The following is a 55,970-nucleotide window of genomic DNA, read 5'->3' as shown; positions in this document are numbered from 1 at the left end:
ACTTAAGGGCCTATATCACCGTTTGGTCACGCGCGACGCGCATGTAGTGATTCGTGCGTATGGTACGATGAGGTCAGCTGAATTGAGCAAAGCCAGAATCCGCGGAAAAATCCGGCGAGAAGAATGGCCGAAGATCATGGCGCGCTTCCGGAAGGGGGAGACGTTGGCTGACATTGCGCGAAGCTATGAGTGCACGGCACCGGCGATCCGCTACATCGTTCGCCGAGCCGATCAGGTTCCGGCAAAAGCCGATCACACTGTGAGTCCTCCTCCTGTCCGCAGCGAGAATGATCGCACCACGGCTCAGGTTGTCTCCGTCGGCAGCAGGATCCAGCCGATACGTCGTTCCCCCGAGGAAATCTGGGACCGCGTCAGCAGCGACATCGCATCGTTTCTGGCAGGAATGGATGCGATTTCTCTCAATGACAGCGATGAGAATTACGAGGCACTGCTCCTCGCCACCGACCGGCTGCTGCGCTCGAGCGCCAGCACACGGGTGGAAATCGAGCGCATCCTGGAAAGCCGCAAGATGACCCGCCGGAGAAGGCTACCCTAGCCGACGCCGCAGTGGCGCCTGAGCTCCACCAACCTTCGGCCTGTCCCGTTCCGATCAGTAGGCATTTGTCCCGCGCATGATGACGGGCAGCGTCAGCAGCAGCACTTTCAGATCCAGCAGCAGCGACCAGTTGGCGATGTAGAACAGGTCGTGCTCGAGGCGGTTGCGCATCTTTTCAAGCGTATCCGTCTCGCCACGCCAGCCGTTCACCTGGGCCCAGCCGGTCATGCCCGGTCGCACGCGATGCCGTGCCAGATAGCCATCGATGAGCGGGGCATATTTGTCGTTATGCGCCGTCGCATGGGGGCGCGGTCCGACGAGCGACATATCCCCCCGCAGGACATTGAACAGCTGCGGCAGCTCATCAAGGCTGGTGCTCCGCAGGACGGCGCCGACGCGCGTCACGCGGGGGTCATTGCGCCGCGCCTGCGGAACGCTGGGATCGGGATCCGGCTCATGGTGCATGGTACGGAATTTGAAGACGCGGAACCGGTTGTTGTTGAATCCGTGGCGTTCCTGCCGGAATATCACCGGCCCGGGGCTGTCCAGCTTGATGAGCACGGCAATGAGCAGCAGCAACGGTGCCAGCAGGACAAGCAGGATGCTGGTCAGAACGATGTCTTCGGCGCGCTTGAGCGGGGCGCCCCACCCGGCCAGCGGCCGCGCCTGGATCGTCAGGGCTGATATGCCGGCAACCTTGCTGAATCCCTGAACCGGGAAACCAAGATTGGGAAGCTGCGGGTAGATTTTTACTTCGACCTGCGTCTGCGCGAGTCTCGTCATGATCTGGCGCAGGTCCGTGGATGGGTCGTCGGACGGGGCGAGGATTACCTCATCCACTTCTCCCGCATTGGCCAGCGATGTGAGGAGGTCGAGATTTCCCGTATTTTCGCCTGCCCGGGCCGCACCGCTGCTTTCGGCAAACAAGCCCACGACCGCGGCTTCCTCGCCATGGGCCTGCAATCTGCGGGCAAGCACGGATGCTGTCTGTCCCGCGCCAAGCACCGCGATCCTGCGGGCCAGCCGGCCGTCTTTCTGCCAGCGTGACAGCATGCTTCCCACCAGCCAACGCGTCGCGCATATGAACAGCCACGCGCCGGCGAACCAGAGCCCTGCCCACGCCTCTCCGAATTCCGCTGCGTAACCGGCCATGTATCCGATCAGCGCCAGGCTGGCGAAGGCGCCGAGCCACGCCAGAGAAGCCTTGGCGACCTGCACCGCCACTTTGCGCATGCTGGGAACGCAATAGCCGCGAAGCAGATGCAGGTAATTTACGGTGAGCGTGGCGCCCAGCACTATATCGAGATAGCGGGACGGCTGGGCCACGCCCGGATCAATAAGGACATCGATCAGCAGTCCCGCTGCGGCAATCCCGAGCCAGTCCCAGACCAGCACCAGCCCCGGCAGACGGGTCTGCAGGTCTGTCGCCGACGGGATCCGTGGCTTATGCGGCGATGACCTTTCCCCCAGATGGAACGGCAGGCGTTCCAGAAGGGCGGGCTTGGGCCCGTAGAGAACATCGCCACCGCCAGACATCGTTTTCCTCCCCGCTCCCGGCCTTGGTCGTTGCCCCGAACTTGTTCTTGCTTTTTCTTTTCTTTTCTTTTCTTATCGAGTCACGCGCGAGGACACAAGCGACAAATTGTACGCAGGCAAAAGATCCGCGCGTTTGGGGTGTCAGGGTGCCTTGGCGGCCGAGACGGAGGGTGAGATGGGCGAAAGCGGAGTGTGGCGGTCGAATCACCCGGGAAGAATGCCCGGACAACCCCGTGCGGGCGAGTTGCTCCCCGATCCCCGCGGCTTCCATCCCCGCTCGCCCAGCGGTCAGTTCCAGCTGCGTGACGACTTCGGCGCCGGCTCGCCCGACGACAGTGACGCGCTCGACTACGCGGCAATCCTGCGCACGCTGTGGCGCCGGAAATACCTTTTCCTGGGTATAGCGGTCCTGCTAACCGGCCTTGCCACAGCAATCATCGTCCAGCTGCCGCCCCGATATATCGCTCATGCATTGGTCGTACTGGGCGATCCGTCCGAAACGAACCGGGCAAGCCGCGATGCAGTTCCCATTCCTCCGCCGGACACCGGCGCCGTTCAGACAGCCGTCGAAATCCTCCACTCGCCGCAACTGGCGGCGGCCGTCATTCGCGATCTCGGGCTGGACAGTAACCCGGAATTCAACCCTGCGGCAGCCGGGCCCGACGAGGCCGGCTTCATGGCGCGGATCAGGCGCATGGTGTCACAGATACGGGCCTTGCTTCCCGGCGCCCAGTCGGTCGAAGAACCCGATGGCCCGACGGCGAGCATCTCCCGGACAATCCGGGGCTTTTTGTCTCATCTGCAGGTCAGCGTACGGAACAATTCCCGCATGATCGACGTCGCATTTGAATCGCGGGATGCCGAGCTGGCCATGCGCGTGGCGAATGCGCTGGTCGATCATTACATCGACAGGCAGCTCGAACTGCGCGCGGAATCGGCCAAGCGGACCTCCGACTGGCTGCGGCAGAGAATAGTCCAACTGGAAACCAGGGTTGCCGAAGCGGAAAGGGCTGTGGAGGAATTCCGTTCTCGTCACGGACTTTTCTCCATGCCGGGCGGCTCGCCGCTCCTGCTCAAGCAGATGACGGATGTCACGGCAGAACTCGCAACCGCCGAAACGGAGCGCGCCGCCATCGAGGCGCGTCTGCGGCAATACCGTGCCTCCATTGACGCTGCCAGTCGGAGCCGCCTGACCGCCGACGTGGTCGACTCTCCGCTGATGGAAGCCCTGCAGACCGAGGAGGCCAAAGTCCAGCAGCAACTGGCCGAAATGTCCGCGGAGTTCGGTGACAAATATCCGCCGACAGTGGGACTACGGGAGAAGCTCAGGAATATCCATGCGGCCATGCGTCGCGAGAGCCAGCGGGTGATCACCTCCATCGAGAACGACCTGCATGTCGCACGCATGAAGGAAGACGATCTGCGGAAGCGTCTGAACGCTCTGAAGGAGGATGTCGCCCGGATGAACAATGCCGACGTGACCCTCCGCGCGCTGGAGCGTGCCGCGGAGGCCGACCGCCGGATTCTCGACGACTTCATGGCGCGCCTGACGACAACCAGCCAGAATGCCGACACATCGTGGCAGAAACCCGATGTGCAGATTGCGTCCTACGCGCAACTGCCGGTCGTCCCGGATCGTCCCAGAAAGGGGCTCCTGATCCTGGTCTCCGGGATAGGAGCCCTGACTGCTGCCGGACTCGTGATCTATCTGATCGAACGGTCGGACCGCAGCATCCGGAGCCTGAAAGAGCTTGAAACCCAGCTCAGGATTGCCGGGTTGGGCATGCTTCCGATCTCCGAATCTGCCCGGCTGTCGCCCGCACAGGCAGCGCGCTACGGCTCCGCCTATCGCGAGGCTCTCAAGGCCGCCTATGCCACCCTGTTCTCCACAAATGACGCGCCCAGAGTAACCGTGATTACCTCGGCCCTTCCGGGTGAAGGAAAAACCACACTGGCGCTCGGCCTGGCCGCGCTGGCGGCGCAGTGCGGCAACCGGGTGCTGCTCCTGGATGCGGACTTCTGGAAGAAGGGCACAAGTGAAGCCCTTGGGATCCGCACCGGGGCCGGCCTTGCAGAAGTTCTCGAGAATTCGGCCAGTCCCGGCGAGGTCATCATATCCGACGTCGTTTCCGGCGCCGACATCATGCTGCCGGGCCGATTCTCGCGCGGTTCGCTTCTGGCCTGGACGCGCCGGCTTTCCGAACTGCTGGTCTCGCTTCGGGATCGCTATGATCTCGTGATCGTGGACGCGCCCCCGGTTCTCTCGGCATCGGAAGCCGTGTTGCTGGCGCAGCATGCCGACGCGACAGTCATGGCCGTGCGGTGGGGCAGCACACCGCGAGACGCCATCGCGACAACGGCGAAAAAGCTACGGCGCGCCGGCGCGTTCCTTGCCGGCTCGGTCATCACCATGGTGAATGAACGGCAACACGCGAGTTACGGCTACACAGAGGGGACCTATTTCTCGGCCGAGTTCGAGTGTTATCAATCGGCACCGACCGGCGCAATCACATGGTCCTCAGGCACTCAGGAAGCCAGCACTCCCGCGCGGGACGAAGGCAAGCGGACAGTATCCGCCACGAGCCGTCATGCCCTGCTGGTCATCGATGTTCCCGATACGGCCGGCGCGCCGACCGGTCATGCGCGGATCAAAGCGGCCGGCAACCGGCTCATCGAAACGATCAACGATCTCTCGAATCTTGCGGCGCGCTCAGGCGTAATGGTGCTTTATGCGCAGCGTGAGTCCGGTCACGGCAGGCATCTGCCGCAACCGCAGGGGAACGCAAGCGATGCCCAGGACACCCTCCCCGGTTCCGGGATCAGCCTCCGGCGCGCCTCGCAGCACGTCTTCCTCAAGCATACGCCGGATGCCTTTTCCAGCACCCGACTCAACAGCTTCCTGCGCGAGAACGGAATCGAGCATCTGTTCATCGTCGGCATGGACGGTGTGACCTCGATCAGGCAGACAGCCCAATCCGCGCTGGAGCGGGGCTATCTGGTGACGTTCATCCAGGACGGCGTGCTGACCTCCTCCGAGGCCAAATGGCGGCAGATCCTGCAGCGCTTCGAGACGCTGGCCGCCTTCGCGATCACCAAGGAGGAATTCGAGGATTTCTGCCAACGCCTGCGTCGCCCTGTCCACGCCTGAGGTCAGGCCTTTTCGGGCGTTCCCGCTGCCGGAAGGGCGCCTTCCGCCCTCAATACCTCATGGGCGGCCTTGAAAGCCTCGAGACCGGCCGGAATTCCGCAGTAAACGGTGGCATGCACGAGGATTTCCCTGATCTCGTCAACCGTTACGCCATTGGTCAGGGCGCCCTTGACGTGCAGCTTGAGCTCCGCAGGCTTTGAAAGCGCCGTCAGCATGGCGAGATTGAGCATCGAGCGCGTCTTGCGGTCCAGTCCCTCGCGCGTCCAGGCATAGCCCCAGCACATCTCGGTGGTCATGCGCTGGAACGCCATCATGAAATCATCGGCCCTGGCAAGGCTGCCATCGACATAGTCCGCGCCCAGCACTTCCCGACGGGCTTCCAGTCCCTTCCTGAACAACTCGCTCTCGGCCATCGGCCTATCCTCCCTCTGTTTACGCACCCATCACTTCCTTCACCCTGCCGGCCAGCTGGCTCAGGGAGAAGGGTTTAGGCAGAAAATTCACGTGCGGCGACTTCGCCAGCGACACGCGAAGCGAGTCTTCCGCATAACCCGAAATGAACAGAACCTTCAGGGTCGGCCGCCGCCGGCGCAACTCGGCAGCCAGACTCGGCCCGTCCAGATTGGGCATCACCACATCGGAAATCAGCAGCTCGACCCGCTCCAGCTGCTCGGCCGGCAGAGCCAGGGCCTGCTCGCCCGAAGCAGCCTCGATGACGGTGTAGCCCTTGTTGCGCAGCGCCCGGGCGGCAAAGCTGCGCACCGCATCCTCGTCCTCCACCAGCAGGACGAGGCCTTGCCCGGTAAGGTCGCGGGCATCAGCGCGCTGATCCTCGCGCGAGGCGGCGAGCTCCTGGGGTGTGGGGCGATACCGCGGCAGGTAGATGCGGAAACAGGCTCCCTGCCCTTCCTCGCTTTCCACCTCGATGAAGCCGCCGGTCTGCTTGATGATCCCATATACGGTGGACAACCCGAGGCCGGTCCCGGCGCCCACCGCCTTGGTGGTGAAGAAGGGATCGAAAATCTTGCTGATGTTGCCGGCCGAAATGCCGTGCCCGGTATCGGATACCTCGATCTGCACGTAGTCGCCGGGCGGCACGGTCTCGGTCCCGATCTGGGTCGGAGCATCGGCATGCCAGTTGCTGGTCCGGATACGCAGCTCGCCACCCTCCGCCATCGCATCGCGCGCGTTGACGGCCAGATTGATGATGACCTGCTCCAGCTGCCCCTGATCCACACGCACCAGGCCGAGGTCGCGGCCATGCGTCATCCTGAGCGTGATCGTCTCGCCGATCAGCCGGCCTATCAGGTTGCGCAGATCTGCCAGCACGTCGGTCACATCGAGGATCTTCGGCACCAGCGTCTGCTGTCGCGAGAAGGCAAGAAGCTGGCGCACCAGGTTGGCCGCTCGGCTGGCATTCTGTTTGATCTGCATGACATCAGCAAAGGACTGGTCGCCCGGCTGATGCCGCTGCAGCAGCAGATCGCAGAAACCGATCATGGCGGTGAGCAGATTGTTGAAGTCATGGGCGATGCCGCCGGCCAGCTGCCCCACCGCCTGCATCTTCTGGCTCTGGTGAAACTGGGTCTGCAGGTTGCGCTGCTCGGTCGTATCCACGAGATAGACCAGCTGGGCCGACTGGCCGTCGTCGCGCTCGGCTGAGGATGCGGCAAACACCTCGACTACCCGCTCGCGCGGACCAGCGAGATGCACCTCGAGCGGCCGGCTGAAAGTGGCCCCTTTGCGCAGGGCGACCAGGTGGCGGGTCAGCGCCAGTGCATCCTCCTCGCGCACCAGCGCCGAGAGTCGCTGACCGAGCCAGTCCTCGCGGCCGCAGAGTGCGGCAAACGCGGCATTGGCATCGCGGATGACGCCGTTGGCATCCAGCACCAGAATGCCGATCGGCGCCTGGTCAAAGAAGCGGCGGAACTCGGCCTCCACGGGGCGCAGGGTCCCACGCTGGCGCAGTTCTAGCCCGAGGTCGTGAACCACGGCGCTGTAGCGCAGCGGCCGGCCTGCTGCATCCGGCACGGGGCTCTGGCTGACGCCCACGAGGCGAAAGCTTTCCGCATCAGCGGCCTTCAGCTTGGCCTCGCCGCCGGGCCATTCTGGCGTCATCACCTCGCCCTCCCGAGGGTCCGCATGCTGCAGCACATCGGCAATGGTGAGGCCTTCAGTCACGAGCTGCTCCGGCATCCGGCCCAGCCAAGCGGCGAAAGTGCGGTTGGCAAAGAGGAACCGGCCGTCGGGCGACACGGAATAGAGGCCCACCGGCGCATTGTCGAGAAAGGCTGCCAGCTCATCGCGCTGCCGGCGCAGATCAGCCACGGCCGCGTCACGCTCGGACTGATTCTGCACATCCCAGACAATGCAACCGCGCCAGCCGGGTCGGCTGACCGCCGCCAGCCGCAGGCTGAGCAGCGTTCCATCGGCCATCACCTGGCATTCCTGCTCGGCGGCCCCGCCGCTTTTCAGCGTGTCGCGCATGCTCGCCAGGAGGGCGGCGTTGCTGCTGCGGCTGGCCAGCAGCCGTTCCGGCGACGGTGTGCCAGCAATGCCAAGGCGGGCCGCCAGCGCACGATAGGCGGCATTGGCCGCAACCACCTCCTGCCCGCGGGTGACGACCCGGGCATACGGGCTGGCTTCAGCGAGCAGGCGTGCCCGCCATTTCAGCAGTCCGCCCAGCCAGATCCCTGGAGACGCCATAGGCTCAGCCAGCCTCCGGGCGGTATTCCGCAGCCAGGCCATCCTTCAGCTTCATCACGTAACTGATCACGCCCGCCACCGCCTTGTAATGTTCGATCGGGATCGGATCGTCGAGCTCCACCTTGTACAGCGCGCGGGCAAGCGGCGGATTCTCGACGATCGGCACCCTGTGTTCCGTGGCGATCTCGCGGATACGCCGGGCCAGCACATCGACGCCCTTGGCCACCACGGTCGGCGCATCCATCTTCCCGGGATCGTATTTCAGCGCGATGGCGTAATGCGTCGGGTTGGTGACGACGACGCTGGCTTCGGGTACGGCTGCCATCATGCGCTTGCGCACGCGCTGCATGCGGATTTGACGCAGTTTCGCCTTGATCAGCGGATCGCCCTCGGTCTCCTTGTGCTCATCCTTGACCTCCTGCTTGGTCATCCGGAGGTTCTTCAGGAAATTGTATTTCTGGTAGGCGTAGTCGGCCACCGCGATCACGAACATGACCGCGATCAGCACGCCGATTAGCCGCATCACCAGCTTCAGGCAGAGTGGGATGAGTACCGCCGGGTCGAGATCGACCAGGGCCTCGAGGGAATCCAGTTCCGGCCAGATCACGGCAAACAGAATGGAGCCGAGGATGGTCACCTTCAGAATGTTCTTGACGAACTCGAACAGACCCTGCAGCGAGAAGATCCGCTTCAGGCCCTTCATCGGCGAGAGCTTGGAGAAATTCGGCTTGATCTTCTCGAGGCTGAAATGCGGCGGATTCTGCAGGACGCTACCGGCCAGACTGAATACCATGAACAGCCCGAGCACTGGCATCATGACGCTGCTCATGCCGACGAAAAGATCGATCAGCACGTTGCTGAGGTGGCTGGCATCGACCGGGATGCGGTGCGGCTGCTCGAAGAAGACGCGCGTACTCCGCACCACCCGATCGCCCATCATTTCCGGGAGCATCCACAGTGCGACCGCCGCAGCGAGGAAGGTGAACCAGTACCCAACCTCCTGCGAACGCGCGACATTGCCCTTATCTGCCGCTTCGGAAAGCCGTTTCGCGGAAGGGTCTTCGGTTTTGGATTCTGGGTCGGCGTCTTCTGCCATGCCCCTTCCCTATTTCGGCGCGAGGAACTGCGAGAGGTGTTCCTCGACATAGGACGTGAACGACAGGCCCATCGCCGTCAGCGCCAGACCAAGCAGCAGGAACGCAAAGGCGATCTGCGGTGCCTGCATGATAAAGAATATCTGCAGGGTCGGCATCAGGCGGTTCAGCAGGCCGAGAGCAACATTGAACACAATACCGTAAACAATGAATGGACCCGCAAGCTTGAGCCCGAGTGCGAAGCTGGTGGCGACCAGATCCGTCGCGACCCTGGCGAAATCTCCGAAGGCCGGCGCCTGGGCAGGGGGGAAAAGCGTGTAGCTGTCATAGGCCGCCCTGATGGCGAGCAGATGCAGATCGGTCACGAAAATCAGCGCGACCCCTAGAAAAACCAGGGCGCTGCTGACCAGTGCGCTCTGGGAGCCCTGGTTGGGGTCGAAGAACATGGCGGCCGCAAGGCCAGCCTGCATGGCGATAATACTGCCGGCGATGTGCATGGCCGAAACGGTCAGCCTTGCCACCAGCCCGAGCGCCAGGCCAAAGCCGATCTCGCTGACCACGAGGAAGGCGAGATGGAACGGCTGCGCCGGAAGCGGCGGCAGCAGCGGCCCGAGCACCGGCACGGTCAGAGCGGCGGTCAGCAGCGCAATAGCCAGCCGCGCGCGGGGCGTGATCGAATTCTCGCCGATTCCGGGCAGCGTCATCATGGCGGCCCCGAGGCGGCAGAAAATCAGAATGAATGCGTAGACGTTGCCCGCGACCAGGTCCTGGAGCATGCCGCCCCGCTATTGCAGGCCGGCAATGCGCTGCGCCAGGTGCTCCATGAAGGTCACCATGGTGCCGATCATGAAGGGCATGGTGATGATCAGGGTACCGAAAATCGCGAGCACCTTGGGCACAAAGGTAAGCGTCGGTTCCTGCAGCTGGGTCAGCGCCTGAATCAGGGAGATTGCGAGGCCGATGGCCAGACTGACGATCATCGCCGGGCCGGCTACCTTGAGCAGCACCCAGATGCCTTCCCGCAAAACGTCCACTACTTCGACGGCCGTCATCGAATCGTTCTCCGCCGCCGACCTTACCTTAAAATGCGGCTCGGCCCAATCAGATGGGCATGCGCAGGATTTCCTGGTAGGCGGAGATGACCTTGTCGCGGATCGAGACGACCGTATCCAGCGCCATTTCCGCATTGGTGACGGCGGTGACCACGTCGGTCACATCGGCCTTACCGGCAACCGCCTGGGAGGCCATCGCTTCCGAGGCGCGGGAGGCGTCCACGGTATTCTGCAGGGCCTCGGTCAGCATCTCGCCGAAACCCTGGGCCGGCTTCGCCTGGGTCGCGCTCCCAGCCCCCAGAGAGGGTGCCAACCCAGCGATGCGGCTTCCGATGGTCAAATCGGCCATAATTCTTACTCCGTTCAGTTGCGCAGCAGGTCGATCGTGCGATTGATCATCTGCTTGGCCGTATCGACGGCATTCACATTGGCTTCATAGGTACGCTGGGCCTCGCGCATGTCGGCCATTTCGATCACCGTCTTCACGTTCGGCATTTTGACGTAACCGTCGGAATTGGCGGCGGGATGGCCGGGATCGTATTTCAGCTCGAAATCCGAGCGATCGGGGATCGGCTTCTGCGCCTTCACGAGGGCGGCGCCAGTGGCGCGGTCGAGTTCCGACTTGAAGCTGACAACCTTGCGCCTGTAGGGGTCTCCGCCGGGCGTTTTGGCCAGAGAATCGGCATTGGCCAGGTTCTCGGCGATGGTTTTCAGACGCTCGCCCTGGGCCCGCATGCCCGAGGCGGAGATCTTCATCGCATTCTTCAGTTCCATGCGCCTGCTCCGCTACCTTCGCCCTGCAGCCTTAACCCTGCCGGTTGCCCAGCGCCTTGCGCAGCAGACCGACCTGCTTGCGGTAAAGGTTGGTCATCAGGTTATGGTCGGCCTGGGTCTCGGCCATGTTCATCATCTGCTGTTCGAGATTGACCGTGTTGCCGTTGGGCGCCGTTTCATAGGCGCCGGTCGTGGTCCGCTGCCACTGATTGTTGCTGCCGCCCAGGCCCCGCAGATGGCCCGGCTGGGTGACGCGGGCGGTGATGCCCAGCTGGCTCCCCCGGACCAGCTCGCCGAAACTGACCTGCTTGAGGTCCCTGGCGCGGTAATTGGGGGTGTCCGCATGAGTGATGTTCTCGGCGATCACGCGATGGCGCTCGCCCAGCCAGTCCATGCGCCGGGTGATAGCCTTCAGCAGACCGATACGATCGAGATCCATGCCCAAATCCTTGCCGCCAGCCGGCCCCGAAACGCCGGTCCCGCAGGCCTTTGAGTCCGGTTTGCAGACTGGGCCGGAGCCGTAAAGATTCAGTTAAGCCCCGACTGATAGTGTGCGCCCCACCAGATCAGGAAAGCCCGTGGCCGAGCCCCCCCCTTCACCCCCGATCCGCAACAGGGCCGTTGCCCTCCGCTACGATCCCAGGCGCGAGGAGGCGCCCCGGATTGTTGCGAGCGGTCAAGGGTTTGTCGCCGACCAGATCATCCGGATCGCGCTCGATCACGGCATTACCGTCCGCCAGGACTCCGATCTGGTTGAAATCCTCGCCAAGCTGGATATCGACGCCCTGATCCCGCTGGAGGCCTTCGCGGCAGTGGCTGAAATACTCAGCTACATCTACCGCACCCAGGGGAAAGGCCCGCCGGAGTGATCGGCGAAGGGTCGCTTGACCCGACTCGGGCCCGGCTTCCACATTGCCGCAATTACGGAATGGATCATGACCTCCATCGATTTCACCCAGATCGCAATCGCCTTTGGCGGCCTGCTGATCCTGCTGGCCCTGTTCTGGTACGGCATGCGCGCCCTGTCCGGGTCGGGCCGCTTCGGCAAATGGCGCCCGGGACAGCGGATCGGCGTCGTGGAGGCGGCCCAGGTGGATGGCTCCCGCCGGCTGGTGCTGGTGCGCCGGGACGATGTCGAGCATCTGCTGCTGCTGGGCGGGGAGGGTGATCTGGTCATCGAAACCGGCATCCCGTCCCAGACCGAGGAACCGGGGACCGCACCGCACGGCGAAGGCCGGCGCAGACCCGCATCGGAACGTGAAGTGCCGGTCTTCGACCGCAAACCACCGAGGTTCGACCGCGATGTTTGACCGCTGCAAATCCTGGCTGCTGCGCCGGTCGGCGCAGCTGAGCCGCGGCCACTGCGTCGCGGTCAGTGCTGCATTCGCGCTGGCGCTTGGCGCGCTGATCTGGCTGCCGCTGCCCGCCTTCGCCCAGTCGGTAACGATCGATCTCGGCGAGGGCGGCGGAACGCTGACCGGTCGGGTCATTCAGCTTGTCGCGCTGACCACCGTACTGGCGCTGGCACCGTCAATCCTGGTGGTAATCACCAGCTTCGTGCGCATTGTCGTCGTGCTCTCGATCCTGCGCAGCGCTATGGGCACCCAGACCACCCCGCCGAACACCGTGCTGATCAGTCTGGCGCTGTTTCTCACCTTCTTCATCATGCAGCCGGCCCTGGAACGTGCCTACACGGAAGGCATTCAGCCGCTGATCGAGGAACAGATCGACGAGGCGACCGCCTTCGACCGCGCCATCGCGCCTTTCCACGCCTTCATGCGGAGCCAGGTCCGCGAAAAGGATCTGGCGCTGTTCTCCGACTTTGCTCAGCTGCCGCCCCCGGCCAACCCGGAGGACCTTTCGCTGCGCGTCCTGGTGCCGGCCTTCATGATCAGCGAACTGAAACGGGCTTTCGAGATCGGCTTCCTGCTCTTCATACCGTTCATCGTCGTCGACATGGTGGTGGCGAGCGTGCTGATGTCGATGGGCATGATGATGCTGCCGCCGGTGATGATCTCCCTGCCCTTCAAACTGATCTTCTTCGTGTTGGTGGACGGCTGGAATCTCGTCTGCGCCGCGCTTGTGGAGAGCTTCCTCGGAGCAAGATAGCCGGCGTTCCGGCCCCTACGCCGCTATCGCGGCCGGGCCTTCACGCAATCCGAGGAAGTAGACATCAGGCGCTTTCAGTTGATCGCGCTCAGGCCACCGCGGGCGACACGCTCGCGGTAGCGGCTCATGAAGGCTTCGTACTGGCCGACCTGGGCGATAGTAGCGGCCAGTTCGCGCGGGTCGCCCGGAGCACGACTGATCGTGCTGGCAACAGCCGCGAAGGTTGCCGCGTCAGGCGTATCGCGCAGCTTCTCTTCATAACTGCGCCGCAGCGTGTCGAGCGCCGTGATGTCGTTGCTCAGGGCATGGGCCACGGCCAGCTGCAATACCAGTTTGCGCTCATCCGCGGTCAGCGGCGCCGGATCGGCGTGGCGGTCGCCGAGGATCTGCCCAACGACGCGCGCAAAGGCGACCCAATCCCGGGCCCGCCAGTGCAGATCGGCGCGCAGGCCCATCGCCTGCGGGCTCTGGTCCTGGCCGAGCAGATTGAGCGCTTCGGGGAAGCGGTCGAGATCGCCCAGCGCTCGGGCCTCTAGCAGACGGCGCTCCTGCGCCACCGCCGGCGACAATCCAGCCGCATTGGTAGCGTGCAGCGACTTCAGCGCGGAATCCGGGTTGCGATCGAGCAGATAGACCACCGCCAGCCGCGCGCCGGCCCGGGCGCGATCCTCGCCACGCAGGCGATAGGTGATCTGGTGCTCAAGCAGCTCGGCGGCACGGTTCAGCAGGTCGACGGAAACCAGGCGGTCGGCCAGCTTGCCGATGATCTCGTCACCCTCCGGCCCTGCCGGCGTCAGTTCCCGGTAGTCGTAGTACAGCGCCAGTGCCGTCAGCGGCGGCAACGCCTGCGCACCGCCATCGAGGAACAGCCGGGCGAACTCGTCGCTCATCTGCTTGGTGAGCAGCGGCACCTCGGGCGATTTCGGAAAGTATTTCACCAGCTGGCGGAAGGTGGTGATGCCGCCGCGCAGGTCGCCCGTGGAGAACTGCAGCTCGCCCAGGCGGCGCAGCAGGTTGAATTCATAGGGTCCGCCACGCCAGGCAAAGCGCAGCTGCTCCAGCCGTTCGATCGCCTGCGTCGTGTCAATCTGCTTGCGGTTCAGCATGAGCTCTGTCCTGGCGAACTCGGCCAGTGCGCGGACGCGCCGGTCGCCGCTGCTGGCTGCCAGGTCGAACCAGCGGATCGCATCTTCGGGTTTGTTGGTCGCCTCGGCGAGCAGGCCACGGACGTAATTGCCCTCGGCCGCCTGACCGCGGCTCAGCGTGTCACCCTCCAGCGCACGCAGCTCTGCCGTCGCTGCGGCGACGTCACCGCCGGCCAGCCAGGCACGGGCCATGGTCAGCCGTATCGGTGCCCGCAGGTCAGGCGGAAACTTCGCCACTGCAGCGCCCGACAGCGAGAAGGCGCGCCGCGCCGAGGGCCAGTCGTCACGTTCAGCCGCCAGCACGCCACGATAGGCGAGCACATCCGGATCGTCGTCGAACACTTTCGAATCGAGATCGCTGGCCGCATCAGCAAGTCGCCCGAGCCGCAGATTGGCGATGCCCCGCAGCGCCCGATACAGCTTGTCGCGCTCGAGATCCGGCTGTTCGAGCCGCGCCCGCGCAAGAACACCCAGAGCTTCGGGATGCATGTCGTTGGCAGAGTAGAACTGCGCCAGCGCCAGGCGCGCCGCCTGGCGCTGCCCCGGCGTAGACTGGGCGATGCGGCGCAGGAGATTCTCCTCCTGCTCGCCATAGGTTTCACCGGGCACCTTGCGCCACTCGGCGAACTGGAGGATTTCCACAATCCCGCTGTGCGGGTCAGCGCCGCGCGGCGCCGACAGCGACAGACCGTTCGACGTGCCGATCTCGATGCCGCGCGGAAAGCGGCGAATGTCGAGTGCATCGACATGCGGCTCGATGGCGAAGCCCTGGAAGCTCGACATGACGCTGAGCTCGATAAAATCGCGTCGGTTCGGCACGCCGCCATTGGCGCCGGCAAAAGGCACCACCGTGATCACATCGCCGGTATCCGGATCAGGCACCTGCAGAGGTGGCGATGGTTCGTTGGCGGCAAAGAAGAGCTTGGCACCGCCGTCGCTGTCCAGCTGGCGTCGAACGTCTATCTCCTGCGGACGGCCGGTTGGCACCGGGTCGGTTTCGGCCGCGGTGTCACCGTCCTTCGGAACGAGCTGGTCCGGCTGTATGGTGTTGATGGTGACCTGCCAGCCGGCATTGCGCCGCGAGAATCCCGCCGTCGTGCCGCTGGGTACCACCAGCCGCAGCACCGTCATACCCTGAATCGGCAGCTGCTCCACGCCGTTGATCGCGCCGTTCCATTCGCGGGTGGTAATCGGGCGCAGGTCAACTGCGGCAGCACGGTCAAAGACCAGCCAGAGATAGCCATGGCGCAGAAACGCGGCAGCCGCGACCGGCCGCGTCCAGGGGAAATGCAGCAGCGGGCCGGTACGGCTGGAATCGACTCCGGGCACCAGGGGCTCACCGCTGATCGGGCCGGTCGGAGGCGCCGGCATGAAGGTCCCAAGTTGCGCCGCATGGACCGGCGTCACCGGAGCGGCAGCCGGGACACCGGGAACCGGCGACGCGGCCGGCTGGGCTGGGGACTGCGCCTGAGGCTGCGGCTGAACTTGAGCCTGAGCCTGGGGCTGAGTTTGCGCCGGTTTCTGTGCCTGGGCCGGCGCAGGCGCGGCTTGCGGGGGCTTAGCCGGTGCCGGCGGCTGCGGTGTACTCGACGGCGCCGGTTTCGGTTCAGCTGCCGCCGTATCGGCCTCAATCTTCGTTTCAGCCGGTTTGATGTCTGCGGTCTTCGCGTCCGCAGGCTTCGGGTCGGCGGGCTTGCTCCCCGCCTTTGCCGCGGCCGCTTCCGGCTGCGCGATGTCCACCACCACCTTGGCGCCGTCGCGCCACGACTTCACCGTGGCACCATCGGGGATATCGAACCGGACGATGCTGCCGCCATCGGCCAGCGTCGCACTCAGCTTGCTCACGCCGCGCGGCGGAAAATTAGGCAGTCGCCCGAGATCTACGGGAACGGCACGGTTGAAGCGGATCGTGGCGCTGTTGCCCTCGGTGGCCAGATCGAAATCGACGCGCTCGGGCCAGTCGAAAACAAGCCGCGTAAAGGTCGGGTGTTCACCAGCGCGGGTGCGGACAGGCGCAACGGCCGGCTGCGGCGGGACGACAGGAGCCGCCGGAGGCACAATGGTCACGTTGGGCGCTGCGACTGGAGCCGGCGCCGGAGTGCCGAGCGGCGGGGTATTGGCCTGCGGTACTGCCTGCTGCGCCGCTGCCGGCGACAGCAGCCCAAGCGTGCCGGCCAGGACGAGGCCGGTCATGCTGGGGCGGCGATGCCGCTGGTTATCCTTGCCTGGCGTGAGGCGCCTGTTCGTCATGCTTCCTGCTACCGCGGCCGCACTGGGAGCCGCGGAACACAATTATAGGAGTGTGGCAGGGTAGGGGGAAACTCTTAACGGATTGTTCTTTCGGCAAAATTGCCGGTCGAACCGGGTCAGCCGAACAGGTCCAGCAGATAGCTCTGCGAGCTGCCGATGCCACCGCTGTCCTTGAAGGTCAGATAGCGCAGGACCATCTTCTCGATCTCGGTGGGATCGTTCTTCAGCGCGTTGACGTCAATCCGCTTTTCCAGCGCCGTCACCTGGCTGTCCACTTCCTGGTAGGCGAGTTCCTTCGGAATATTGTTGGCGACGGTCACCACTTCGCGCAGGACCGCATCCCCGAGCACCTGAACCGTCTTGCTGACATCCTTGATCCGGCGTTCGAACTCGATGGCGGCGCGGACACCGGGCGCCTGCTCGTCCAGATGACGCTCATAGGCGAGGCGTTCGTATTTCCGGATGATATCGTCCGTGGTCGAAACCATCTTCAGCTTCGAGACACCGAGGATATGGAAGTTGATGTCCTTCGCCAGCTGCTGGAAACGGGGGTCCTGGAAGCGGTTTGCCAGCGAATCCACATCGCTGAGATCACTTTCGATGATCTTGCGGATCTTGCCGGGATACTGGATCTCGCTCTCCAGGTCATAGGAGGAGAGCAGGAATTTCAGAAGACGATGGTTGCCGAACAGGTCATCCAGCGACTGAATGTCCTTGATGTTCTCCCGGTAATACTCGATCTCCGCCTGGACGTCCCGGCGGGACCGGAATTTCTCGAAGTCCGGGCCATCGAACTCATAGGCTGACGGCGCCAACCGCTTCTCCGGCGCCTTCTCCTCCTGGAGCAAAGTCTTCTTGTAGGCCCCCGAATACTTCGCAATATCCGCGCCGATGATATCGGGGCCGGCCAGCAGCTTGCCGTCCGACAGCATGGCAGCGCCGTTCATGTCGATTGCCAGACGGCGGATCTTGGCAAGTCCGGCAGGCAGCGGGGTTACCGCAGTACCATCGTTTACGGGAATGCCATCGGCATCCAGACCCACGACATTCCCGTCGGAATCGAGTTGGGTGCCGGTTGCGCCGAAGTTGTACTTCTTGGCGAGCTCCAGTTCCTTGAGACTGCCCTGTCGTGCCACCGAATTCGGATCGTTCAGATCGCTGGTCAGGATATCGCGAAGGCGCTGGATGTCGTTGTTGTAGAGATCCTTGAAGTCGTTCGCGTAAGCAAGGACCCTGAGGAAACGATCGTCGTTGATGAGTTCGTCAACCGTGGTCGCGGTCGCGGCGCGATTCCGGAAATAGGTCAGATCGTTTTCGACCCGTGCGTTCTCGGCGCTGTACTGTGCGTTGCGCACGCGAATGGCCGCGTTATTGAAATCCCGCACAATAGCGGCAGCCTTCTCGGCATCGGTATCGCTGCGCGCAGCCTGGTTCTCAGCCGCGGTCTTCTGCAGCTTCTTGTACATCGCCAGCGGCGACATGGTCGCCATGCTGGTGCTGCCACCGAGAAGTATACTGAGGTCGATTGCCATCCTTGCCTGCCTCCTGCGGCACTGACGCAACTGGGTTTCGCGCCCCCGATTCTGGGGCGGTTCTGATCAATCATCATCCTAGCATGACTCGCAACCGCCACAAGACTGCGAATTCGCAGGAATCAGAGGGGCTTAACCACTTGTTAACCACCCTGGGGGCCCTGCCCTGCCACCCCGGGTGGTGGCGCTGCGGGGGCAGCAGGTGACGGGTTTGCCGCAGACTGCCGCGTCACTGGCGCCTGGGTCTGGATCTCCGCGCCGGCACGCAGAGTGGGTGGGATCTGCTTGCGGGTCGCCAGGCGCACAGTGATGTCCTGCGCCGCAGCCGGCGGCATGTCGGCCAGGATGGCAGCCAGCTTGGTTTCCTTCATGCGCTCGACGACACCGAGCAGGACATTCGGCTCCAGCTTTTCGAAGATGCGCGCCGCGTCCTTCGGTTTCATGTTTTCATAGACCTTCACCAGGCCCTGCAGATTCTGTTCTTCCTGCTTGTCGTATTGCTGCACGATCTGCTTGATGCTGGCTTCCAGCTTGCGCAGCTCGGCAATCCGCTCGTCGATGCGCTTTTCCGCTGCCGCCAGCAGGCTTTCGCGCAGGTCGATCTCACGCGCGCGCTGCTCCAGCACCTCGCGGCGCTGTGCCAGGTTAGCCAGCAGCTCAATTTCAGCGCGGGTATAGGTAGTGGGATCACGGGTGGCCAGCGACTGGATCGTGGAAGACGGTGCCGCAGCGGGGCTCGCCGGTTCGGCTGCCGGAGCCGGAGCTGGAACCGACGGTTGCGCCGCAGGCGGCTGCTGGCCGGCAGGCTGGGGCGCCTGCGCGCTCTGCTCCGCGGCCGGACGAGGTGGAGTCAGCTGCATCGGCTGCCCGGAGGTGGCCGGTGTCGCGCCCGGAGTGGCAGCCTGCTGCGCGCCAGCCGGCGTGACGAAAAGTTCTCCCCTGCCCTGCCAGAAAGCGCCGATCTTGAGACCGAGCAGCAGCGCAACCGCAAGAATGGTCAGCGGCAGCACGCGCACACGGCTGCGCAGCGGTTGCCGCGCCGCCGCTGGCGGCGCCGAGGGACGCGGAGTCGTCCTGCTCATCGCGCCTGCCTCAGCGCCATCAGCAATTCACGTTCCGCTTCCGAGCGCGGTTCCAGCCTGAATTCGCGCGCCCCTGCATCGAACGGTGGCTTGCGCGCCGGGAAAGGCATGACGGGAGTCTGCGACCTGGCGGCCTCTGCCGGGCGCTCGCCCGCACGCTCGGCCGGAGCGCCGCGCTGCTGCTTGAACGCACGGTTGCTGCTGGCTTCGCCGGCCAGACGGTCGGCGAGACGATCAGCCGTCTCGATCATGAAGCCGAGTTCGTCACGCAGGGTCTTGGCCTGCTTCATCCGCTCTTCATGGGCGCTGTCGGCGGCAGCAGAGGCTGTCTTCAGCTCCGTCATGCCGGCGCGAGCCTTGGCCAGCGCCTTGTCGAACTCGGAAATCAGGCGACGCATCTCTTCCTGGTTGGCGCGCAGGTTACCTAACCGCCGGTTGAGGACGAGCGAAATGCCGAGCGTGATCAGCAGCAGAACTGCAACGACAATCTCGACGATCAGGGTCAGCGTCATCACACACTCCCCAGATTCTTCAGCGTCCGTTCGATCTTCACGGCGATGTTGTTGCCCATGCGGCCCATGCGGCCCTCCACCATGGGAATGCCGCCGCAGCGCATCATGATCACCGACTCCGGGGTGGCGTTGAACATCACGGTCTTGCCGACCTCGAGATTCATCACCTGGCCAAGGGTCATCACCTGCTCGTCCAGCACCGCCTCGATCTCGACATCGGTGGACCAGAGCTCGGTCGCCAGGTGGTTTTCCCAGATCGAATCCCGGCCGAACTTCTCACCCATGAACATCTGGAGCAGCAGTTCACGGACCGGCTCCAGCGTCGCATAGGGCAGCAGCAGTTCCAGACGGCCGCCCCGGTCTTCCATGTCCACGCGCAGACGGGCAAGAATTGCCGCGTTGGCGGGGCGCGCAATGGTGGCGAAGCGCGGATTGGTTTCGATGCGGTCGTAGGAAAAGTTGACCGGCGCCAGCGGCTCGAATGCGGCGCGCATGTCGTCGAGCACGACATTGACCATGCGCTCGACCAGATTGCGCTCGATGGTCGTATACGGACGCCCTTCGATACGCATCGCCGCCGTGCCGCGACGGCCGCCGAGCAGCACGTCCACGATGGAGTAGATCAGCGAGCTGTCGACCGTAAGCAGGCCGTAGTTATCCCATTCCACGGCCCGGAACACGCTCAGGATTGCCGGGAGCGGGATCGAGTTCAGGTAGTCGCCAAACCGGATCGAAGTGATGTTGTCGAGCGAAACTTCGACGTTGTCGGATGTGAAGTTGCGCAGGGAGGTCGTCATCAGACGCACGAGGCGGTCGAACACCACCTCGAGCATCGGCAGACGCTCGTAGGAGACGAGCGCGCTGTTGATAATCGCACGTATACCGGCCTTGTCAGCATCGTCCTCGACGCTGGCGTCAAAGCCTAACAGGCTGTCGATTTCATCCTGGTTGAGGATACGGGTGGAGGGCGCACCACCCCCGCCGTCGTCGTCACCGGCCCATTCCGCGCCAGCTTCGCCGGGGTTATCCACCATGACTGACCTGCCTCACTGAATCAGCATCTCTTTGAACAGAACGTCGTTGATCTTGATCGGTGCGACTGCCTGGTTGACGCGGATCAGCAGTTCTTCCTTCAGCCGGTACAGACCGGCCGAACCGACCAGATCATCCGGACGCAGTTCGCGGAGATAAATCTGGAAATTGTCCACCACACGCGGCAGAAGCTCGTTCAGCTTGGTCACCGCCAGCGGGTCATTATGCTCAAGAGCGATCTTCAGCTTGAGATAGGACGCCTGACGGCCGCTTGAATTCAGGTTCACCAGGATGTCAGGCAGATCGTAGAAGACCGTCACCTTCGGTGCCTCGGGCGCAACTTCGGCTTCCTCGGGCTGCGCCGCGAACAGGAAATAATAGGCCGCGCCGCCGCCGCCGATCACAAGCAGCAGGACCACCACGGCTGCGGCGATGATGATCGCCCGCTTGCCGCGCTTTTTCTTGCCCTGGCCTTCGAGGTCGTCGCCCTCGAACTGGCCTTCGGTCTCGTCACTCATGCCTGCCGCTTCCCCGGGACTGCGAGTCCACTTTCACGCTGCCATTGGTACGGCCGAGCCGTTAATACTTTGTCACCGCCCGGCAGTTTTTGCCGGGCGCGCCCCTCGGGAACCCAGTCAAATTCTGCCCGTCAAGGCTGATAACCAAAAATACATATGAAAAATCAGTGGCTTACAGAGTGGCATGCGACCTGCAAAGGGAGGGCCAGCAACGGCAAACCGTGAGTAGGTGCCATGGAGAATGTGAGCTATATCGGCCTGTCCCGCCTCTCGACCATGCGGCGCGAGATGGACGTGATTGCCAATAACCTGGCGAACATGAACTCGAACGCCTACAAGGGCGAGCGGGTCATGTTCGAGGAATTCCTCAAAGGCCCGAACCACCGGGAAAAGCACAGCTTCGTCACCGACTTCGGCGTCCTGCGCAACATGCAGGTCGGCAAGCTGGAGCATACCGGGAACACCTTCGACCTTGCGATCACGGGCCCGGGCTTTCTGACCGTCGAGACCCCGCAGGGCCGCCGCTACACCCGCGACGGCCATCTGCGTCTGGACGCCGACCGCCGGCTGGTGACATCCGGCGGGCACCCGATCCTGGACAACCGTGGCCGTGAGATCGTCATCCCGGCCGATGCTGCCGAGACCCCGGCCATTGCCACCGATGGCACGATCAATGTCGGCCAGCAGCAGATCGCCAAGATCGACCTGGTGAACTTCGCCAGCGAGCAGGAACTGCGCAAGACCGCGCAGGGCCTCTATGCAACCGCGCAGGAACCCCAGCCGGCCCCGGCGAGCAGCACCATCGCCCAGGGTGTGCTGGAGGCGTCGAACGTCGAGCCGATCCTGGAGATGACCAACATGATCGAACTGCTCCGGCAGTACCAGAGCACGCAGAACATGCTCGACAGCGAGCATGAACGTATCCGCAGCGCAATCCAGCGGCTCGGCCGCACCTCCGCTTAACGGCAAGATTTAGAGAACGAGGAGATCAAGATGCGTTCCCTCAGCACCGGCGCCACCGGCATGATGGCCCAGCAGCTCAATGTCGAGGTGATCTCGAACAACATCGCCAACATGAGCACGACGGCGTTCAAGCGCCAGCGTGCCGAGTTCCAGGACCTGCTGTATCAGAACCTGCGCCGTCCGGGTGCCACCTCCTCCGACGCCAACACGATCGTGCCTTCGGGCATCCAGATCGGCGTCGGCGTGCGTGCCGCCGGCGTCTACCGCATACACGAGCAGGGCAACCTGACGACCACGGGCAACACCTACGATCTGGCGATCAATGGCAAGGGCTTCTTCCAGATCACCCTGCCCTCCGGCGAAACCGCCTATACCCGCGCCGGCTCGTTCCAGGTCGATGGTCAGGGCCAGCTGGTGACGGTCGACGGTTATCTGCTGCAGCCCGGCATCCAGGTGCCGCAGGGGGCGCTGTCGGTGAGCATCGATGCGACCGGCATCGTCGAAGCGCGGCTGGCCGGCCAGGCGCAGCCGCAGCAGCTCGGCCAGATCCAGCTTGCCACGTTCATCAATGAGGCCGGCCTCGAGGCTACCGGTGACAACCTGTTCCTCGAGACCCCCGCTTCCGGGCAGCCGACCGTGGGCAATCCGAACGCCGCCGGTTTCGGTACCCTGCGCCAGGGTTATCTGGAAACCTCCAACGTGAACCCGGTGCAGGAGATCACCAACCTCATAACGGCGCAGCGCGCCTATGAAATGAACTCCAAGGTGATCACCGCTTCCGACGAAATGCTCCAGGCCGCGGGCCGCCTGCGCTAACCGCAGCAGATTTCAGGAGACTGGTCATGGTTTCGTTTCGCATCCTTCTTCTCGCCGGCCTCGCGGTCGCGACCATCCAGCCGGACGGCGTCGTTTCAGCCGCCATGGCGCAGGAGCGTGTCGCGGCACTCTCCTCCGGCCGCGTCATTACCGAACGGGAGGTGGCGAAGCGCATGGCCGAGCTGGTGCAGCAGCGCAATGGTGGCCAGCCGGTGGAGATCAACTTCCACGGCATCGGCAACGATCTGGAAGTGCCGGGCAACGGCCCCGCCACCCTGCAGGTGGAAAGCTTCACCTACGACCGGCGCAGCGGCCGCTTCTATGCGGCAGTCACCGCTCCCGGCCGGACCGAGGCGATGAAGGTCAGCGGCCGCGCCCAGCCGGTGGAATCGATCCCGGTTCTGAAGAACCGCGTCGCCGCCGGCGAAGTGATCACGCGTGCCGATATCGAGTGGATCCAGGTGCCCGCCGGCCGCTACGGCAGTGGTTACGTCGACCAGCTCAGCGACCTGGTCGGGCAGACGCCGCGCCGGCCGCTGCTCGCCGGTTCGCCGATCCGCGTCGGTGATGTCGGCCGCCCGGAGGCCGTATCGAAGAATGCGCTGGTCACCATGATTGCCCAGGGCCCCGGCATGACGATCACGACCACCGGCCGTTCGCTGGAAGGCGGCAGCATCGGCGATGTCGTGCAGGTCATGAACCTGCAGAGCAAGAAGACCATCCAGGCGACGATCATCGGATCGAACCAGGTGCAGGTGAATACTGCGCCGCGCGTGATCGCCTCGAACTGACACAGGATTCAGGAAAGGATTGCCGTCATGATCCGCACCCTCCCCCCGCTCCGTCTGCTCGCGATCGCAGGCTTCGCCGTCTCGCTTGGCGCCTGCGGCAATCTCGACCGCCTCGCGGAGATCGGCCAGCCGCCGAAGATGAGCAAGATCGATAACCCGACCGAGCGGCGCGACTATCGTCCGGTCAGCCTGCCGATGCCGGCGCCGGAAGTGCAGCCGCGCCATGCCAACTCCCTGTGGCGCTCCGGCGCGCGGCAGTTCTTCAAGGACCAGCGCGCCACCAAGGTCGGCGACATCCTGACCGTCAGCGTCGACCTGCAGGATCGCGCCCAGGTGCAGAACAATACCTCCACCTCGCGCGGCAACAGCGAGAGCGCAGGCCTGCCCAACTTCCTCGGCATCGAAACCGGGGCCCTGGAGCGCATCTTCAGTGGCATCACGCCTTCCAGCGCGGTCGGCGTCGAATCCGAAAGCCAGGTCCAGGGGCAGGGCCAGATCAACCGGCAGGAGCAGATCCGCGTCAACGTCGCGGCGCTGGTCACCCAGGTGCTGCCGAATGGCAACCTCGTCGTGCAGGGCCGTCAGGAAATCCGCGTCAACAACGAGATCCGCGAATTGCTGGTCCAGGGCATCGTCCGGCCGGAGGATATCACCGCGACGAACGTGGTGAACCACACCCAGATGGCGGAAGCCCGCATCTCCTATGGCGGCCGCGGCCAGCTCTCCGACGTGCAGCAGGCCCGCTGGGGCCAGCAGATCTACGACATCATCTTCCCGTTCTAAGCCAGGATTATTCCGCCCCCGTCCGGAGATCCGGGCACGCCAGAACGCGCGTAAGGACCGCAGGAAGCGGACCGCGGCAAGAACGCCAGGGGCGCAGCAACGCAAAAGGCCGGTCAGAAGACCGGCCTTTTCGTCATTCTGGCTGCAGCGGCGGCGGCTTCAGAGGTCGTCGCGATGGGTGCGCTCGCGGCGCTCATGCCGCTCCTGCGCCTCGATCGACAGGGTAGCGATCGGACGGGCTTCGAGACGCTTGAGCGAGATCGGCTCGCCGGTCTCCTCGCAGTAGCCGTAGGAGCCGTCCTCAATCCGCTTGATGGCGGCGTCGATCTTGGCGATCAGCTTCCGCTGGCGATCCCGGGTCCGCAACTCGAGCGCGCGGTCGGTTTCGGTCGACGCGCGATCGGCGATATCCGGCTCTTGGGTGGTATCCTCCTGCAGATGCTGCAGCGTCTGGTTGGACTCCCGCAGGATATCTTCCTTCCAGGCAATCAGCTTGCGCCGGAAATATTCCTTCATGCGCGGGTTCATGAAGGGCTCGTTCTCAGTCGGCCGATAATTCGCTTTTAACTGAATTCCCATTCGAAACCCCTCCGACAGACCTGCGACGACTCAAGACACCCCGTCGCGGCGCGCGGAGTATATGAATCGGGCCCGCCCGGGGCAAGCTCGTCGATCACGCCTTAAGTATTTGATTTTTCAGGAAGAAACGGATTGCCCGCCGGTGTCACAGGCCGAGCTTGGCCAGCTCGACGGCACAGCGGAGTTCAATTTCGGCGAGAACCTCCGCCTGGCGGGGGTCCTCGACATGGAGCTTTTCACTCCGCAGCAGCTGCGCCAGCGCCTGCAGCTTGGCCGCCGGCAGGCGTCCTTCCAGCAATCCAAGCCGGATTTCATCGAGGTGCTCCAGCAGCCCGGAGCCGCGCTCGAAAGCGCGCTGCCGGTTCCTGCGGTTCCCCCCTCCTTGGTCGTCCACGGACTGGACCGTCAGCATGGCGTCCAGCGCCGCGACGGGCGCCGTCTGGCCGACCTGGCCGGACGGCCTCTCTACCGGCTTCAGCAGGCTGGAAAAGCTGGTGTCACCGGTTGAACCGGTGCCGGACGAACGCTTGGGGGCACCGGGCTTGATCCCGCCCGGCCCGCCGATCTTGTTGATGCTCATGGGATTTCGGCCTTGTTGAAAGCCATGGTGCCTGAGAAGGCTGCGCAGGTAAAGACGGCAAATTTTGCCGCCGGGCAGCCCTAGTCCTGCAACAAAAGCAAGGAAAATCAACAAAATACCCTCTGGCACGGAACTCGCATCCATCTTCTGCGGGATGGTCCGTTCTGGCCGTCCGCGAGTTTGAAGGAAGATGCGATGACCCGCTTCGCCGAACGACTGCAGATCCGCCGCCTGCCGGGCAAGGTCCTGGTGCTGCTGCTTGCTGCCCTGATCGCCCTGCCGACCCCCGCCTGGGCCGGCTCGCGCATCAAGGACATCGCCGATTTCGAGGGCATCCGTGACAACATGCTGGTCGGCTACGGCCTGGTGGTCGGCCTGGACGGCACTGGTGACAGCCTGACCAACGCCCCGTTCACCCGCCAGAGCCTGCAGGCCATGCTGGAGCGCTTCGGCGTCAACATCCGCGACGCCGGTACCTTCCGCACTAACAACCTGGCCGCCGTGATGGTTACCGCCGTGCTGCCCCCCTTCGCCCGCCATGGCAGCCGCATCGACGTCACCGTTTCTACCATGGGCGATGCCAAGAGCCTGCAGGGCGGCACCCTGCTGGTCACCCCTCTGCTCGGCGCCGATGGCGAGGTCTATGCCGTCGCCCAGGGTGCGATTGCCATTTCCGGCTTCCGCGCCCAGGGCGCCGCCGCCCAGATCACCCGCGGCGTGCCGACTTCCGGCCGCATCGCCAACGGCGCCATCGTCGAGCGCGAAGTCGGCTTTGAGCTGACGTCGCTGCCGGTGCTGCGGTTGGCACTGAAGAACCCTGATCTGACCACCGCCCGGCGTATCAGCCAGGCCATTTCCACCCTCGCCGGCGTGCCCACGGCCCGCGCGATGGATCCGAGTACCGTCCAGATCGACATCCCCGATCACTGGCGGAACGACATCATCGGTTTCATGACCGCCATCGAGCAGCTGCAGGTCGAAGCAGACCAGATGGCCCGCGTCGTCATCGACGAGCGTTCCGGCACCATCGTCATGGGTCCGAATGTCCGCATCGATACCGTCGCCATCGCCCAGGGCCAGCTGACCGTCCGCATCACCGAGACCCCGCAGGTCTCGCAGCCCAATCCCTTCGCCCCGGGCCCGGTCGGCGTGGCCGGCATTGCCGGCACCTCGCCGGCAACCGGTACCGTGCAGGTGCCCCGCATTGGCCCCGACGGCCAGCCCGTCCGCGATGCGCTCGGCAACTTCGTTTTCGACACGATTACCCAGGCCGTGCCCGGCACCGGCACGCCCACCGTACCCGGCCAGATCGGCGGCGGTGCCCAGACGGTCGTCGTGCCCCGCACTGATATCCAGGTGGATGACCAGTCCGATCGCCGGCTGGGTGTGTTGAACCGCGGTGTGTCGCTCCAGGAGCTGGTTGATGGCCTGAACGCGCTGGGTGTCGGCCCGCGTGACATGATCACCATCCTTCAGGCGATCAAGGCCGCCGGCGCATTGCAGGCTGAAATCCAGGTGATGTGAGGTCGTCATGTCGGATGCAATCTTCGCCGCCCCCGCCATCAACTCCTACGCCGTCGAGCAGGCGCGCGCCCAGCGTGCGACCAGCTTCGGCAGCGGCATGAACGAAGCCAAGGCCCGCAAGGCGGCCGAGGAATTCGAAGCCTTCTTCCTGAGCCAGATCGTCGAAGTCATGACCTCGAATATCCAGCCCGACAAAACATTCGGCGGCGGTCAGGCGGAAACGACCTGGCGCTCTTTCCTCAATGACCAGTATGGCCGGCAGATGGCCAAGGGCCGCGGCCTTGGCATTGCCGACATGGTCTACGATCAGATCCTCAAGTTGCAGGAGGCCGCTTCGTGAGCCAGCCCACCCGCCCCATGCCAGCCAGGCCATCACCGCGCAACGCTGCGCCGTTGCCAACACGCATGGTCGACAATCACGGCGCCGGCGCTCTGCCGCCAACCATCGCCGAACTGAGCGACCTCGTCATTCAGCTCCGCGACATCATGGCGGAGGAGAACGAGGCGCTTGACCGGTATGACTATGACGGATTACCCCGCCTGACAGAGCAGAAGCGCATCATTGCAGGGTTGCTGCGGGAAAAGCAGCAGGTGGTGAAACGTCACCCTGAAGTCCTTACCAACGCCACGACCGCCGAGCGCGATGCCTTCGAGGAATTGCTCAACGACATGCAGAAAGTCGGGAAGGTAAACGAACTGAAGGTCCGTACCGCACGCGATGCGAACAAAATCCTGCTGGACGCCATCATCCGCGGCGCCACCAAACAGAGCCAGCTCGGCACCGGCTATGGCCGCAACGGCGGTATGACCAATCTGACGGCGAACTACGCCGCGCGTCAGCCCGTATCGCTGTTCAGCAACGAGCGCTGCTGAACAGACAATAAGAGGCGGCTGCGCATGTGCAGCCGCCCCTCCCGTCATCTCTTACTCTTTACTCCGTCGGAACCGGCCGCACCGGCCGGGATGTATCCCGATTGCCGGCGGCGCCAGGCATGGAGCCACCTTCGGCCCGGGGAGCGGCCCGCTCGCCGCTTCCGCGTGCGCGTGGCGGGTCACGATATTCAGGCATCTCCTTCAGCGATTCCTTCGTTGCCGAAGCCATTACGATCAGATCGTTGCCTTCGCTGCTGAAGCGAAGCTGCTCCCACGGCAAGGCCACTTTGCGATCGCCCATGCCGAGGAACCCGCCCACCGACACCACGATGGCGTTGATCCGACCATCGGTACTGACGAGCACCTCGCTGACATCGCCGATCTTTTCGTTATTGGCACTCTTCACGTCGGCACCAATCAGGCGGTTGCCCCTCACCTCCGCGGTGCCGGTGCCGGGCTGTGAGGTCATTGTGCCTGAACGGGCCGCCGGGGGATTTGCAATACCGGTGCCGGCGCTGGGGCGATCACCCGGCGTCGGTGGCGCTTCCTGGCTGAGGACTGGAGCAGAGGTCAGGAACACGAGTCCGAGGGCTGAAACGATTGCGAGATTGCGCTTCATGGCTTTTCTCCATCGTTGACTGCGAGGCACGCCGCAGAACGGCGGTCTACTGAGATGGGAATGCATGGAGGCGCGCCGCGGAATACTCAAGACATTACTGTGACGCCTTTCGCCACCTTAAGTAGCGAGCCGGCCACGCTTCTGCCGGCTCGGGGAGTCCAGCCGGAAGGTCGTCCGAATCCTCGGCTGCTACCTCTGCGACAGCGGGATCGATCTCGGCGATCAGCGGGAGATGGTCGGACGCGACCACTGACAGAGGCGTGCGATGCACTGCGAGGCTCAGCAGGTTCGCATTCGGAAGGGTCCAGAGGCGGTCCAGAGACATCAGCGGGCGGCGCGACGGAAAGCTGCGCAGCACGGGCAACGGGTGCGGCGCGCCGATGCGGCGCAGCACCTTGCGCTCACGACCGAAGACGTTGAAGTCACCCATCAGAACGGTAAGCGGCATCACGCGCAGCTGCAGCACCGCCGCGAGCAGATCGATCTGGCGCCTGCGGTCGCGGGGCAGCAGACCAAGGTGGGTGGCGATGACACGCAGATTACCATTTCGGGTTTCGACGACAGCATCGATCGCGCTGCGCGGCTCCAGTCTCGAGACGCTCAGATTGATCTGATCCGTGACGTGGATCTCGCCTTTCGCCAGCAGGGCATTGCCGAACTGCACCCGTCGTCGGCGGAGGTGCAGGCCTGATACGGCAGACATGCCAAGCTGTTCGGCGAAGAAGTCTATCTGCTCGCCACCGTCAGCTGGATAACCGCCGACCTCCTGCAGAGCGATGATATCGGCATCGAGTTCCTTCAGCACGGCAAGGGTACGGGCAGGGTCATACTTGCGATCATTCCCGACGCAGGAATGGATGTTGTAGGTGACGACCCGCAACGGAGGCATAGGCGCCTCAGGTCCGGCAGGCGGCCGGCTCCCCGGCTCGCTTCACGTGGCGGCGACGCAGTTCGTCAGCAAGGAATACCAGCAATCCGACCAGAAGCGGCAACAGGTAATATATTGCTCGAAACAGGATGACTCCGGAAAGCACCTGATGCCCCTCTTCGGATAGTGCACTCGTTATGATGAATTCCAGCAGACCCCAGCCGCCGGGAACATGGCCGATAACAGCAGACATATCCGAGCCAACATAAAGCATTGCAACAACCGGATAGTCAACGGAAGCGAAGCTCTGAAGAGCCATATACAGCACGGCAGCGACGCACAGCAGGTTGACGCTGCTGGCCACCACTTGCCCAAGGGCAAGCTTCAGTGACGGCAAACGAAACCGGTGACGACGGATGGTCGCTGTGCGGCGTAGGAATGCACAGAGCAGAATGTAGATGAGTAGAGCGACAAGGATTGCAGCAGCGAATCCCCGAATGACTGAAGCGGGAAACCCGAGAAGCGGCGCCAGGAACTCTCCACGCCACAACAATGCTGCTCCGCCGACAAGAGCATAGCCGGACGCAACACTGATACCTGAGAATACAACCACCTTGCCGACGGCAAACAGGTTCATTCCGGCATGGCTGTACATCCTGTAGCGGACCGCACCACTGCTCAGCGCCGCCAAACCGATTGCGTGTCCTACGCCGATCGCCGCAATGGATGTCGCCACTACTCTTCCCGCCGAAACCGGCTGCCCGGCATAGCGTACGGCCAGCGACTCGAGAACAATAATGCAGAGGAAGCTGCAGGCCGTGAAAATGACGGCAATGATCACCACGAGCGGCGGCACAGAGGCGACCACCGCCAGAACTTCGCGCAGGTCGTTCTTCTGAAAAACGCGATACAGCAGGAAGAGCCCGACACAGCTCGCCGTAATCCCGACAATTGTAAGGATAACCTGCCTTCTCATGAAAACCCCAACGCCGGATTCCGGGGCAGGTTCCCGGAACGGAGGTCCTGTTGCTGCTGTGGATCTGTTCCTGCGTCCAACTCCACGCAGTCGAAGCAATGTTTCAAAGCAGGCAGGTCCTAGTCCGCTTCCGGAAGTCGGTGAGGCTGCTGGATCACCGTGCGGATTTGGCGATTGGCTGTCCTCCTCGTCGGCGGAATGCCTATTCCAATGCCACTTTGCATTAACATTCCCAAAACCGAGTGGAGTATCGTCATTCTCGGCTGGGGCTCCGACAGTTGGATTTGAAGAACTTAACGGGCGTTCTCGTCGCCTGCTGCTGACCGCATTCAGGTCAAATCCCGTAGCGGGATGCAGCAAGCAGGTCGATCACCTCTTCATCGCTCGTCTGTTCGAAATCAGCATAGTAGCGGCTGACCGCATCGAAACTCTCCGGCGTGGCCAGGCAGATGGTTTCGTTTGCCATTGATGAAATCGCCTGCAATGCGTTGGGTGCGGCCACGGGGATGGCAAGGACCAGGTGCGCCGGACCGGTACGCGAAAGCGCCAGCAGCGCGGCCCTCACAGATGCGCCGGTGGCAATCCCGTCGTCAGCCAGTATGACAAGCCGCCCCGCCGTGTCGACCGCCTGTGTGTCACCGCGGTAGAGCTGGCGCCGGCGTTCGATCTCTGCCAGCTGATCCAGCCGTTGCATTGCGACGTAGTCCTTGGACACACCCAGGCGTTCCACCAGATCTTCGTTGAGAACCACCTGAGGGGTGGCGCCGTCGACAACCGCACCTATCGCCAGCTCCGCCTGCTCGGGCGCGCAAATCTTGCGGACCATGAGCAGGTCGAGCGGCGCCTCCAGGCTTCTGGCAATCTCATAGGCAACCGGTATGCCGCCCCGCGGCAATCCCAGAACGACCGGTTCCTGCTCGCGGAAATGCTCCAGACGGGCAGCCAGCTGACGGCCGGCATCCCGGCGATCCGAAAAGAGATGTGTGGCGGCGCGGCCGCCGGATCCGGACTCCACCACCCCGCCAGCCGGATCGGTGCCAAGACCAAGCGCCCGGAGAATCATGACGGGCTGCGCCGGGCGTTGAGCAGCCGCACGGAGCTTGCCTGCGGCCCCATCGGCCCTTCGGCCGTCGCCCGGGTCACCTGGACGATAGTGCCAATGGAGAGATCGTCAAAATCGCCGCCGGTAACGGCGTTACGGGTGAAATAGAGATCGGGCGCGCCCTTGACCTCAATGAAGCCGTAGTTCTGTTCGGGAAAGAGCCGCACGACGAGGCCGGTTTCCATCTCGCCGTCATGCAACTTCACGTCGCCGCGCTGAATTTCGACGGCGTCCTCTAGCTGCCGCTGAACGGCGTCGAAGACCCGATTGATCACCACCGTCTGGTCGTTTTTGGTGTCATGGCGATTCTCCTCGTCCTTGGCCACGATGGTATTGCGGCCCGGCACCTCTACCTCGACGGAAATGCCAATCGGTTGCTTGGCACTGCGAGGCGACCGATGCGGGATATCTACCACGACGCGACATCCTATGATCCGGTTGTGAAAACGCTCCAGCCGGCTGACGCGTTCCCGGATCAATCCTTCCAAGTAGGGTGAAGAATCCAGATCCTTGAAGGCGATCTGCAGCGGCTTTTCCATTCCTGTCCTCCGGATTGCTGGCCAACTAAACGGCAAGTGCGGCACGAATGTTCCGGCAGAGGCCACCGCTCTGCCACACCATTGTCGCGGGCATCCGTGTTTTGCCGCCGTATTCTGACCGCATGCTGAGATGGTTCCGTTCCGCCGGCAGCCTTGTGCTGGCTTGTATCTTTCTCCTGCCACCCGCCTTTCCGGGCGGTTCCGCCCGGGCGCAGGACAATCTCGTCCGGCGCCAGCATCGCGACTGGACTGTCCAGTGCCGGCCGACCCATCAGGGCCCCCCGCTCTGTCTGGCTTTCACCATTCTGAAGGCTCCGAACGGGGCGCAGGCCGGCATTCTCGGGGTCCAGCCCGTTGCCGGGCAGCGGCTGGTCAGCCTGTCAATGGAAAGCGGCTATTCCCTGGGGAGCCGGGTCGAGTTGCGCGTCGATGGCAATCCGCCCGCAAGCCACAATGGCTGCGAGAATCTTCATTGCCATATTCTGCTCAGCGCCGAGGATCCGATGCAAGATCAGCTGCGCCGCGGTATCCAGCTTTACGTGCAGGGCGACACCATGGACTACCAGGCGTCGTTGCTCGGGTATACCGCAGCCCAGGAAGCCTGGGCGCAGCAGATGCAGAGCGTGCGCCGCTGACGTGGCGTCTGCATTCAGAGCAAAAATGAAAATGCGGTTAGTCGCGAGGTGAAGAAACGGTAACCTCAACTGTCACAGCGGCCGTTGTTGTGACCAAAACAAGCTGGGAAACTTAACAATCAGTAACTAGCGGAATTCCAACGTTTACATCGCGGGCACCAACGGCGATGTCTCGCTCCGTCACGTACACGGAGAGTTTCCGCGATGAATAATTCCCAGTCCCGCCCGGTCCCCACCGCCTTGCTGCCGGCCGTCATAACGCCCTTCCGCTGGGCATTTCTTGCGGCTGCCGGTTTCAGCCTTGCCATCAACCTGCTGGTGCTGACGTCACCGATCTACATGATGCAGGTCTTTGATCGCGTGGTGACGAGCGGACATCTGGACACGCTGGCGTGGCTCACGCTGCTGGCCACCGCGGCCTATATCGCGTATGGCGCCCTGGAGACGGCGCGCGGCAGTATCATGGCCCGGCTCGGCGCCTGGCTCGACCGCGTGCTGGCCACCAGGCTCATAAAGGCCGGTGTCGCTGCCGCTCTTGCCGGCCAGCCGACCGGCACTCAGCCGCTGCGCGACCTGGCCCAGGTGCGAGGTTTTCTTGCCGGCCCGGCCATGTCACCGCTGTTCGATGCTCCCTGGGCACCCGTTTTCCTCGCCATTCTCTGGTTCATGCACCCCTGGCTCGGGGCCTTCGCGCTGGTCTCGGCCATCCTGCTGTTCCTGCTGATGATTGCCGGCGAATTGCTGACCCGGAAACCGGTTCGCGAAGGCGAAGCCGGCCAGATGCGGGCCTACGGGGTGGCGGAGGCGACCCTGCGCAATGGCGATCTGGTGCAGGCCATGGGCCTGATGCCGTCGCTGCTGAAGCGCTGGCAGGGCGAGCAGGCCGGCGCCATCGACGCCCAGCAGGGCGCCACAGACCGCAGCCTGGTGCTGCAAGGCCTGACCAAGGGCATCCGCATGCTGGTGCAGACGGCCATTCTCGGCCTCGGAGCCTGGCTGGTAGTGCGCGGCGAACTGACGTCCGGCGGCATGATCGCCGCCTCGATCCTGCTCGGCCGCGCCCTGGCCCCGGTGGATCAGCTGCTCGGAAGCTGGAAGCAGTTCATCTCGGTGCGCGACTGCTGGCGCCGCGTTGCGGCCCTGCTGAACCGCTTCCCGGCCGAGGCCGAATCCATGCCTCTGCCCGAGCCGAAGGGTGTCCTGTCGGTGGAAGGCCTGACCTTCTTCCCGCCGAACACCGATCGCGCGGTGCTTCGGAGTGTGTCCTTCGCGCTGAAACCTGGCCAGCAGCTCGGGATCATCGGTCCGTCCGCCGCAGGCAAGAGCACGCTCTGTCGTCTGCTGGTCGGCGCACTCGCCCCGAGCGCCGGTCATGTGCGGCTGGATCACGCCGATCTCAGCGCCTGGAGCCGCGCCGAAATCGGGCCTCACCTGGGCTACCTGCCGCAGGAGGTTACACTGTTTGCCGGCACGGTTGCCGAGAACATCGCCCGCATGGGCGATCCGGATCCGGCGAAGATCGTACGCGCGGCACGCCTCGCCAACGTCCATGAAATGATCCTGCGCCTGCCGCAGGGCTACGAAACGCGTCTCGACAACGGTGCCATACAGCTCTCGGGCGGGCAGCGTCAGCGGCTCGGTCTGGCCCGCGCCCTCTATGGCGACCCGAAGCTGCTGGTACTGGACGAGCCGAACGCCAATCTCGACAGCGAAGGCGACGCGGCCCTGCTATCGGCCCTCGCCGCCATGAAGCAGCAGGGCTGTACCGTGGTGATGGTCGGCCATCGCCCCAGCATGCTCGAACAGGCCGACCTGCTCCTCTATCTGCGTGACGGCATGGTGCAGGCCTTCGGTCCCGCCGAGGCCATCTGGGCGCGCCTGACCGGCCAGCCCGTGCCGGTACACGCCCATCAAGCAAACACCGCATCCAGCCAGTGAAGGAAACCGTCATGACCGCTTTTCATGGCACCGATACACCCAATCTGCGTCGCATCGTGCGCGGCCCCATCCTGGCTGGCGCCGTGATATGCCTCGCCTTCTTTGGGGGCCTGACCGCCTGGTCTGCATTGGCGCCGCTTGCCAGTTCAGCCATGGGGCCCGGAGTCGTCAGCCCGGACGGAAGCCGCCGGACCGTCCAGCACCTTGAAGGCGGCATCGTCGAGCGGATACTGGTGCAGGATGGCAGTCTGGTGGAAACCGGTGACCCGCTGATCATCCTGGAAGACAAGGCGGCCCGCGCCGCGCATGAGCTCGCGCTGGTGCAGACCCGCCAGTTCATGGCGGTCGAGGCCCGGCTTCTGGCCGAGCGTGCGGGCGAGACCGAGCCGCGTTTTCCGGCCGAGTTGCTGAACCACGCAGCCGAACCGGAGGTCGCGGTGCTGCTGCGCACGCAGCTGCAGCTGATGCAGCAGCGCCAGAGCGCCCTGCAGCAGCGCCGGACCCTGCTGCAGCAGAAGATCACCCAGATCACAGAGGAGATTGCCGGCCTGAATGCGCAGATCACCAGCCAGACGCGCCAGCTCGCACTGATTGCCGAGGAAACCAAGGGCGTCATGCAGCTGGTGGAAAAAGGCCTGGAGCGCAAGCCGCGCCTGCTCGCCCTGCAGAGGCAGCAGGCTGAGATCGCCGGCATGAAGGCCACCAATCAGTCCTCCATTGCCCGGGCCTACCAGGCGATCGCCGAAGCGGAACAGCAGATCATTACCCTGGAGGCCGAGCGCCAGGAGGAGATCAGCAAAGAACTCGCCCAGGTAACCACCGAACTGGCCAGCGCGCGGGAGCGCCTGGGCGCGGCCGCCGACGTCCTGCGCCGGACGGTGATCACCGCCCCGGTTTCCGGGACCGTCGTCCAGCTCAAGGCCCGCACAGTCGGTGGCGTGGTGACGGCCGGCCAGCCGATCCTCGATATCGTGCCGCGCGACGACGAGCTGCTGATCGACGCCCGCATCGCACCGACCGACATCGACGTGGTGCATCCCGGCCTGACCGCACAGGTCGTTCTGTCAGCCTACAAGCAGCGCAACCTGCCGCGAATCGACGGACGCGTGCGCAGCGTCTCTGCCGACCGCATCGTCGACCCGCAGACCAACACGCCATACTACCTGGTGCGGATCGAGGTTGATCGCGACCAGCTGGCGAAGATAGGTCCGAATATCGTTCTGACCCCCGGAATGCCGGCCGAAGCAATGGTCATGACCGGAACGCGGACCGCATGGCAGTATCTTACGCAGCCGTTCGTCGACTCGCTTCGCCGGAGTATGCGGGAAGGCTGACAGCTTCCGGTATACCTGTCATCTGAACGCCGCCGGGCTTCCCGGCGGCGTTTTTCATGCCCACCGCCGTGTCATGGAAATGCCGCATAAAATGCGGATTATTTTGTCGATTCCTCCGCTTCACCACTTCATTTGTGACGAAAACACGATGTCTGACTTAAGAAGCGATAACGGGATGTTTCGAGGGGTTTCAATGCGATTGCAGACATGCAGATTGAACCCTGCCTCCGGGCACAGTGCAGAAATGCCCGCCTCATTGTGGAGGTCGGCAAAGTAAGAAAGGTTTATTTCAGATGGCCAAGCCTCGCGTACTCATTTCGAGCGATATCGGCGGCGCGGATCCCGATGACATCCAGTCCATGGTCCATGCATTCTTGTATGCCGACAAGATGAACCTGGTTGGGCTTGTCTCGACCCCGAGCAAACATGGTGGTCGTGCATCCCACATCAATCAGGTGATTGACTCATATGCCAAGGACTATGCCACACTGAAAACTTGGTCGAACGATTATCCGGCGCCGGAATATCTGAAGTCGATCACCAAGCAGGGCAGCATTTCCGTGGCTCCGTCAAAGGGCTGGAACACGACGACGGAGGGTTCCAAGCAGATCATCAAGGCCGCCCATGCCGCCAGCGCGAGCGATCCGCTCTGGGTCCTGACCTGGGGCTCGATGACCGACCTGGCCCAGGCGCTGCACGATGACCCTTCGATCAAGAGCAAGATCAAGGTCTATTCGATCGGCTCGTGGAACACTCAGCAGGATCCGGCCGCCCGGGATTACATCTACAACAGTCACAAGGATCTGTGGTGGATCGAGAACAACTCGTCTTTCCGCGGCATGTATGTGGATGACAACGGCAACGGCAAGAACAGCTGGAACATGAATGACGCCAAGGGCCACGGCGCTCTGGGTGAGCATTTCCACAAGGCAATGCCCTGGGGGCTGAAGATGGGCGACACACCGTCGATCCTCTACCTGATCGATGGCGCCGACAACAATAACCCCTCGGCCAACAGCTGGGGCGGCGCCTTCGTGAAGACCGGCCATGGTCCGAACTACTGGACGGACAACAAGGCCTCGTCTCTGGCCAATGGCGGCTATCACGGCTCCGAGACCGTGCAAAAGCACCAGGCAGCCTTCTACAAGGATTTTGCCATGCGGCTCGACCGCGCCAAGACGGCTAAATCCGGTGACACACCCGAGCAGAAGGATCCCCCTCCGGCGAAAGAAAACAATTCACCTCCTCCGGTGAATAGCGGGAAAGACAATCCCGTCGTCGCCGGTGACGACAACTACAAGGTCAGCACGAACGAGGCCAAATCCTTCAACAGCAAGCATCTGCTGCTGAACGATACCGGCAAGGATGGCGACCTGAAGGTCACCGAAGTTGCCGGGAAGAGCGCCGCCGGCGCCACGGTCACCTGGGGCAAGGACGGAACGGTGAAATACACCCCGCTGAAGGACTGGCAGGGCAAGGATTCCATCAGCTATACCGTGGCAGACAAGGATGGCGACGAGGATACCGGCACCATCTTCATTCAGGTCGGCAATGGTGGCGGCACCGTCACGCAGCCTTCGTCCAACGGAGGCGTCTCCGGCACTCCGCCCGTCGATAGCGGGAAGAACAACCCGGTTGTCGCCGTCGATGACAGCTACAAGACTGGAGTCGACCAGAAATGGTACTTCAACACGAAGTACCTGACCTGGAATGACAAGGGTGCCGATGGCGGGCTCAAGGTATCAGCCGTGGCGGGTGAGAGTGCCGCGGGTGCGACCGTGTCGCTCGACAGCAACGGCACTGCCATCTACACCCCCCTGAAGGGTTGGCAGGGCAAGGATACGATCGAGTACACGCTGATCGACAAGGATGGCAGCACCGACACCGGTCTCGTCCATATGCAGGTTGGCAATGGCACTGCGGTCCCGGTGTCGGATGGTTCGAGCCCCCCCGTCCCGTCTGCACCATCCACCGGCGGCAACACTCCCGTCATGGCTGTCGATGACCACTACAAGATCGCCGGCGGCAAGTCGCACTACTTCAATGCGAGACACCTGCTGGAGAACGACAAGGGCGCTGACGGCGACCTCAAGGTGACGGATATCCCTGATCACTCCGCCAAGGGTGCGCGTGTCACGCTCGACGATGATGGTACGGTGATCTACCGTCCCAAGCCCGGAGTCGGCAAGGACTGGGTTTCCTACACGGTCGCGGACAAGGATGGCAGCACGGACAGCGGCACCATCCATTTCGATGTCCTGTTCGCATAACCAGCTTCAGGAGAATCGAGAACTCGCCGCCGGAGCACATCCGGCGGCGAGCCGTCCCAGAATACGGCAGTCTTGGGAAAAGCCCGGACTCAGCGGAGCCCGAGGAAACTCAGGATGGCGATAACGATAACGACAACGCCGACGATATAGATGATGTTGTTCATGCGCTCCGCTCCTCCTGCTGGGCCGATCCTCGGCCGGCGCGTGGAGGAGTAACGGTTGAGCGCGATCCCTGTTCCGGCGGTTAGCCGGGCTTTCTCACTCTCGCGTCCAGGTCATTCCAAACGGCCTGATCGACCAGAAGCCCACCCTTCACGGTGAACCGGTCGATAAAGCGTATGCCATCGAATGCCTCCCCGTCAGGCCACTCGCCATGGAGAGTGCCTGAACAATACACAGTTGCAAACTCCATCCCAGGTACCGTATCGAAGCGCTCGTAGGTTTTGGCAATCCTGCGGTAGCGCGGCTTCGACCATGCGACCAGTTCTTCCAGTCGGCGAAAGGTCGCTCCGCCGGGGAAAGTCATCGTAAAATTCCCGGCCAAAAAGGCCGATGCTGCCGACAGATCACGGCGCTCCATGGCGGCCAGGAAATCACGCACGATCTGTTCCGGTGCAGGCGGCGGCGCCTTCGGCGACTTCCGCTGATTCCCGCGACGGTAGTTGCTCGCCTTCGCTTCCTCAATGATTGCGGTGATTCCATCCGGAACGGCTTCCAGCACCGTGCGGGTGACTGCGGAATAGCCCTCCAGCAGGCGGTCACGTACCGTCTCGTCGTACCCCTCGATCAGCGATACCCGGATCACCGGCATCTTCAGCCTCCCTGTCTGACCAGCGTAGCTGCGGAACGGCCGGCCTTAGCGCCCAGCACGGTCGCCATCAACAGGCCGTTGCCTGACAGATATCCGTCGCGACCGCGCCCAGAGAGCCCGCAGGCAGCGCCACCTCCGGCCAGCAGATTGGGAAGAAGGCTTCCATCGGGCCGCAGTACGCGGGCCTCCACATCCACGTTCAGGCCACCCTGAGTATGAAACAGCGCCCCGGTCACCTTCACTGCATAAAATGGCGCCTCTAGCGCCGGCTTGGTCGTAAAGTCGCGGCCAAATCGGTCCTGCCCCTGTCCGCCTGCCAGCCTGCGTGTCTCTTCCAGCGTTGCCGCCAGAGCCTCCGGCGGCACTCCGCAAAGTTCTGCCAGCGCCTCAATGCTCCCTGCGCTCTTCACAGCGCCACCCTTGAAGGCATCGCGGTAATCCTCGAACTCAAGGCCCAGTTTGTGCAAGCGCTCATCGTAGATGTTCCAGGCGAAGCCTCCCGGTTGGGCGATGACACGCATCGCCTGCTCGGAATAGCCGTCATGTTCGCAGGAAAACCGCTCGCCATTGGCATTGACCTGGAAACCACCTTCCATCATCAGTGCCCAGGTGATCAGGACGGCATGCGGCATAGCCAGCGAGCCATGGCCCTGATAGGCGCCGAGATGCTTCACGGCCGCGCCCAAGGCTTCGCCCCAGAGCAGGGCATCGCCGCGGTTGCCGGTATGGCCGTAATACTGCGCGCCGGTGATCTCCGGAATATGGCGCTTCACCAAATCAGCATTGCCGCCAAAGCCTGAGCAGGCCAGTACCAGCGCGTCGCAGCCGATCTGCTCGGTTGTACCATCGGGGCGCGTCAAGGCAACGCCGCGCACGCGGCCATCCGGCTCGGCGAACAGCGTGGTCACGGTCGCATCGCAAACGATATCGATGTCGGCGGCATTTGCTGCGGACAGCAGGCCTGCAATCAGGTCAGCGCCGCTGCGCGAGGCGGGAGCATGCATGCGCGGCTTGCTATGGCCCGGATAGAGGAAACCCTCTACCAGCTTCAGCGGTACCTGATGCTGCTGCACCAGCCAGTCGACGGTCGGCCCCGATGCGGCGCAGATCGCATCCACCATGATCTGATCGTTCTCACCGTGGGCCTTGGCCTGGATATCGGCGGCCATGATCGCCGGCGTATCGTCCACCCCGCGCGCTTTCTGCAGGCTGGTGCCGGCAGCCGGAATCATGCCGGAGGACATTGCGGTGGACCCGCTGGGCGACGGATCGCGCTCCAGCACCAGCACCTCGGCACCCGCATCATGCGCCGCCAAAGCCGCAACCAGGCCGCAGGCGCCGCCGCCAATCACCAGCACCGGAACGGAAAGGGGGAATTCGATGCCCGCAGCCGGGAGAACCTTGCTCATCGCTTGGGGCTCATGCCGCCCTGACCAGAGACACTGCTTCGGCGCAGGTCAATGTCGGCGCCACCGTGCCGAGCGAAGCGATGCAGGCCTCATGAGCCTGCTTACTGAACGCGGCACTGCCATCGGTCAGCAGAAAGGCATGGAAGTCGCGCACATGGGCATCCCGCAGCGTGCTGGCGACACCGCCATTGGTGACGATACCGCCGATCAGCAGGGTATCAATGCCGGCTTTGCGCAGCACGAATTCCAGCCGCGACATATAGAACGCCGAGTATGCGACCTTCTCCACCACAAAGTCGGCCGGCGCCAGCTCATCGATCAGGCTATGCCCCCAGGCGCCAGGCTGGAAATCGCCTTTCCGCAGGAAGGGCCGCAGTTGCCTCAGATGCGGGCTGATCAGCGGCTCGCCGCCACGGCCCGGCACCAGGGTAAACTGGGTCGAGACGATCCAGCCACCGGCCTCGCGCATCACGTCGGTGACCGACTTCATGTTCGTGATCAGCTCGGCCGCGCCCGGCAGGTTCGCGCCACCGCGCGCATAGGCACCATTGGCATGAAGAAAGTCATTCTGCAGATCGACGATGACCAGCGCCGTGCGCTTGATATCCAGCTTGCTCGGGCTCATGCCGCTTTCCGCTTTACGATCAAGTTGCCGAAACGATCCACCTCACCGACGAGATCGGCTTCGATCAGGATCGTGGTGTCAGGCTGTTCCAGAATGGCCGGACCGGGGATGACAGCCCCGAGCGGCAGTTCAAGACGGCGATAGACGCCGGCCTCGTGCCAGGCACCGTCGAGCCAGACCTTGCGCGTGGTGCGTCTGGCCGCCTCGACTGAGCCTTCCTCTGGCGGCGCCAGCAGGCGCAGGTCGAATTTCTTGCGCTTGCCGATACAGGCCACGCGAAGGTTCAGCACGCGGATGCCGATCTTATCAAGCACGCGGCCAAAGACAGCGATGTAGGCCGCCTCGAAGGCCGCCTTGATGCCCTCGCGGGTAAGCTTGGCCGGCCTGGTGAAATCGCCGGGCACGGTCACGGCCACGGTATGGGTCTGGCCCAGATAGGACATATCCAGCTCAACCAGTACAGAGCGGCCTTCAAAGGCGATGCCGGCCCGATCGAGCAGACGCATCCCCTCGCCTGCTGCTTCAGAGATCGCTGCATCCAGAGCCGCAGGATCGATGTCGTCCAGCGTCTTGTTTACCGTGCGCACGAAATCGTGGCGCATGTCGGCGATGACGCAGCCCAGCGCCGAGGTCACACCGGGGAAGCGCGGGATCAGCGCCGAGGCCAGCCCCACCTCCTTGATCAGCGCACCAACATGCAGTGCGCCGCCGCCGCCGAACGGCATGGCAGCAAAATCACGCGGATTATGGCCACGCTCGATCGATACCAGCCGGATCGCACCGGCCATGCGCGAATTCGCAACCCGGATGATCGCTTCGGCTGCGGCCATGACATCGAGACCGAGTGGTTCAGCGATGTGCTTCCGGATTGCTTCCCTGGCGGCTTCGACATCCAGGCGCTTCAGCTTGCCGCCGATCGGGCGCTCGGCGTCGATGCGCCCCATGACGACATTGGCATCCGTCACCGTTGGACAGTCATTGCCCAAGCCATAGGCCACCGGACCAGGATCAGACCCGGCGCTTCCCGGACCAATCTGCAGGATGCCGCCACGATCGATCCAGGCGATCGAGCCGCCGCCGGCGCCGATCGTGGTGATCTCGATCATCGGTGCCCGCACCACCATGCCGAAATCGATGGCGGTCTGCGCGCTCATCGCCGGTTCGCCGTCGGCGATCAGAGATACGTCGAAGCTGGTGCCCCCCATGTCGCAGGTCACCACGTTGGGGAAACCTGCAGCCGTGGCGACATGCTGGCAGGCGATCACGCCTGCGGCCGGACCCGACAGCGCGGTCCGCACCGGCCGGCTGGCCGCGCTCTCGACGCTCATCACGCCGCCGTTCGACTGCACGATCAGCAGCTGGCCGCCGAAACCGTCCTTCTGCAGGCGGTCCTCCAGCTTGCGCAGGTAACTGCCCACCGGCGGCTGCAGATAGGCGTTTAGCGCCGCCGTCGAGCTGCGCTCAAACTCCCGAATCTCCGGCAGAATGTCGGACGAGGCCGTAACGTAAGCATTCGGCCAGACCTCCTTCACGGCGGCCAGGGCAGCCCGCTCGTTCTCCGGATTTGCATAGGCATTGATGAAGGCGATGGCGACGGCTTCCGCACCCCGCTCCAGAAGTTCCCGCGCCGCCTGCTTCACCTCGGCCGGATCGACAGCCTGACGGACGCTGCCATCGGCCAGGACACGCTCGCCCACCTCCAGTCGCAGATCGCGCGGCACCACCGGCACGAAGCGGCCCCACAGGCCCCAAGTGCTGGGCCGGTCGCGCCGGCGCATCTCCAGCACGTCGCGGAAGCCTCGTGTGGTGATCACGCCGGTGCGTGCGCCCTTGCGCTCCAGCAGCGCATTGGTACCCACCGTCGTGCCATGCACCACGGTGGCGACCTGCTTCGGTTCGGCCTTCGCGCGCAGGCCCTCAATGAAGCCGGTCGCCTGGTCGCCGCGGGTGGACGGCACCTTGGCAACATCGATGCGGCCCTGTGCTTCGTCCAGGAAAAAGACGTCGGTAAAGGTCCCGCCGACATCGACGCCAACCGCAAAGCGCGGGATCGTGGCTTGCCTGGTCATTCCGCAGCCTCCTTGGCATTGCGGCCGTAATCACGGGCAAGCCCCGCTTCTGTCACATAACCCAGACGCAGATCCTCGGCGATCGCCTCGGGCCTGCGCTCCACCGGCGGACCATAGCCGCCGCCGCCCGGCGTCTCCAACCGGATCCGCTCGCCCTTCTTCAGCTTCGCGTTATGCAGCTTCGATACCATGGCCGGCTCGACCAGCCGGCCGTCCTGCGGATACAGGAAGCGGTTGCGCTGCGCCGGCTGGCCACCCAGCACGCCCGCCGGGGCATGCTTGCCGCGCTCGCCGAACAGGAACAGGTCCGCCTCCTCCTCCAGCAGCTCGATCTCATAGACCGCACCCAAACCGCCCCGATGCCTGCCGGCGCCGCCGCTGTCGGCCCGCAGGCTCCATTCGGTAAACATCACCGGATAGGCCGCCTCCAGGATCTCCAGCGGCGGGATCGTCGCCATCGAGATCGGCGCATTGCCATGGTTGAGGCCATCGCCCTCGGGGTGGCCGCCATGGCCACCGCCGAAGAAGCTGAACATCACCCAGCGCCGGCCGTCCTTCCGGTGGCCCGCCAGCGACAGCGCGTTGATCGTACCATAAGCGCAGCCGTTGACCCGCTCCGGGGCGATCTGCGCGAAAGCCTGGAAGATTACGTCGATCACTCGCAGGATCGTCTCGGTATAGCCGCCCACCGGCTTGGGCGCCTTCACGCTGATCAGGCTGGACTCAGGAATGACGAACTTCACCGGCTCCAAAACGCCGGAATTGGCCGGCACGTCAGGGAAGAGATGCTTGATAGCTACGTAGCAGGCCGCGATCGCCGTCGAGCGCGCAATGTTCAGCGGCCCGGCGCAGGCAGGCGAGGTGCGCGAAAAATCAAGCGTCAGCGTCTCACCCTCGATCACGATCTCCAGGCCGATGCGCAGCGCCTCGTCGCGGATGCCGTCATTGTCGAGGAAATCCTCCGCCGCATAGCGCCCGTCGGGCAGCTCCCGCAGCAGGCTGCGGAACTGCAGCGCCGCCCGCTGCTTCAGCTCCGAAAGTGCCTCCGCCACGGTGGCATCGCCGTATTCATCCAGCAGCGCATTGAGACGCCGTGTGCCCAGCTCCAGCGCGTTCACCTGGCCGTTCATGTCGCCGTACAGGCTGTCCGGGAGGCGGGTATTGGCGCGCAGAATATCCACCACATCCTGCCGCAGCGTGCCCGCCGCATAGAGCTTCACCGGCGGGATCACCATGCCTTCCTGAAAGGCCTCCGTCGCCACCGGATTGTAGTTGCCCGGTACGTTGCCGCCGACATCGTGCCAGTGTCCGACCGAGGCCAAGTAGCAGAAGACCTTGCCCTGGCGGAAGAACGGTCGCACCAGCTTGAAGTCGCTCAGATGCGTGCCGCCGTCGTAAGGATCGTTGAAGATGTAGACGTCGCCCTCAGTCAGGTCGCCGTCCCGGGCCGCCTTGTCGATCACCGCCTTCACCGCAAAAGCCATGGCGCCCACGAAGATCGGCAGACCGGACTTGCCCTGCACCAGCGTCTCGCCCGTCTCGGCGTGATACAGCCCGTGGCTCGCGTCATGAGCCTCGGCGATGATCGGGTTGAAGGCCGAGCGGAACAGCGTCGCATCCATCTCGTCGGCCACCTGCTCCAGGCGGCCTTTCAGCACCGCCAGCGTGATCGGGTCGATCATGGCTTGTCCTCCTCAAAGCGGGACGGATCGTAGGCGCGGCCCCGCTCCAGTAGCTCCGGCGTGCCGATCAGCGCGTTCAGCGCCGCAAAATCCAGCATTCGCTCGCGATACGGCGCCGTCGTGCCATGCTGCTTCAGGGAGGCAAAATACCCGCTCATGCAGTGCGCCAGTGCCCGCGGCAACCCCCCCGGGAAGATCACCAGTTTGTAGCCGATCTCTCCCAGCTCGGATGCTGACAGAAGCGGCGTCTTGCCGCCCTCCACCATGTTGGCCAGCAGCGGTACCCGGCTGCCGAACCGGCTCGTCACCTGCCGCATTTCTTCCACATTCCGGGGCGCTTCAACGAACAGCACGTCGCAACCCGCCTCCATGTAGCGACCAGCCCGCTCCAGCGCGGCTTCAAACCCCTCCACCGCGATCGCGTCCGTGCGCGCCACGATCAGCGTCTCCTCCGACCGCCGCGCATCCAGTGCCGCCCGGATCTTGCCCACCATCTCCGCCGTCGGGACCAGCGACTTGCCATCCAGGTGGCCGCAGCGCTTGGGGCTCGCCTGGTCCTCGAGCTGGATTCCGGTCGCCCCGTTGCGCTCGAACAGGCGGACCGTGCGCTGCACGTTGAGCGCATTGCCGAAACCGGTATCCGCATCGACGATGATCGGCGTCTCCACCCGCTCGCGGATCGCGCCTAGCGTGTCCGCCACCTCAGTCATCGATACCAGGCCGATGTCGGAGCGCCCGAACCGTGTATACGCAATGCTCGCGCCAGACAGATACAGCGCCTCGAAACCCGCCTGGCTTGCCACCAGCGCGCTCAGGCCATCATACACGCCTGGCGCGATGATGACTTCATCACCCCGCAGGCGGTCCCGCAGCGTTGTCATGATTCAACCCTCCCGAGACGACGTTCCAGATGCGGGATAAGACCGCCATCGGCAATCATCTGCAGAAGATGCGACGGTATCGGCTCGCAGGCATAGGTCGCACCGGTCTCGACATCCCGCAGTTCCGCCGCAGCAGCATTAACATCCAGGACCGCATCGGCGCGGATCTTCACCGCATCGGCGCAGACCAGAGCCAGAAGACCGAGATTGAGGGCATTGCGGTAGAAGATGCCGGCAAAGGACAAGGCAATTACGGCACCGACCCCGAGTTCGCGCAGCGCCATCACCGCCTGTTCCCGCGAGGACCCCATGCCGAAGTTGCGGCCGCCGACAACAATGTCGCCAGGCTTCACCTCCCTGGCGAAGCGTGGTTCGACCGCCTCCAGGCAATGACGCGCCAGCTCGGCCAGAGGGCCTTTCATGTAAAGGCCCGGGGCCAGGGCATCGGTGTCGATATTGTCACCGAACTTCCAGACCCGTCCGGTAATCTTAGCAGTCATGAGAGGAACTCCCGCGGATCGGCAATGCGGCCTGCGATGGCGGACGCCGCGACGGTGTAAGGCGAGCCGAGATAGACCTTTGAGGAGCCTGCCCCCATACGCCCCTTGAAGTTGCGTGCCGTGGAGGCGATGCAGGTCTCGTCTTCTGCCAGCACGCCGGCCCCATACCCGGCACAGGCGCCGCAGCCCGACGACAGCAGGATTGCACCTGCTTCCGTTAACGCGGCAAGAGTACCGTCGGCAGCAGCCTCCGCCGTGGTGCGTGCCGAAGCCGGCGCGATGAGAAGCCGGGTGCCGCTGGCCACCTTGTGGCCCTTGAGCACGCTTGCCGCCATGCGAAGATCATTGATCTTGGCGCCGGTGCAGGCACCGATATAGGCCTGATCGATCGCCACGCCTTTATGCTCGGTTACAGCTGCGCTGTTGGCCGGACTATGCGGAGCAGCCACCATTGGCGCCAGGATCGATGCGTCGAATTCATGCCGTTCCCCAACCACTGAACCCGGATCACTCTGCCAGGTATCGATGTCGATCTCCGAAGCCGGCACACCGGCGCCGATCAGGTATTTCCGCGTTACCTGATCGGGTGCGATCAGACCGGCCTGCGCGCCAAGCTCGGCCGCCATGTTGGACAATGTCATGCGCTCCTGCATGGGCAGCGAGGCAATCGTTTCGCCGGCATACTGGATCGCCTGGTAGCGGCCGCCATCCATGCCCAGCTTCGCGCACATGGCGAGAATCATATCCTTCGCGGCAACTCCCTTCCCGAGCCTGCCACTCCAGTGCAGCAAAATCGTCTCGGGTACCCGCAACCAGATCTCCCCGGTGACCAGCACGCCACACATTTCGGTCGCGCCGACGCCGAACATGTAGGCTCCGAAGGCTCCACCAGTGGGCGAATGGCTATCGCCGCCCACCACGAACATACCCGGCCGAAGATGACCACGTTCAGGCAGTACGACATGGCAGATGCCCTGCATGTCGTGGAACTTCGTCACTCGTGCGGCCTTCACCCACTTGCGGGTGAGATCAAGGATTCCGGCGCTCTCGGCATCCACCGCCGGCACATAGTGATCCGAGACGACCACCACCTTGTCAGGGTCCCACAGCTTCGCCTGCAGACGCTCCAGCATCGGCGCCACCCGGCGCGGACCGCCGGAGTCATGCATCATGGCGAGATCGACACGACACGTGACAACCTCGCCCGGGCGCACCTGCGCCTGCCCCGCGGCGCGGGCGACCAGCTTCTCGGCAAGAGTCATCAACTGAACCACACTCACAGTCCCAAATACGAGGCTTTCAGCCCCGGATCATTCAACAAAACAGACGCCGGGCCAGACATGGCAATCGTGCCGTGCTCCAGTACAAAAGCGCGGTGCGCGATGGCCAGAGACTGGACCACATTCTGCTCGACCAGCAGGATCGGCAATCCGTCACGGTTGAGCTGCCGGACCAGACCAAACATCTCTTCCACCAGCAATGGCGAGAGGCCCAGCGAGGGTTCATCCAGAATGAGCAGCTCCGGATCCGTCATAAGACCACGGCCGATAGCGAGCATCTGCTGCTCGCCACCGGAAAGCGTGCCGGCCGGCTGGTTCATGCGTTCCTTCAGGCGCGGAAATATCCCGTAAACCCGCTCGAGATTGGCCACCCGTCTGCCTTTGCCCCGGCGATAGCTGCCGAGCTCCAGATTCTCCTGCACGCTCAGGTTCGGGAAGACGCGACGCCCTTCGGGCACCTGGATCAGGCCGGCATCGACGATCCGGTCGGATCCGGCCGCCGTAATATCTTTGCCCATAAAGACGACCCTGCCCGCCCGCGGAGCATAAATGCCTGAGAGATTGTTGTTCAGCGTCGACTTTCCGGCACCGTTGGCACCCAGAAGAGCCACGATCTCACCCTTGGCGACATCGAGATCAACTCCCCGTAGAACCTCGACTTCGCCGTAACCGGCCCGCAATCCACGCACTTCAAGCATGACGCGCTCCTCCGGCCTGCTCCTGCATGCGGGCCGCCGCACCATGGCCGAGATAGGCCTCGATCACCTTGGGATTGGAGGCAATCTGTGATGGCGTGCCGCTGGCGATCAGGGTGCCGTTATTCAGCACCCAGGCGTGGTCGGAGAGGTTCATGACCGCCCGCATCACATGCTCAATCAGCAGGATCGTGACGCCGGACTGCCGGATGCCTCGTATGATGGGGATGATCTCGTCGATTTCGGCCGGGTTCAAACCGGCCATGACCTCATCGAGCAGGAGCAGTTTCGGATCGGTCGCCAAGGCCTTGGCGAGTTCAAGGCGCTTGCGCCCGGCCACGGTGAGCGCCGCAGCGGGCTTGTCCAGCTGCGCACCCAGTCCGACCCGATGGGCAATGGCGTCTGCATGTTCCAGCGCGGCACGCCGGCTGGCCCGATGCAGATGGGCCCCGACGGCGATATTCTCGCGCACATTCAGTCCGGCGAATGGCTGGACGATCTGGAAGGTGCGCGCGATGCCGAGCAGGCATATCCTCTCCGGCAGGAGCCCGAGCAACGACTGCCCTTCGAAGCGGATATCGCCGGAGTCGGGCCGGTGAAAACCGGAAATTTGGGCGAAGATCGTCGTCTTGCCGGCGCCGTTGGGGCCGATCAGCGCCGAGATGCTGCCTGCATCGACCGTAATACTGACATTGTTCGTGGCCACCAGGCCACCGAAACGTTTGGAAAGATTGCGGATCTCAAGCATGGCTGCCCCGTTTGAACAGGCGGCGCAGCCTGGCGGTACTAAAGTTGACCCTGCCGAGGCCGAACAGGCCGTTGGGCAGGAAAAGCACCATGAGCACAAGCAGAATGCCATAGAGCACCAGATTCAGGCCCGGAGCCTCCCCGAAAGCGAGCCGGCCGATCTCGGCAATGACGTGCAGGGCGAAAGCACCAAGCACAGGCCCGAAGATGGTGCCCAGCCCTCCGATGATCGGTACCAGCAGCGCTTCCACCGACATGGCAGGGCCGTAGGCGATATTGGGATCGATGTAGAGGAAAAGCTGCACGTATACTGCACCGGCAGACCCGGCCATTGCGCCTGAGATGGCAATAGCCCGCAACTTGGTATCGAAAGGATCGACGCCAAGCGCGCGCGCCGCATCCTCGTTCTCCCGCACGGCCATCAGCCGGGCACCGAAACGGGCATTCTCCAGCCACCATGTGAACAGGAGGCCTACCGCCACAAGCATCAGCAGCAGCCAGAAAAAACCGGCCTTGCTCTCGAACTGCATCTGGGCAATGCCGGGCTGTAGCGGAACGAGAAGACCGACACCGGCGCCAGTGAAGTCAAAACTGTTGGCCAGAATGCGAAAGACCTCGGCGAAGGCCAGCGTGACCAGGGCGAAGTAGGAGCCGCGCAATCCATAGCGGAAGACAAGCCAGCCGGTACCTGCTCCGATAAGGCCACCGGCAACAGTGGCCAGGACGAAGCCGCCCCAGGCATTAATGTGGAAGTGGATCTGCAGGATCGCCGTGCAATACGCGCCGGTGCCGAAAAAAAGCGCATGGCCGAAGGAGAACTGTCCACCATAACCACCCAGCAGGTTCCAGGCCTGGCCGAGGTAGGCATAAAACAGCGCAAGCGTCAGCCAGGTGATCCAAAAATCGGACTGAATGAGCAACGGCACCGGAGCCATCACCAGGCAGAAGATGATGATTGTCGCCAGATTGCGCATGGTCAGACCCGCTGCCCCAGCAGGCCGTTTGGCCTGAACAACAGCACGATGATGAAGATCAGGAAAATGCCGAGCTGGCCGAGGCTCTCACCAAGGAACAATCCCCCCAGACTCTCCGTGACGCCGATAATCAGACCGCCCAGCAGGGCTCCGACAAAACTGCCCATACCGCCCAGCACGACTACAGTGAAGGCCACCAGCACGAAGGCGTGTCCCACCTGGGGGCTGACGTAGAAGCTGGGCAGAAGCAGACAGGCAGCGATGCCGAGACAGGCGCAGCCGATGCCGAATGACATGGCAAAGATATGCTCGACATTAATGCCAACCAGTCTGGCGCCCTGCCGCTCCCTAGCGAGCGCGCGGATCGCACGGCCGAGATCGGTGCGCGTCATCAGAAGCCACAGCAGGGCTGCGACCAGCAGCGCGCCGATAAACGCTATGGCCTTCGGAACGGCAATGAATGCCACACCGAAATCAATCACCTCGAAGGAGTATGGCGTCTCGATGGTGCGGGTATCGGAGCGCCACAGATAGAGCGCCAGATTCTCGATGATCACCGACAAACCGAGAGTAACCAGCAGGATATTCTCATCCTTTCCATGGCTGGCATGGCCTATGACAAAGCGCTGCAGGCCATAACCGACCGCAAACAGGGCCAGCGCCGCTATCGGCAGGGCAAGATACGGATCGACACCGAACAGGCTGTGCAGGAAGAACACACCATAGAGCGCCAGCATCAGCAGGCTTCCATGGGCGAAATTGATGATGTGCAGAACGCCGTAGATCAGCGTCAGCCCCAGCGCAATCAAAGCATAGATCGCGCCGGTCGTGAGGCCGTTCAGGATAGCCGGCAGAAGGATGGAAAATTCGAGCATACCGTCACAGGGACGCAGGATGGGTATGCAACGGGGCCGTCGAAGCGGCCCCGTTGCCACAATGGAATCACGCCTTCGGCGCGGGGAAGACCGGCTTCGCGTTGGCGAAATCCTTCGGGAAGATCACCTTGATATCCTTCTGCAGCACCTGGGTATTCACCGGCGCGGCCCCTTCGTTCTGGCCATTGACGAACTTCGTCGGGCCATAGGGCATGAAGTGGTTCGACCAACCCGAAGCGGCGAGTGCCTGCGTGATCGCGCCCCGATCGGCAGACGCCGCACGTTCCAGCGCATCGGCCAGCAGGCGGACGCACTCATGGTTCAGGAACACTTCGTAGGAGAAGAACGCCTTCTCGGCCTCTACCTTCTTCTTCAGCTCCAGGGCCACAGGGTTGCGCGGATCGAACCAATGGTTGCAATCCATGATGAACTCCGCGGCATCGGGGAATTCCTGCACGAACCGATATTGCGAGGCCGCGCCGCCAAGAATGGCGTAGATAGCCTTCGGCCGGATCTTCTGCTGTCGCAGGGTGCGGGCCAGCAGAACGAACTCATTGTAGTAGTTCGACGGGATCAGCAGGTCCGGATTGCGGCCCTTGATCTTCAGCGCGATGTTGTTGAAGTCGCGCGTCGGGTTGGCATGAGAGATAGTCTCCAGAACCTCAAAACCCATGCCCGGCAGCCTTTCGTTCAGCGTCTTGGCCATGCCGGCGCCAAAAGCCGATTCCTCATGCACGATCATGACTGTCTTGGCCGGCTTGCCGGCCTGATCGTTCAGGGCAACCAGGTTCTGCAGTGCCGTATCGACGATCTTGCTCAGCCCCGGGCCGAAACGGAACGTATTGGTCAGCCCCCGGGTGACCACCTGATCCACGACACCGACATCGACGATATGCGGAATGCCGTGCTTGGCCGCCGCCTGGGTTGTGGCAAGCGCGATACCGGATGCGAACGGACCGACGATGGCGGATACACCCGCTTCGTTCAGTTTCTCGACCTCCGCCACACCGACATCGGGTTTGGACTGTGCGTCGGCGTATATCGGCTCAAGCTTGGCTCCGCCCATGGAGGCGATACCGCCGTTGGCATTGATGGTTTCAATCGCGAGCCTGGCGCCGAGACGGCATTGCTGGCCCGAAGGCGCGATCGGCCCGGTAACTGGATGCAGAATGCCGACCTTGATAGTTTTCGGCTGCGCTTTGAGAATGGCGGGAAAACCCGAGACACCGGCGGCGGCGCCGATGGCGGTGCCAGCCAGGAAACGGCGACGGGATACGCGGAATCGGCTACGTTCGACAGTCATCTGCTTTTCTCCCTGCGGATAAGGCGTGGCGACCTCTTTCCCCCTGCCGCCGGCGCCACGCGGGCCGACCAGGTGTTCTGTTCCTCGCCGCGCACACGATCGAGGCTCATGCGGAACTGATATCGATCAGGCCGGTAAAGCCCGATAATGTATTCGACTGGCCGTCCGGCCCCGTCCTGAACCACGCGACTGATGCGCAGCAAAGGGGCGCCCACGGCGGTTTCCAGCAACGGCGCCACACGGGTATCTGCAAGTGTCGCCGATATGGTCTGATCGGCACCGCCGATGGTGATGCCCGACTGCTCGAGCAGCGAGAGCAACGGCTGCTGTTCCAGCGCCTTACGGGAAAATTTGCGCCCTATATCCGCCGGCACGTAGGTAGTAAGATAGGAGAATGGACCGGCATCGAGAGAGCGGACCCGAACGGCCCGCTGCACTTCCTGGCCAGCGCCGATCTGAAGCGCGGCGGCAACATCCGGTGCTGCAGGTTCGAAATCGAACTCAATCAGCTTAACCTGCGTCTTGAGTCCCATAGCAAACAGATTTTCCAGCAACCCCTCCACACCGGCACGGATCGGCGGCGGTTCGCCACGCGCTGTCACATGAGTGCCACGCCCCCGGCCGCGGGTCACAAGCCCTTCAGCCGCAAGTTCGGCCAGCGCACGCCGTGCGGTGATCCGCGAGACCTTGAATTGCCGGGCCAGTTCTTCCTCGCCCGGCACCAGAGCACCGGGACTAAGCCGCCCCTCCTGTATCTGACTGCGCAGAATCAGGAATATCTGGTGATAGAGCGGCGTCTTGAGCCGGTCATCAATGCTCAGCAGAGTCGCAGGATTGCGTTTGGCCAACTGCATGGGCCAAACTCTATCTATTGTTATAGCAATATGTCAATTATCATTGGAGGCACCGGGCACTGCCGCAAATGCCGGTCGCCGGCCCCTGCGCCACATAACAGTTGGAATGCTGCAACGGCTGGAATGCTGCTGTTTACAGCGTCGCCTCGCTGCCGAGCAGGGCCGTGACCTGGCTGGACAGGGTGCCGCCATTGCCGTGGCAGACCGCGACGTCACAGGTCTCGAGCTGGCGCTTCCCCGCCTGCCCTCGAATCTGGGTCACCGCCTCAAGAATCAGGAACATGCCGTACATGCCCGGATGAATGCATGACAGCCCGCCGCCACTGGTATTCACCGCCAGCTTGCCGCCGGGAGCAATGGCGCCGCCCTGCACGAAGCGTCCACCCTCACCTTTCGGACAGAAGCCGAGATCCTCGAGGAATAGCAGCGTCGTGATGGTGAAAGCGTCATACAGCATCACGAGATCGACATCGGCCGGCTTCAGGCCGGCCATGGCGAAGGCACGTGGCCCGCTGTCGGCTGCTACCGTGCGGGTGAGGTCCTCCATCTGTGCAATCGAGCGATGCGAATGCGCACCTCCCACACCGAGCAGATAGACCGGTTTCTGCTTCAGGGACTTTACCCGGTCGGCGCGCACCATCACACAGGCCGCCCCTCCGTCAGTCACCAGACAGCAATCTCGGGTGGTGAGCGGATCGCTGACCATACGGGCATTCAGGACATCCTCACGGGTGAGCGGCCCCCGCGCGAACGCTGCGGGATTGAGATTGGCCCATTGCCGCGCCGCAACTGCGACATCCGCCAGCATCTCCCGCGTGGTGCCGTACTGGTACATGTGGCGCTGGGTGGCGAGCGCATAGGCGGTTATCGGGTGGCGCGGTTTGTAGGGTATCTCATGCCACTGCGGCTCACTCATGGACACCAGCCGTCCGCCTGCGGTGCGCTGGTTCGACCCGTAGCAGATCAGGACCGCGTTGCAGATGCCAGCTTCCAAAGCCAGGGCTGCCTGCAGAAGATGCATTTCGAAGGACGAGCCGCCGATATTGGTGCCGTCAAAAAAGCTTGGCCGGATACCGAGATACTCCGCCACGGAGAGGGTCGGAAAGGCATGGGTGCTGGTCGCGGCGCAGATGCCATCGATATCCTTCAGCTCCAGCCCCGCGTCGGCGATTGCGGCCAGTGCCGCCTCACCCAGCAGTTCGATGGCGGTGCGACCGGGCGCCTCGCCCCAGCCTGCGCCGCCGATCCCGACAATGGCGGTCCTGCCGCGTACGGAGAGACCGCTCATGACCTGCTTTCCTCGGCAACGACATCGAACACAACGGCCGGCTCGCCACCCAGTTCGGCGATGCGGGCCCGCACCCGCGTGCCGATGGCAGCGGTCTCGACACCCTCGATCCGGGTCATCAGTCGCGGTCCCTCATCGAGTTCCACCAGTGCAATATTGTAGTCACCAGTGCGCGCGCGATTGACGGTGATCGAGTAAATTCGGCCCAGTCCGGAAGCCTCTACCCACTCCAGGTCGGTTGCCCCGCTGCCAGGCGCCGCCACACGGGGGTAGAAGACATATTGGCCGGTAGAGACGCTCCGCTGGATCATGAAGCGCCCCTGGCTGAGAAAGGCGCGATACTCCGCTTCCGGACCGGGTCCAGTGGCTGGTCTTGGCACCGTATGTCTCCCGCCCTGTTGATTCGCCTTTTCTTTATACGGAAGACCCCTCCGGATTACGATACGGGATTGCATTCCGGGAGAGAGGGCGAACAACGGCCATATATCGCGGGGCCGAAAGCGAGTAAGATTATGCTTTCCGCATCGGCATGCGTTCGGCGGATAGATCCCGTCGCCACCAAATGGGATGTCTTTCGGCACAGGGGCTGGCGATTTAGTGCACGTTCCCTTCAGGCCGTGGCCGTATTGAGCAGATAGGGTCTCGCCCGCTGAAATATCTCGTCAGCGTCATGATGCGCCAGCTCCTTTGCGACCTCACCAACAAGGGTGTCGGTTACCGCTTCCGGCAGCATTTTCCGAAGATGCCCGAGCATCGCAGGTGGGGCAATCAGGATGAGCCGCCGAAATGCCTGCTTCTGGAAGGCTTCGTTCAGCTTCTCCGCAATTGTTCTGGCGAAGACCGCCTTCTCGAAGGTATGGGGATCAGATTTCGGCTCGATGGCGGAACGGCGCTCGCCCATGCTCGAAAACGCGCGGCCTGGACGATCGGACTTCAGGGACCGCGAGAAGCTGCTCTGGTCAGCTGCCTCGAGCGACATCTCCGGTACGGGGACGATGGCGCCGGAAGTATCTCTGCATTCCCATACCTTCGCATGCCGGCCGTCGACGACAACAATCCATGTCCGGGGAATTCTGTGTCGCATGATTTCTCCGTGTTACAGGGCGCTTAGGAGAGTGAGGCTGGAGTGGGGGCACCAACTTCGATACGGTCGCGAACGGCTTGCACACCCGGCACCGACTCGGCCAGCACCCGCAGAGCTTTCTTCTGACTGGCGGAATCGACGAATCCGCTGAGCTCGACAACGCCATCATGCACCAGCGTGCTGATATAAGGTGTCCTCGCCCAGGCTTCGGCGGCCATCTCCTCGGCAAGTCTGCGCCGGATCGCGTCATCCGTGCTGCTCCTGGCAGGCTCGCCGGGCGCAGCCTTGTGTTGGGATAGAGCGCGGACAATATCCGATCGGGTGATCACACCGGCCGGTTTCTCGCCTCGCACCACGACCACACGACGAACATTGTTTCTGGAAAGGAGATCCGCGGCGACCTGAAGCCTTGCATCTTCCGAAATGCTGACGACCTCCGGATTCATGATGTCTCCGACTTTTGTTGCGCGATAGCGGACGAACTCGTCCGCCAGGTCGGCATCGCTCATCAGCAGAGATGCCCACCAGGAATGACGGTGCCCGGTACCGATCTCCTTCCTGTGAAGCATATCCGTCTCGCTGACCACGCCGATTACGGCGCCTTTGTCATCCACGACGGGAACCCCGCTTATCTGCTTTTCGACCAGCAGTGCGGCA

General features: G+C 63.4%; 56 protein-coding genes. 16 read left to right on the top strand and 40 right to left on the bottom strand.

Going from position 1 to position 55,970, the window contains the following annotated elements; genetic code table 11:
* The first annotated feature begins 82 nt into the window (after window positions 1-82).
* Window positions 83-556 carry a hypothetical protein gene (locus tag VKZ87_RS02420; RefSeq protein ID WP_324219651.1) on the top strand — a complete coding sequence of 158 codons (474 nt, stop codon included), beginning with the start codon at window positions 83-85 and terminating at the stop codon, window positions 554-556.
* Window positions 557-610: 54 nt separating this feature from the next.
* On the opposite strand, the gene VKZ87_RS02415 is transcribed toward VKZ87_RS02420, so the two are convergent.
* Entirely contained in the window at window positions 611-2,092 is a 1,482-nt protein-coding gene (locus VKZ87_RS02415) for an undecaprenyl-phosphate glucose phosphotransferase (protein ID WP_324219650.1), read from the bottom strand.
* A 175-nt stretch (window positions 2,093-2,267) separates the two neighbouring features.
* Here VKZ87_RS02415 and VKZ87_RS02410 point away from each other — a divergent pair, with 175 nt between their 5' ends.
* On the top strand, window positions 2,268-5,240 hold the full coding sequence (locus VKZ87_RS02410; RefSeq protein ID WP_324219649.1) for an isochorismatase family protein: 2,973 nt from the start codon (window positions 2,268-2,270) through the stop codon (window positions 5,238-5,240).
* A 2-nt stretch (window positions 5,241-5,242) separates the two neighbouring features.
* On the opposite strand, the gene VKZ87_RS02405 is transcribed toward VKZ87_RS02410, so the two are convergent.
* Genes VKZ87_RS02405 through VKZ87_RS02370 form a run of 8 tightly spaced genes read right to left on the bottom strand, consistent with a single transcriptional unit; the run spans window position 5,243 to window position 11,305 of the window.
* Entirely contained in the window at window positions 5,243-5,653 is a 411-nt protein-coding gene (locus VKZ87_RS02405) for a carboxymuconolactone decarboxylase family protein (RefSeq protein ID WP_324219648.1), read from the bottom strand.
* Window positions 5,654-5,672: 19 nt separating this feature from the next.
* A complete protein-coding gene (locus VKZ87_RS02400; RefSeq protein WP_324219647.1) occupies window positions 5,673-7,946 on the bottom strand; it encodes a PAS domain-containing hybrid sensor histidine kinase/response regulator in 2,274 nt (757 codons plus the stop codon).
* A gap of 4 nt (window positions 7,947-7,950) precedes the next feature.
* Entirely contained in the window at window positions 7,951-9,042 is a 1,092-nt protein-coding gene (flhB, locus tag VKZ87_RS02395; protein WP_324219646.1) for a flagellar biosynthesis protein FlhB, read from the bottom strand.
* Between the two features lie 9 nt (window positions 9,043-9,051).
* Window positions 9,052-9,816, bottom strand: a complete 765-nt coding sequence (gene fliR / locus VKZ87_RS02390; RefSeq protein ID WP_324219645.1) for a flagellar biosynthetic protein FliR — start codon at window positions 9,814-9,816, stop codon at window positions 9,052-9,054.
* A gap of 9 nt (window positions 9,817-9,825) precedes the next feature.
* Window positions 9,826-10,092 (bottom strand): flagellar biosynthesis protein FliQ, encoded by a 267-nt coding sequence (gene fliQ / locus VKZ87_RS02385; RefSeq protein ID WP_324219644.1) that lies wholly within the window; start codon window positions 10,090-10,092, stop codon window positions 9,826-9,828.
* A 49-nt stretch (window positions 10,093-10,141) separates the two neighbouring features.
* Entirely contained in the window at window positions 10,142-10,441 is a 300-nt protein-coding gene (fliE, locus tag VKZ87_RS02380; RefSeq protein ID WP_324219643.1) for a flagellar hook-basal body complex protein FliE, read from the bottom strand.
* 14 nt (window positions 10,442-10,455) lie between these two features.
* Entirely contained in the window at window positions 10,456-10,866 is a 411-nt protein-coding gene (gene flgC, locus VKZ87_RS02375) for a flagellar basal body rod protein FlgC (protein ID WP_324219642.1), read from the bottom strand.
* A 31-nt stretch (window positions 10,867-10,897) separates the two neighbouring features.
* Window positions 10,898-11,305, bottom strand: a complete 408-nt coding sequence (locus VKZ87_RS02370) for a flagellar basal body rod protein FlgB (protein ID WP_324219641.1) — start codon at window positions 11,303-11,305, stop codon at window positions 10,898-10,900.
* Window positions 11,306-11,444: 139 nt separating this feature from the next.
* Between VKZ87_RS02370 and VKZ87_RS02365 the strand changes: the two genes are divergently transcribed.
* From VKZ87_RS02365 to fliP, 3 genes are all read left to right on the top strand, one after another.
* Window positions 11,445-11,735 (top strand): EscU/YscU/HrcU family type III secretion system export apparatus switch protein, encoded by a 291-nt coding sequence (locus VKZ87_RS02365; RefSeq protein ID WP_324219640.1) that lies wholly within the window; start codon window positions 11,445-11,447, stop codon window positions 11,733-11,735.
* 66 nt (window positions 11,736-11,801) lie between these two features.
* The gene (locus VKZ87_RS02360; protein WP_324219639.1) at window positions 11,802-12,176 is read left to right on the top strand and encodes a hypothetical protein; all 375 of its coding nucleotides are present in this window, start codon (window positions 11,802-11,804) and stop codon (window positions 12,174-12,176) included.
* Window positions 12,169-12,975, top strand: a complete 807-nt coding sequence (fliP, locus tag VKZ87_RS02355) for a flagellar type III secretion system pore protein FliP (RefSeq protein WP_324219638.1) — start codon at window positions 12,169-12,171, stop codon at window positions 12,973-12,975. Before VKZ87_RS02360 ends, fliP begins: the two co-directional genes overlap by 8 nt.
* A 74-nt stretch (window positions 12,976-13,049) precedes the next feature.
* On the opposite strand, the gene VKZ87_RS02350 is transcribed toward fliP, so the two are convergent.
* The 6 genes from VKZ87_RS02350 to VKZ87_RS02325 form a co-directional block, all read right to left on the bottom strand.
* Window positions 13,050-16,370: a hypothetical protein gene (locus VKZ87_RS02350; RefSeq protein WP_324219637.1), complete on the bottom strand. Its 3,321-nt coding sequence runs from the start codon at window positions 16,368-16,370 to the stop codon at window positions 13,050-13,052.
* A 116-nt stretch (window positions 16,371-16,486) separates the two neighbouring features.
* A complete protein-coding gene (locus tag VKZ87_RS02345) occupies window positions 16,487-17,902 on the bottom strand; it encodes a DUF1217 domain-containing protein (protein ID WP_324219636.1) in 1,416 nt (471 codons plus the stop codon).
* A 143-nt stretch (window positions 17,903-18,045) separates the two neighbouring features.
* The gene (locus VKZ87_RS02340; RefSeq protein WP_324219635.1) at window positions 18,046-18,984 is read right to left on the bottom strand and encodes a MotE family protein; all 939 of its coding nucleotides are present in this window, start codon (window positions 18,982-18,984) and stop codon (window positions 18,046-18,048) included.
* Entirely contained in the window at window positions 18,981-19,496 is a 516-nt protein-coding gene (locus tag VKZ87_RS02335) for a DUF6468 domain-containing protein (protein ID WP_324219634.1), read from the bottom strand. The genes VKZ87_RS02340 and VKZ87_RS02335 overlap by 4 nt, the downstream gene beginning before the upstream one ends.
* Window positions 19,496-20,530, bottom strand: coding sequence for a flagellar motor switch protein FliM (fliM, locus tag VKZ87_RS02330; RefSeq protein ID WP_324219633.1), 1,035 nt, complete (start codon window positions 20,528-20,530; stop codon window positions 19,496-19,498). The genes VKZ87_RS02335 and fliM overlap by 1 nt, the downstream gene beginning before the upstream one ends.
* 12 nt (window positions 20,531-20,542) lie before the next feature.
* Window positions 20,543-21,046 carry a flagellar basal body-associated FliL family protein gene (locus VKZ87_RS02325; protein WP_324219632.1) on the bottom strand — a complete coding sequence of 168 codons (504 nt, stop codon included), beginning with the start codon at window positions 21,044-21,046 and terminating at the stop codon, window positions 20,543-20,545.
* Between the two features lie 234 nt (window positions 21,047-21,280).
* On the opposite strand from VKZ87_RS02325, the gene flgF reads away from it, so the two are divergent.
* The 4 genes from flgF to flgH are packed head-to-tail and all read left to right on the top strand — an operon-like array spanning window position 21,281 to window position 24,399.
* Window positions 21,281-22,009 (top strand): flagellar basal-body rod protein FlgF, encoded by a 729-nt coding sequence (gene flgF / locus VKZ87_RS02320; RefSeq protein WP_324219631.1) that lies wholly within the window; start codon window positions 21,281-21,283, stop codon window positions 22,007-22,009.
* Window positions 22,010-22,039: 30 nt separating this feature from the next.
* Window positions 22,040-22,825: a flagellar basal-body rod protein FlgG gene (gene flgG / locus VKZ87_RS02315; protein WP_324219630.1), complete on the top strand. Its 786-nt coding sequence runs from the start codon at window positions 22,040-22,042 to the stop codon at window positions 22,823-22,825.
* Between the two features lie 26 nt (window positions 22,826-22,851).
* A complete protein-coding gene (gene flgA / locus VKZ87_RS02310; protein ID WP_324219629.1) occupies window positions 22,852-23,616 on the top strand; it encodes a flagellar basal body P-ring formation chaperone FlgA in 765 nt (254 codons plus the stop codon).
* 27 nt (window positions 23,617-23,643) lie between these two features.
* Window positions 23,644-24,399, top strand: a complete 756-nt coding sequence (gene flgH, locus VKZ87_RS02305; RefSeq protein ID WP_324219628.1) for a flagellar basal body L-ring protein FlgH — start codon at window positions 23,644-23,646, stop codon at window positions 24,397-24,399.
* A gap of 159 nt (window positions 24,400-24,558) precedes the next feature.
* Here the strand turns inward: flgH and dksA are convergent, their stop codons facing one another.
* Both dksA and VKZ87_RS02295 read right to left on the bottom strand, forming a co-directional pair.
* On the bottom strand, window positions 24,559-24,978 hold the full coding sequence (dksA, locus tag VKZ87_RS02300; protein ID WP_324219627.1) for an RNA polymerase-binding protein DksA: 420 nt from the start codon (window positions 24,976-24,978) through the stop codon (window positions 24,559-24,561).
* Window positions 24,979-25,123: 145 nt separating this feature from the next.
* Window positions 25,124-25,558 (bottom strand): flagellar assembly protein FliX, encoded by a 435-nt coding sequence (locus VKZ87_RS02295; protein ID WP_324219626.1) that lies wholly within the window; start codon window positions 25,556-25,558, stop codon window positions 25,124-25,126.
* Window positions 25,559-25,753: 195 nt separating this feature from the next.
* Here VKZ87_RS02295 and VKZ87_RS02290 point away from each other — a divergent pair, with 195 nt between their 5' ends.
* Genes VKZ87_RS02290 through VKZ87_RS02280 form a run of 3 tightly spaced genes read left to right on the top strand, consistent with a single transcriptional unit; the run spans window position 25,754 to window position 27,955 of the window.
* Window positions 25,754-27,082, top strand: a complete 1,329-nt coding sequence (locus VKZ87_RS02290; protein WP_324219625.1) for a flagellar basal body P-ring protein FlgI — start codon at window positions 25,754-25,756, stop codon at window positions 27,080-27,082.
* A gap of 7 nt (window positions 27,083-27,089) precedes the next feature.
* Entirely contained in the window at window positions 27,090-27,422 is a 333-nt protein-coding gene (locus tag VKZ87_RS02285) for a rod-binding protein (protein WP_324219624.1), read from the top strand.
* Window positions 27,419-27,955 (top strand): hypothetical protein, encoded by a 537-nt coding sequence (locus tag VKZ87_RS02280; RefSeq protein WP_324219623.1) that lies wholly within the window; start codon window positions 27,419-27,421, stop codon window positions 27,953-27,955. Before VKZ87_RS02285 ends, VKZ87_RS02280 begins: the two co-directional genes overlap by 4 nt.
* Window positions 27,956-28,013: 58 nt before the next feature.
* Here VKZ87_RS02280 and VKZ87_RS02275 read toward each other — a convergent pair whose 3' ends face one another.
* From VKZ87_RS02275 to VKZ87_RS02255, 5 genes are all read right to left on the bottom strand, one after another.
* Window positions 28,014-28,574, bottom strand: a complete 561-nt coding sequence (locus tag VKZ87_RS02275; RefSeq protein WP_324219622.1) for a PRC-barrel domain-containing protein — start codon at window positions 28,572-28,574, stop codon at window positions 28,014-28,016.
* Window positions 28,575-28,668: 94 nt separating this feature from the next.
* The gene (locus tag VKZ87_RS02270; protein WP_324219621.1) at window positions 28,669-29,463 is read right to left on the bottom strand and encodes an endonuclease/exonuclease/phosphatase family protein; all 795 of its coding nucleotides are present in this window, start codon (window positions 29,461-29,463) and stop codon (window positions 28,669-28,671) included.
* A gap of 7 nt (window positions 29,464-29,470) precedes the next feature.
* Window positions 29,471-30,418: a YbhN family protein gene (locus tag VKZ87_RS02265; RefSeq protein ID WP_324219620.1), complete on the bottom strand. Its 948-nt coding sequence runs from the start codon at window positions 30,416-30,418 to the stop codon at window positions 29,471-29,473.
* Window positions 30,419-30,752: 334 nt separating this feature from the next.
* Window positions 30,753-31,481, bottom strand: a complete 729-nt coding sequence (locus tag VKZ87_RS02260; RefSeq protein WP_324219619.1) for a phosphoribosyltransferase — start codon at window positions 31,479-31,481, stop codon at window positions 30,753-30,755.
* Window positions 31,478-32,059, bottom strand: coding sequence for an HPF/RaiA family ribosome-associated protein (locus VKZ87_RS02255; protein WP_324219618.1), 582 nt, complete (start codon window positions 32,057-32,059; stop codon window positions 31,478-31,480). Before VKZ87_RS02255 ends, VKZ87_RS02260 begins: the two co-directional genes overlap by 4 nt.
* A gap of 122 nt (window positions 32,060-32,181) precedes the next feature.
* Between VKZ87_RS02255 and VKZ87_RS02250 the strand changes: the two genes are divergently transcribed.
* From VKZ87_RS02250 to VKZ87_RS02235, 4 genes are all read left to right on the top strand, one after another.
* Window positions 32,182-32,694: an invasion associated locus B family protein gene (locus VKZ87_RS02250; RefSeq protein ID WP_324219617.1), complete on the top strand. Its 513-nt coding sequence runs from the start codon at window positions 32,182-32,184 to the stop codon at window positions 32,692-32,694.
* A 204-nt stretch (window positions 32,695-32,898) separates the two neighbouring features.
* Entirely contained in the window at window positions 32,899-34,632 is a 1,734-nt protein-coding gene (locus VKZ87_RS02245; protein WP_324219616.1) for a type I secretion system permease/ATPase, read from the top strand.
* Window positions 34,633-34,643: 11 nt separating this feature from the next.
* A complete protein-coding gene (locus VKZ87_RS02240; protein WP_324219615.1) occupies window positions 34,644-35,966 on the top strand; it encodes an HlyD family type I secretion periplasmic adaptor subunit in 1,323 nt (440 codons plus the stop codon).
* 293 nt (window positions 35,967-36,259) lie between these two features.
* Window positions 36,260-38,236 carry a nucleoside hydrolase-like domain-containing protein gene (locus VKZ87_RS02235; RefSeq protein WP_324219614.1) on the top strand — a complete coding sequence of 659 codons (1,977 nt, stop codon included), beginning with the start codon at window positions 36,260-36,262 and terminating at the stop codon, window positions 38,234-38,236.
* Between the two features lie 244 nt (window positions 38,237-38,480).
* On the opposite strand, the gene VKZ87_RS02230 is transcribed toward VKZ87_RS02235, so the two are convergent.
* From VKZ87_RS02230 to VKZ87_RS02145, 18 genes are all read right to left on the bottom strand, one after another.
* Window positions 38,481-39,047: a nuclear transport factor 2 family protein gene (locus tag VKZ87_RS02230; protein ID WP_324219613.1), complete on the bottom strand. Its 567-nt coding sequence runs from the start codon at window positions 39,045-39,047 to the stop codon at window positions 38,481-38,483.
* A gap of 2 nt (window positions 39,048-39,049) precedes the next feature.
* On the bottom strand, window positions 39,050-40,405 hold the full coding sequence (locus tag VKZ87_RS02225; protein WP_324219612.1) for an FAD-dependent oxidoreductase: 1,356 nt from the start codon (window positions 40,403-40,405) through the stop codon (window positions 39,050-39,052).
* 61 nt (window positions 40,406-40,466) lie between these two features.
* Window positions 40,467-41,081: an isochorismatase family cysteine hydrolase gene (locus tag VKZ87_RS02220; RefSeq protein WP_324219611.1), complete on the bottom strand. Its 615-nt coding sequence runs from the start codon at window positions 41,079-41,081 to the stop codon at window positions 40,467-40,469.
* Window positions 41,078-43,150 carry a hydantoinase/oxoprolinase family protein gene (locus VKZ87_RS02215; protein WP_324219610.1) on the bottom strand — a complete coding sequence of 691 codons (2,073 nt, stop codon included), beginning with the start codon at window positions 43,148-43,150 and terminating at the stop codon, window positions 41,078-41,080. Before VKZ87_RS02215 ends, VKZ87_RS02220 begins: the two co-directional genes overlap by 4 nt.
* On the bottom strand, window positions 43,147-44,832 hold the full coding sequence (locus VKZ87_RS02210; protein ID WP_324219609.1) for a hydantoinase B/oxoprolinase family protein: 1,686 nt from the start codon (window positions 44,830-44,832) through the stop codon (window positions 43,147-43,149). Before VKZ87_RS02210 ends, VKZ87_RS02215 begins: the two co-directional genes overlap by 4 nt.
* On the bottom strand, window positions 44,829-45,713 hold the full coding sequence (locus VKZ87_RS02205; protein WP_324219608.1) for an isocitrate lyase/PEP mutase family protein: 885 nt from the start codon (window positions 45,711-45,713) through the stop codon (window positions 44,829-44,831). The genes VKZ87_RS02210 and VKZ87_RS02205 overlap by 4 nt, the downstream gene beginning before the upstream one ends.
* A complete protein-coding gene (locus tag VKZ87_RS02200) occupies window positions 45,710-46,213 on the bottom strand; it encodes a 3-isopropylmalate dehydratase small subunit (RefSeq protein ID WP_324219607.1) in 504 nt (167 codons plus the stop codon). The genes VKZ87_RS02205 and VKZ87_RS02200 overlap by 4 nt, the downstream gene beginning before the upstream one ends.
* Entirely contained in the window at window positions 46,210-47,475 is a 1,266-nt protein-coding gene (locus VKZ87_RS02195) for a 3-isopropylmalate dehydratase large subunit (RefSeq protein ID WP_324219606.1), read from the bottom strand. The genes VKZ87_RS02200 and VKZ87_RS02195 overlap by 4 nt, the downstream gene beginning before the upstream one ends.
* Before the next feature lie 14 nt (window positions 47,476-47,489).
* The gene (locus VKZ87_RS02190) at window positions 47,490-48,191 is read right to left on the bottom strand and encodes an ABC transporter ATP-binding protein (protein WP_324219605.1); all 702 of its coding nucleotides are present in this window, start codon (window positions 48,189-48,191) and stop codon (window positions 47,490-47,492) included.
* Complete coding sequence (locus tag VKZ87_RS02185) at window positions 48,184-48,936, bottom strand: ABC transporter ATP-binding protein (protein ID WP_324219604.1); 753 nt, start codon at window positions 48,934-48,936, stop codon at window positions 48,184-48,186. Before VKZ87_RS02185 ends, VKZ87_RS02190 begins: the two co-directional genes overlap by 8 nt.
* A complete protein-coding gene (locus VKZ87_RS02180; RefSeq protein ID WP_324219603.1) occupies window positions 48,929-49,909 on the bottom strand; it encodes a branched-chain amino acid ABC transporter permease in 981 nt (326 codons plus the stop codon). Before VKZ87_RS02180 ends, VKZ87_RS02185 begins: the two co-directional genes overlap by 8 nt.
* A gap of 2 nt (window positions 49,910-49,911) precedes the next feature.
* The gene (locus VKZ87_RS02175) at window positions 49,912-50,784 is read right to left on the bottom strand and encodes a branched-chain amino acid ABC transporter permease (protein WP_324219602.1); all 873 of its coding nucleotides are present in this window, start codon (window positions 50,782-50,784) and stop codon (window positions 49,912-49,914) included.
* A gap of 67 nt (window positions 50,785-50,851) precedes the next feature.
* Window positions 50,852-52,087, bottom strand: coding sequence for an ABC transporter substrate-binding protein (locus tag VKZ87_RS02170; protein WP_324219601.1), 1,236 nt, complete (start codon window positions 52,085-52,087; stop codon window positions 50,852-50,854).
* Window positions 52,084-52,941, bottom strand: a complete 858-nt coding sequence (locus tag VKZ87_RS02165) for a GntR family transcriptional regulator (RefSeq protein WP_324219600.1) — start codon at window positions 52,939-52,941, stop codon at window positions 52,084-52,086. Before VKZ87_RS02165 ends, VKZ87_RS02170 begins: the two co-directional genes overlap by 4 nt.
* 133 nt (window positions 52,942-53,074) lie before the next feature.
* Window positions 53,075-54,229, bottom strand: coding sequence for a thiolase (locus VKZ87_RS02160; RefSeq protein ID WP_324219599.1), 1,155 nt, complete (start codon window positions 54,227-54,229; stop codon window positions 53,075-53,077).
* On the bottom strand, window positions 54,226-54,609 hold the full coding sequence (locus tag VKZ87_RS02155; RefSeq protein WP_324219598.1) for a Zn-ribbon domain-containing OB-fold protein: 384 nt from the start codon (window positions 54,607-54,609) through the stop codon (window positions 54,226-54,228). The genes VKZ87_RS02160 and VKZ87_RS02155 overlap by 4 nt, the downstream gene beginning before the upstream one ends.
* Before the next feature lie 230 nt (window positions 54,610-54,839).
* On the bottom strand, window positions 54,840-55,313 hold the full coding sequence (locus VKZ87_RS02150) for a host attachment protein (RefSeq protein ID WP_324219597.1): 474 nt from the start codon (window positions 55,311-55,313) through the stop codon (window positions 54,840-54,842).
* Between the two features lie 23 nt (window positions 55,314-55,336).
* On the bottom strand, window positions 55,337-55,970 hold a 634-nt coding region (locus tag VKZ87_RS02145; protein WP_324219596.1), incomplete at its 5' end, for a CBS domain-containing protein.

The sequence above is a fragment of the Ferrovibrio sp. genome, from assembly GCF_035304305.1.
GTDB lineage: Bacteria > Pseudomonadota > Alphaproteobacteria > Ferrovibrionales > Ferrovibrionaceae > Ferrovibrio.
Note: the sequence above shows the minus strand (reverse complement) of the source record. Positions and strands in the feature narration are given on the sequence as shown.

Bases quoted from the DNA above. Each gene is read 5' to 3' on its own strand.
- VKZ87_RS02415 (WP_324219650.1), bottom strand. From the start codon at position 2,092: ATGTCTGGCGGTGGCGATGTTCTCTACGGGCCCAAGCCCGCCCTTCTG.
- VKZ87_RS02410 (WP_324219649.1), top strand. From the start codon at position 2,268: ATGGGCGAAAGCGGAGTGTGGCGGTCGAATCACCCGGGAAGAATGCCC.
- VKZ87_RS02405 (WP_324219648.1), bottom strand. From the start codon at position 5,653: ATGGCCGAGAGCGAGTTGTTCAGGAAGGGACTGGAAGCCCGTCGGGAA.
- VKZ87_RS02400 (WP_324219647.1), bottom strand. From the start codon at position 7,946: ATGGCGTCTCCAGGGATCTGGCTGGGCGGACTGCTGAAATGGCGGGCA.
- flhB (WP_324219646.1), bottom strand. From the start codon at position 9,042: ATGGCAGAAGACGCCGACCCAGAATCCAAAACCGAAGACCCTTCCGCG.
- fliR (WP_324219645.1), bottom strand. From the start codon at position 9,816: ATGCTCCAGGACCTGGTCGCGGGCAACGTCTACGCATTCATTCTGATT.
- fliQ (WP_324219644.1), bottom strand. From the start codon at position 10,092: ATGACGGCCGTCGAAGTAGTGGACGTTTTGCGGGAAGGCATCTGGGTG.
- fliE (WP_324219643.1), bottom strand. From the start codon at position 10,441: ATGGCCGATTTGACCATCGGAAGCCGCATCGCTGGGTTGGCACCCTCT.
- flgC (WP_324219642.1), bottom strand. From the start codon at position 10,866: ATGGAACTGAAGAATGCGATGAAGATCTCCGCCTCGGGCATGCGGGCC.
- VKZ87_RS02370 (WP_324219641.1), bottom strand. From the start codon at position 11,305: ATGGATCTCGATCGTATCGGTCTGCTGAAGGCTATCACCCGGCGCATG.
- VKZ87_RS02360 (WP_324219639.1), top strand. From the start codon at position 11,802: ATGACCTCCATCGATTTCACCCAGATCGCAATCGCCTTTGGCGGCCTG.
- fliP (WP_324219638.1), top strand. From the start codon at position 12,169: ATGTTTGACCGCTGCAAATCCTGGCTGCTGCGCCGGTCGGCGCAGCTG.
- VKZ87_RS02350 (WP_324219637.1), bottom strand. From the start codon at position 16,370: ATGACGAACAGGCGCCTCACGCCAGGCAAGGATAACCAGCGGCATCGC.
- VKZ87_RS02345 (WP_324219636.1), bottom strand. From the start codon at position 17,902: ATGGCAATCGACCTCAGTATACTTCTCGGTGGCAGCACCAGCATGGCG.
- VKZ87_RS02340 (WP_324219635.1), bottom strand. From the start codon at position 18,984: ATGAGCAGGACGACTCCGCGTCCCTCGGCGCCGCCAGCGGCGGCGCGG.
- VKZ87_RS02335 (WP_324219634.1), bottom strand. From the start codon at position 19,496: ATGACGCTGACCCTGATCGTCGAGATTGTCGTTGCAGTTCTGCTGCTG.
- fliM (WP_324219633.1), bottom strand. From the start codon at position 20,530: ATGGTGGATAACCCCGGCGAAGCTGGCGCGGAATGGGCCGGTGACGAC.
- VKZ87_RS02325 (WP_324219632.1), bottom strand. From the start codon at position 21,046: ATGAGTGACGAGACCGAAGGCCAGTTCGAGGGCGACGACCTCGAAGGC.
- flgF (WP_324219631.1), top strand. From the start codon at position 21,281: ATGGAGAATGTGAGCTATATCGGCCTGTCCCGCCTCTCGACCATGCGG.
- flgG (WP_324219630.1), top strand. From the start codon at position 22,040: ATGCGTTCCCTCAGCACCGGCGCCACCGGCATGATGGCCCAGCAGCTC.
- flgA (WP_324219629.1), top strand. From the start codon at position 22,852: ATGGTTTCGTTTCGCATCCTTCTTCTCGCCGGCCTCGCGGTCGCGACC.
- flgH (WP_324219628.1), top strand. From the start codon at position 23,644: ATGATCCGCACCCTCCCCCCGCTCCGTCTGCTCGCGATCGCAGGCTTC.
- dksA (WP_324219627.1), bottom strand. From the start codon at position 24,978: ATGGGAATTCAGTTAAAAGCGAATTATCGGCCGACTGAGAACGAGCCC.
- VKZ87_RS02295 (WP_324219626.1), bottom strand. From the start codon at position 25,558: ATGAGCATCAACAAGATCGGCGGGCCGGGCGGGATCAAGCCCGGTGCC.
- VKZ87_RS02290 (WP_324219625.1), top strand. From the start codon at position 25,754: ATGACCCGCTTCGCCGAACGACTGCAGATCCGCCGCCTGCCGGGCAAG.
- VKZ87_RS02285 (WP_324219624.1), top strand. From the start codon at position 27,090: ATGTCGGATGCAATCTTCGCCGCCCCCGCCATCAACTCCTACGCCGTC.
- VKZ87_RS02275 (WP_324219622.1), bottom strand. From the start codon at position 28,574: ATGAAGCGCAATCTCGCAATCGTTTCAGCCCTCGGACTCGTGTTCCTG.
- VKZ87_RS02270 (WP_324219621.1), bottom strand. From the start codon at position 29,463: ATGCCTCCGTTGCGGGTCGTCACCTACAACATCCATTCCTGCGTCGGG.
- VKZ87_RS02265 (WP_324219620.1), bottom strand. From the start codon at position 30,418: ATGAGAAGGCAGGTTATCCTTACAATTGTCGGGATTACGGCGAGCTGT.
- VKZ87_RS02260 (WP_324219619.1), bottom strand. From the start codon at position 31,481: ATGATTCTCCGGGCGCTTGGTCTTGGCACCGATCCGGCTGGCGGGGTG.
- VKZ87_RS02255 (WP_324219618.1), bottom strand. From the start codon at position 32,059: ATGGAAAAGCCGCTGCAGATCGCCTTCAAGGATCTGGATTCTTCACCC.
- VKZ87_RS02250 (WP_324219617.1), top strand. From the start codon at position 32,182: ATGCTGAGATGGTTCCGTTCCGCCGGCAGCCTTGTGCTGGCTTGTATC.
- VKZ87_RS02245 (WP_324219616.1), top strand. From the start codon at position 32,899: ATGAATAATTCCCAGTCCCGCCCGGTCCCCACCGCCTTGCTGCCGGCC.
- VKZ87_RS02240 (WP_324219615.1), top strand. From the start codon at position 34,644: ATGACCGCTTTTCATGGCACCGATACACCCAATCTGCGTCGCATCGTG.
- VKZ87_RS02235 (WP_324219614.1), top strand. From the start codon at position 36,260: ATGGCCAAGCCTCGCGTACTCATTTCGAGCGATATCGGCGGCGCGGAT.
- VKZ87_RS02230 (WP_324219613.1), bottom strand. From the start codon at position 39,047: ATGCCGGTGATCCGGGTATCGCTGATCGAGGGGTACGACGAGACGGTA.
- VKZ87_RS02220 (WP_324219611.1), bottom strand. From the start codon at position 41,081: ATGAGCCCGAGCAAGCTGGATATCAAGCGCACGGCGCTGGTCATCGTC.
- VKZ87_RS02215 (WP_324219610.1), bottom strand. From the start codon at position 43,150: ATGACCAGGCAAGCCACGATCCCGCGCTTTGCGGTTGGCGTCGATGTC.
- VKZ87_RS02210 (WP_324219609.1), bottom strand. From the start codon at position 44,832: ATGATCGACCCGATCACGCTGGCGGTGCTGAAAGGCCGCCTGGAGCAG.
- VKZ87_RS02205 (WP_324219608.1), bottom strand. From the start codon at position 45,713: ATGACAACGCTGCGGGACCGCCTGCGGGGTGATGAAGTCATCATCGCG.
- VKZ87_RS02200 (WP_324219607.1), bottom strand. From the start codon at position 46,213: ATGACTGCTAAGATTACCGGACGGGTCTGGAAGTTCGGTGACAATATC.
- VKZ87_RS02195 (WP_324219606.1), bottom strand. From the start codon at position 47,475: ATGACTCTTGCCGAGAAGCTGGTCGCCCGCGCCGCGGGGCAGGCGCAG.
- VKZ87_RS02190 (WP_324219605.1), bottom strand. From the start codon at position 48,191: ATGCTTGAAGTGCGTGGATTGCGGGCCGGTTACGGCGAAGTCGAGGTT.
- VKZ87_RS02185 (WP_324219604.1), bottom strand. From the start codon at position 48,936: ATGCTTGAGATCCGCAATCTTTCCAAACGTTTCGGTGGCCTGGTGGCC.
- VKZ87_RS02180 (WP_324219603.1), bottom strand. From the start codon at position 49,909: ATGCGCAATCTGGCGACAATCATCATCTTCTGCCTGGTGATGGCTCCG.
- VKZ87_RS02175 (WP_324219602.1), bottom strand. From the start codon at position 50,784: ATGCTCGAATTTTCCATCCTTCTGCCGGCTATCCTGAACGGCCTCACG.
- VKZ87_RS02170 (WP_324219601.1), bottom strand. From the start codon at position 52,087: ATGACTGTCGAACGTAGCCGATTCCGCGTATCCCGTCGCCGTTTCCTG.
- VKZ87_RS02165 (WP_324219600.1), bottom strand. From the start codon at position 52,941: ATGCAGTTGGCCAAACGCAATCCTGCGACTCTGCTGAGCATTGATGAC.
- VKZ87_RS02160 (WP_324219599.1), bottom strand. From the start codon at position 54,229: ATGAGCGGTCTCTCCGTACGCGGCAGGACCGCCATTGTCGGGATCGGC.
- VKZ87_RS02150 (WP_324219597.1), bottom strand. From the start codon at position 55,313: ATGCGACACAGAATTCCCCGGACATGGATTGTTGTCGTCGACGGCCGG.